The 45,537-nt window shown below is 69.4% G+C and carries 31 protein-coding genes and 1 tRNA gene; 13 read left to right on the top strand and 19 right to left on the bottom strand.

Going from position 1 to position 45,537, the window contains the following annotated elements; all coding sequences use genetic code 11:
* Nucleotides 1-1,193, top strand: a 1,193-nt coding sequence (locus HY049_08290) for a HAMP domain-containing histidine kinase (GenBank protein MBI3448896.1), incomplete at its 5' end; no start/stop codon positions are given.
* Between the two features lie 13 nt (nt 1,194-1,206).
* Here HY049_08290 and HY049_08285 read toward each other — a convergent pair.
* Together HY049_08285 and HY049_08280 are read right to left on the bottom strand one after the other, a co-directional pair.
* Complete coding sequence (locus HY049_08285; protein MBI3448895.1) at nt 1,207-3,009, bottom strand: ABC transporter ATP-binding protein; 1,803 nt, start codon at nt 3,007-3,009, stop codon at nt 1,207-1,209.
* Nucleotides 3,010-3,040: 31 nt separating this feature from the next.
* The gene (locus HY049_08280) at nt 3,041-5,497 is read right to left on the bottom strand and encodes an ABC transporter permease (GenBank protein MBI3448894.1); all 2,457 of its coding nucleotides are present in this window, start codon (nt 5,495-5,497) and stop codon (nt 3,041-3,043) included.
* 515 nt (nt 5,498-6,012) lie between these two features.
* On the opposite strand from HY049_08280, the gene traF reads away from it, so the two are divergent.
* Nucleotides 6,013-7,482 (top strand): conjugal transfer protein TraF, encoded by a 1,470-nt coding sequence (gene traF / locus HY049_08275; GenBank protein ID MBI3448893.1) that lies wholly within the window; start codon nt 6,013-6,015, stop codon nt 7,480-7,482.
* A gap of 13 nt (nt 7,483-7,495) precedes the next feature.
* Here the strand turns inward: traF and HY049_08270 are convergent, their stop codons facing one another.
* From HY049_08270 to HY049_08240, 7 genes are all read right to left on the bottom strand, one after another.
* Complete coding sequence (locus HY049_08270; protein MBI3448892.1) at nt 7,496-8,533, bottom strand: linear amide C-N hydrolase; 1,038 nt, start codon at nt 8,531-8,533, stop codon at nt 7,496-7,498.
* Nucleotides 8,533-10,929, bottom strand: coding sequence for an ABC transporter permease (locus HY049_08265; GenBank protein ID MBI3448891.1), 2,397 nt, complete (start codon nt 10,927-10,929; stop codon nt 8,533-8,535). Before HY049_08265 ends, HY049_08270 begins: the two co-directional genes overlap by 1 nt.
* A gap of 77 nt (nt 10,930-11,006) precedes the next feature.
* Complete coding sequence (locus tag HY049_08260; GenBank protein ID MBI3448890.1) at nt 11,007-14,048, bottom strand: hypothetical protein; 3,042 nt, start codon at nt 14,046-14,048, stop codon at nt 11,007-11,009.
* A gap of 176 nt (nt 14,049-14,224) precedes the next feature.
* A complete protein-coding gene (locus HY049_08255) occupies nt 14,225-15,322 on the bottom strand; it encodes an ATP-binding cassette domain-containing protein (protein MBI3448889.1) in 1,098 nt (365 codons plus the stop codon).
* Nucleotides 15,319-16,038, bottom strand: a complete 720-nt coding sequence (gene modB, locus HY049_08250; GenBank protein MBI3448888.1) for a molybdate ABC transporter permease subunit — start codon at nt 16,036-16,038, stop codon at nt 15,319-15,321. Before modB ends, HY049_08255 begins: the two co-directional genes overlap by 4 nt.
* Nucleotides 15,978-17,165: a VWA domain-containing protein gene (locus HY049_08245; GenBank protein MBI3448887.1), complete on the bottom strand. Its 1,188-nt coding sequence runs from the start codon at nt 17,163-17,165 to the stop codon at nt 15,978-15,980. The genes modB and HY049_08245 overlap by 61 nt, the downstream gene beginning before the upstream one ends.
* On the bottom strand, nt 17,162-18,706 hold the full coding sequence (locus tag HY049_08240; protein MBI3448886.1) for a tetratricopeptide repeat protein: 1,545 nt from the start codon (nt 18,704-18,706) through the stop codon (nt 17,162-17,164). Before HY049_08240 ends, HY049_08245 begins: the two co-directional genes overlap by 4 nt.
* A gap of 59 nt (nt 18,707-18,765) precedes the next feature.
* Between HY049_08240 and HY049_08235 the strand changes: the two genes are divergently transcribed.
* The 3 genes from HY049_08235 to HY049_08225 all read left to right on the top strand — a co-directional run bounded on the left by HY049_08235 (nt 18,766) and on the right by HY049_08225 (nt 22,268).
* The gene (locus tag HY049_08235) at nt 18,766-20,037 is read left to right on the top strand and encodes a M48 family metallopeptidase (protein MBI3448885.1); all 1,272 of its coding nucleotides are present in this window, start codon (nt 18,766-18,768) and stop codon (nt 20,035-20,037) included.
* Nucleotides 20,034-21,545 (top strand): glycosyltransferase family 39 protein, encoded by a 1,512-nt coding sequence (locus HY049_08230; GenBank protein MBI3448884.1) that lies wholly within the window; start codon nt 20,034-20,036, stop codon nt 21,543-21,545. Before HY049_08235 ends, HY049_08230 begins: the two co-directional genes overlap by 4 nt.
* 105 nt (nt 21,546-21,650) lie before the next feature.
* Nucleotides 21,651-22,268, top strand: coding sequence for a YceI family protein (locus tag HY049_08225; GenBank protein MBI3448883.1), 618 nt, complete (start codon nt 21,651-21,653; stop codon nt 22,266-22,268).
* Here the strand turns inward: HY049_08225 and HY049_08220 are convergent.
* The gene (locus HY049_08220) at nt 22,225-24,807 is read right to left on the bottom strand and encodes a hypothetical protein (GenBank protein MBI3448882.1); all 2,583 of its coding nucleotides are present in this window, start codon (nt 24,805-24,807) and stop codon (nt 22,225-22,227) included. The two genes, HY049_08225 and HY049_08220, sit on opposite strands and share 44 nt — an antisense overlap.
* Nucleotides 24,808-27,002: 2,195 nt before the next feature.
* Between HY049_08220 and HY049_08215 the strand changes: the two genes are divergently transcribed.
* Nucleotides 27,003-28,064: a hypothetical protein gene (locus HY049_08215; GenBank protein ID MBI3448881.1), complete on the top strand. Its 1,062-nt coding sequence runs from the start codon at nt 27,003-27,005 to the stop codon at nt 28,062-28,064.
* Between the two features lie 8 nt (nt 28,065-28,072).
* Here HY049_08215 and HY049_08210 read toward each other — a convergent pair whose 3' ends face one another.
* The 8 genes from HY049_08210 to HY049_08175 all read right to left on the bottom strand — a co-directional run bounded on the left by HY049_08210 (nt 28,073) and on the right by HY049_08175 (nt 36,279).
* A complete protein-coding gene (locus tag HY049_08210) occupies nt 28,073-28,789 on the bottom strand; it encodes a pyridoxine 5'-phosphate synthase (GenBank protein ID MBI3448880.1) in 717 nt (238 codons plus the stop codon).
* Nucleotides 28,790-28,793: 4 nt separating this feature from the next.
* Complete coding sequence (gene glmM / locus HY049_08205; protein ID MBI3448879.1) at nt 28,794-30,158, bottom strand: phosphoglucosamine mutase; 1,365 nt, start codon at nt 30,156-30,158, stop codon at nt 28,794-28,796.
* Nucleotides 30,155-31,096, bottom strand: a complete 942-nt coding sequence (locus HY049_08200; protein MBI3448878.1) for a hypothetical protein — start codon at nt 31,094-31,096, stop codon at nt 30,155-30,157. Before HY049_08200 ends, glmM begins: the two co-directional genes overlap by 4 nt.
* A complete protein-coding gene (locus HY049_08195) occupies nt 31,093-31,950 on the bottom strand; it encodes a TIGR00159 family protein (protein ID MBI3448877.1) in 858 nt (285 codons plus the stop codon). Before HY049_08195 ends, HY049_08200 begins: the two co-directional genes overlap by 4 nt.
* A 76-nt stretch (nt 31,951-32,026) precedes the next feature.
* Nucleotides 32,027-32,914 carry a dihydropteroate synthase gene (folP, locus tag HY049_08190; GenBank protein ID MBI3448876.1) on the bottom strand — a complete coding sequence of 296 codons (888 nt, stop codon included), beginning with the start codon at nt 32,912-32,914 and terminating at the stop codon, nt 32,027-32,029.
* Between the two features lie 413 nt (nt 32,915-33,327).
* The gene (locus HY049_08185) at nt 33,328-35,268 is read right to left on the bottom strand and encodes an ATP-dependent metallopeptidase FtsH/Yme1/Tma family protein (GenBank protein MBI3448875.1); all 1,941 of its coding nucleotides are present in this window, start codon (nt 35,266-35,268) and stop codon (nt 33,328-33,330) included.
* A 54-nt stretch (nt 35,269-35,322) separates the two neighbouring features.
* Nucleotides 35,323-36,138, bottom strand: a complete 816-nt coding sequence (locus HY049_08180) for a tRNA lysidine(34) synthetase TilS (GenBank protein MBI3448874.1) — start codon at nt 36,136-36,138, stop codon at nt 35,323-35,325.
* A gap of 64 nt (nt 36,139-36,202) precedes the next feature.
* Nucleotides 36,203-36,279 (bottom strand) — tRNA-Met (locus tag HY049_08175).
* Nucleotides 36,280-36,404: 125 nt separating this feature from the next.
* Between HY049_08175 and HY049_08170 the strand changes: the two genes are divergently transcribed.
* The 5 genes from HY049_08170 (at nt 36,405) to HY049_08150 (ending at nt 40,682) form a co-directional block, all read left to right on the top strand.
* Nucleotides 36,405-36,581, top strand: a complete 177-nt coding sequence (locus HY049_08170) for a hypothetical protein (protein ID MBI3448873.1) — start codon at nt 36,405-36,407, stop codon at nt 36,579-36,581.
* A 1-nt stretch (nt 36,582) separates the two neighbouring features.
* Entirely contained in the window at nt 36,583-37,569 is a 987-nt protein-coding gene (gene hemB, locus HY049_08165; GenBank protein ID MBI3448872.1) for a porphobilinogen synthase, read from the top strand.
* Nucleotides 37,570-37,573: 4 nt separating this feature from the next.
* The gene (gene hemL, locus HY049_08160; GenBank protein ID MBI3448871.1) at nt 37,574-38,887 is read left to right on the top strand and encodes a glutamate-1-semialdehyde 2,1-aminomutase; all 1,314 of its coding nucleotides are present in this window, start codon (nt 37,574-37,576) and stop codon (nt 38,885-38,887) included.
* A 1-nt stretch (nt 38,888) separates the two neighbouring features.
* Entirely contained in the window at nt 38,889-39,161 is a 273-nt protein-coding gene (locus HY049_08155) for a glutathione S-transferase N-terminal domain-containing protein (protein MBI3448870.1), read from the top strand.
* A 273-nt stretch (nt 39,162-39,434) separates the two neighbouring features.
* Nucleotides 39,435-40,682, top strand: coding sequence for a hypothetical protein (locus HY049_08150; protein MBI3448869.1), 1,248 nt, complete (start codon nt 39,435-39,437; stop codon nt 40,680-40,682).
* Nucleotides 40,683-40,848: 166 nt separating this feature from the next.
* Here the strand turns inward: HY049_08150 and HY049_08145 are convergent, their stop codons facing one another.
* Complete coding sequence (locus HY049_08145; GenBank protein MBI3448868.1) at nt 40,849-41,664, bottom strand: class I SAM-dependent methyltransferase; 816 nt, start codon at nt 41,662-41,664, stop codon at nt 40,849-40,851.
* Between the two features lie 47 nt (nt 41,665-41,711).
* Between HY049_08145 and HY049_08140 the strand changes: the two genes are divergently transcribed.
* Complete coding sequence (locus HY049_08140; GenBank protein MBI3448867.1) at nt 41,712-43,742, top strand: hypothetical protein; 2,031 nt, start codon at nt 41,712-41,714, stop codon at nt 43,740-43,742.
* 931 nt (nt 43,743-44,673) lie between these two features.
* The coding region (locus HY049_08135) for a DUF2142 domain-containing protein (protein MBI3448866.1) at nt 44,674-45,537 on the top strand (864 nt) is incomplete at its 3' end.

The following is a 45,537-nucleotide window of genomic DNA, read 5'->3' as shown; positions in this document are numbered from 1 at the left end:
CGGCCCTCGTGGCGCCGGTGGAGGCCGAGGCGAAGGAGGAAGGAACGCCGTTCGACCAGGCGGCTCAGGAAGCCCTGAAGGACAGCGCGATCGCCGGCTGCCAGATCGAGGTCTGGAGCCGCGGGAAGATGATCTACCAGCGCCCCGAGGGAGATCCTCTCGGTCCCGCGACGGCCGCTCCGGGAGTCTTCCGCCGCGGGCGCGCGCTCCTCGAGGCCCACGCCTTTCCCGACGGGACGGTCCTCCTCGCCGGGGCGACGGACGCCGCCGAGAGTCAGGTGGTCCGCGTCTTCGCCTGGTCGCTCCTTCTCTCCCTCCCCGTCTCCCTTCTTCTCGCCGCCGGCATCGGCGGGCTGGTCGGCCGTCGCGCCACGAGACCGCTGGTCGACTTCACCCGAAGGGTGAAGAGCCTCCGGGACCTCGAACCTCAGAGCTCCGAGAGGACCGAGGGTCGGGCGCGCGTCCGCGCGGAGGAGCCGGCGGAGGTTGCCGATCTCGACGAGGCCTTCCACCGACTGCTCGAGAGGTTGTCCCGGACCCTGGCACGGGAGATCGAGTTCGCGGCCAACGCCTCCCACGAGCTGAGGACGCCGCTCACGAACATGCGCCTCTACGCAGAGGAGGCGGCGCGGGAGGCCACCGGCAAGGGGCTCTCGGCTCTCGAACAGCAGATTCGGGAGATCGACCGCATGGTCCGCCTCGTCGACTCGCTCCTCGTGATGGCGCGGGAGAGCGAGTCCGGGCTCCCCCGCGGCGAGGCGGTGAACCTCGCCGACCTCGCCCGCGAGGTGACGGCGCGGGTCCTCGGCGACGGCGCCTCCGGCAGTTTCCCCGACGAAGCGCTCGTCCGCGGGGACGAGAGCCTTCTCGGCATCGCCATCGAGAACCTGGTCGACAACGCCCGCAAGTTCACGCCCGCCGGATCCACGGTGGGCGTCGCGCTGGGGATCTCGGCGTCGACGGCGCGCCTGTCGGTGACGAGCCCGGGGGTGCGAATCGGCGACGGCGAGAGGGAGCGCCTCTTCGAGCGATTCTTCCGGAGCGCGCCGGAGCGCGCCGCCCACGCCGGGCACGGCCTGGGTCTGGCCCTTGCGCGCCACATCGCCCGCCTGCACGGTGGAGACGTGACGTGCGCCTCGTCGGCCGGCGAGGACGCGCGGTTCGTCCTCGAGATCCCGGCGTGGCGCCCTTAGTCCCCCCGCACTCCTACGCCCCGATCCACTGCCCCGACTCGGCCCCCGCGAACTGCTGCTCGTAGAGCTTCGCGTAGAGGCCGCCGCGCGCGAGAAGGGAGGCGTGCGTGCCGCGCTCCACGATGCGGCCGCCGTCCATCACGAGGATGAGATCGGCCTTCAATATCGTGCTGAGGCGGTGCGCGATGACGAGGCTGGTGCGCCCCGTGAGGAGCGGCTCGAGGGCCTTCTGGATCAGGGCCTCGGAGTGCGAGTCGAGGGACGACGTCGCCTCGTCGAGGATGAGGAGCTTCGGGTTCCGGAGCACGACTCGGGCGAGGGCGAGGCGCTGCTTCTCCCCTCCCGAGAGCTTGTACCCGCGCTCGCCGACGACGGTCTTGAGCCCGTCGGGGAGCTTCTCGATCACGTCCTGGATCTGCGCGAGGCGGCAGGCCGCCTCGAGATCCTCCTTCGTCGCCGCGGGCTTCGCGTACCTGAGGTTCTCCTCGACGGTCGCGTGGAAGAGGGTCGTCTCCTGCGTCACCTTGGCCGTGAGGCCGGCGAGATCCTCGATCGCCATGTCCTTGAGATCGACGCCGTCGAAGGTGACGCGTCCCTTCGAGGGATCGTAGAGGCGCGTCGCGAGGTACGTGAGCGTCGTCTTCCCGGCGCCGCTCGGCCCGACCAGCGCCACCATCTGCCCGGGGAGCGCCTCGAAGGAGACGTCCTCGAGCGTGAGGCGCGTCCCGTCGTACCCCATCGAGACGCTCTCGAAGCGCATCTCCCCTCGCGGGCTCGAGAGGCGGATTGGATTCGCCGGCTCCGCGATCTCGACGGGGAGGTCGAGGTACTCGAAGATCCTCCGGAAGAGGGCGACCGCGCTCATCACGTCCACGTGCACGTTGACCAGGGCGGAGGCGGGGCCGTAGAGCCGCCCGAGGTACGACGTGAAGGCGACGATCGTCCCGATCGTGATGCGCCCCGCGATGACGCCGTGGCCGCCGAACAGGAAGATGAGCGCCGGCCCGATGCTCCCGAACATGATCAGCCACATCAGGAACCACCGGCCCGCCATCCCCTGCTGGATCTGGAGATCGCGCACCGACGCCGCCTTGTCGAGGAAGCGCTTCTTCTCGTAGCTCTGGGCGCCGAAGAGGCGTGAGAGGAGGTAGCCGCTCACCGAGAGCGTTTCTTGAAGATAGGCGGTCAGCTCCGCGAGGCGCTCGGCCGTCTGCTTCGCGAGGCGGCTCCGGATCTGGCCGACCCGCCGCGTCGGCAGGATGAAGAGCGGCAGCACCCCCACCGCGATCAGCGAGAGGCGCCAGTCGATCCGGAAGATGACGACGAGGGTCGTGACCACGGTGACGCCGTTCGACACGAGCGCCACCAGCGTCCCGCCGACCACCCCCTGCACGCCGCCGACGTCGTTCTGGATGCGCGAGAGGATCTCCCCCGACTTGTGGTTGGTGAAGAACCTCAGGCTCTGCCTCAGGAGCCTCCCGTACATGTCCCCCCGGAGCCCGAACATCACCTCCTGGCTCATCACCGTCACGAGGTAGTTCATCCACACGCCGAGGAGGCCGCTCGCGAGCGGCACGCCGATCATCGCGGCGATGAGCCAGTTGAGGAGGGCGCCGTCCTTCTGCGGGATGGCGCGATCGATGATGTCGCGGATCAGGAGCGGCGGGATCAGCCCGAGGAGAGACGACACGAGGATGATCCCGAGGATGAGGGCCGACGGTCGCCACGCGGGGAGGAGGTAGCGCGCGATCCGCGCGAAGTCGCCGCGGGTGGGCTTCAGCCCCTTCGGCGCGTCCTCGTAGTTGAAGTGGAACATCGGGACAGTCTATGGCACCGCGGTCCCGTCTTCACCCCTCGTGCAGGACGATGATGGGGTCGACCCGCGAGGCGCGGCGTGCGGGGATGAAGCTGGCCGCGATCGCCACCCCGAAGAGAACGAGGGGGACCACGAGAAAGACCGCGGGGTCGATCGGGCGCACGCCGTAGAGCTGGCTCGCGAGCGCCGGGGCGGCGATCGCCGAGAAGACGAGCCCCAGGGCGACGCCCGTCCCAGCGAGGAGCGCTCCGCTCCTCAGGATCAGCGTGAGAATGTCGACCGGGCGGGCGCCGAGCGCCATCCTCACGCCGATCTCGCGGGATCTCTGGCCGACCATGTACGCGAGGAGGCCGTAGATGCCGATGGAGGCGAGGAGGAGCGACAGCGCCGCGAAGGCGCCGATCATCTGGGCGGAGAGGCGCCGCGGCGCGAGGGAGCCGCTCATGACATCGTCCATCGTCTGGACCTTGAAGATGGGAAGCGTCGGATCGACGCTCTGGACTTCGCGGCGGATGAGCGGCTCGAGGGCCGCCGCGGGGAGCGCGGTACGAAGCACGAAGTTCACGGCGCGGACCCCCACCTGGTAGACGGGCCGGTACAGGTGCGGCACCCCCCCGGTCTCGAGGCCGTCGTGCTTCACGTCGCCGACGACGCCGACCACGGTGATCCACGGCGCGTTGGGGTTCTGGCCGAACCGCACCCTCTCGCCGACCGGATCCGCGGTGTCCCAGAACCGCCGCGCGGAGCTCTCGTCGATGAGGGCGACCGCCGGCTTGTTCGCGTCGTCGGCCTCGGTGAAGAAGCGCCCTCGCACGAGGGCCGTTCGCATGACGTTGAGATACTCGGGGCTCACGGCGATCAGCTCCGCCCTCAGGTCTGCCGACGACTCGACGGGGCGCTTCTCGACGGCCAGCGCGACGCTGAAGGTCTGGCCGGTGGCGGGAAGCGCCGAGGTGATCGCCGCCTGCTCGATGCCGGGGAGGGCGCTCACCCGCCTCAGGCTCTCGCGGACGAAATGGTTTCTGGCCTCGGGCGCGGCGTAGAGGTCCGCGTTCGGGTCGTTCGGGACCGGGAGCCACACGCCGGCGGTGACGACCCCCGCGGGATTGAACCCGGGGTACTCGCGCGCGAGCGACCAGAAGGTGCGGACGAGGAGACCCGCCCCCACCATCAGCACGACGGCGAGCGCCAGCTCGGTGACGATGAGCGCGGCGCGCAGCCGGTTCGTGCGGGCCCCGTGGCCGGATCCCCACGACCCCTCGCGGATCCCGCGGACGAGATCGCCGCGCGACGCCTGGAGCGCCGGGGCGAGGCCGAAGGCCGCGCCGGTGAGGAGCGAGATGCCGAGGGCGAAGGCGACGACCTGCACGTCGACGGAGGCGTCGGCGAGGCGGGCCACCTGAGGCGGCAGGAGCCTCACGACGAGAGCCATCCCCGCGCCGGCCGCCGAGAGCCCGACGGCGCCCGCGACGAGCGAGAGGAGCATGGCTTCGGTGACGAGCTGGGAGACGATTCGCCCCGGGGTCGCGCCGAGCGCCAGCCTCACGGCGATCTCGCGCTCCCTTCCCGACGCGCGCGCGAGAAGGAGGTTGGCGATGTTCACCGACGCCACGAGGATGATCAGGGTGACCGCTCCCATCAGCACGAGGAGCATGGGCCGGATGTCTCCCACGAGCGATTCCTGGAGGGGCTGGACTTCGACGGTGAACCTCCCCTGCGCCGGATAGTCGTTCGGGAAATCCTGGCGGAGCCGGGCCGAGAGCGCGGCGAGCCGGGCCTGCGCGGCGTCGAGGTCCGTCGACGGGCTGAGCCTTCCGATGAGGCCGGGAAGGAAGCGCGCGTTCCTCGCCGGCTTCGGGAAGGGGTTCGCGGTGAACCCCGCCGCCGCCCAGACGTCCACGTCGCCGGCGACGGTCTTTCCCGGATGCCGGAACCCTCGGGGGAGGACGCCGACGATCGTGTAGATGTCGTTGTCGAGCCTCACGCGCCGCCCGAGCACGAAAGGATCGGCGCCGTACGATCGGCGCCACAGGCCGTCGCTTATCACCACCGCCTCGGCGAACCCCTCGGCCACGTCCTGGGAGCCGAAGAGCCTCCCGATCTGCGGAGCGGCTCCCAGCATCGAGAAGTAGTTCGGGCTCACGCCGAGAAGCTCGAGCCGAGCCGGCTCTTTCGCCCCCGTCAGGTTGACGCTCACGGGCCAGACGACGCTGACGTCGTCGAAGACGCCGGTCAGTGCCCGGAGGTCCTGAAGCTCCACGGGGGACGTGGCGACATCCTTCAGCCCCACCCCCGGGCTGCCGGCGACGATCTTCACGAGACGCGACGCGTCGCGGTACGGGAGGGGGCGGAGCAGAACCGCCTCGACGACGCTGAAGATCGCGGTGTTCGCGCCGATGCCGAGGGCGAGCGTCAGGATGACGGCCGCCGCGAACCCCGGGCTCCGGTAAAGCTGCCTGAAACCGTAACGGACGTCCTGCGCGATCACGAGTGGGACCTCCAGGACCTTATCTTACGTGCCGGCCTTCGAAGTGTTTTCGGGGCCTTCCGGAGTGTCCCTTCGCCCCCGCGGCTTGAAACGTCGATCTGTCGTCGGTTTATTCCCGGCGGCACGCGCGGGGGCGGGTGCGCGCTTGACCGGGGGGAGGGATCGCGGTATCTGGAGTTCGCCTTCGAGGCGACGCCGGGAGGGCGCCTCCGCGTCGAGTTCTCGTCGACGGGCTGCCCCTTCGTCCCCGTCCTCAACAGCGGAAGGCGAACCACACCAGGAGATCAGTACAAGCCGAGCGCCAACGACTGGCGCGACATCCTCGACCTCGGGGCGGCCACGAACACGGTCTACTGGCGCGTGATCGCGCTCCACATGACCGCCGACGAGATCAACGCGGCGCCGATCGCTTCGTTCACGATCGCGAGGTAGGCGGAAGATCACGACCGGTGGCATCATGGCTGCCGCTCCGGACCGACGGACGGTTCAGGAAGCCTTCGTGAGGAGGCCCGGTCGTGAGAATCCCCCGGTGGCTCGGCTCTCTTCTCCTGCTGGCCGTGACGGTGATGCCGGCCGCGGCGCAGGAGCGCCTCGTCTACGGAACGCGCGCCGAGGCGATGGGAGGATCGGTCGTCGCCTCCTCCCGGGACGCCTCCGCCGCCTTCGGCAATCCCGCCGCCTTCGCCTTCGAGCCGAGGTGGGATCTGACGTTCCCCCTCCTCGATCTGAACGTCGCCATCGACGGGAACGTCCTCGCGACCGGGGATGCGATCCGGAACGATTTCGACAAGCTCAGCCTCTCGAACATCCAGACGGCGCTCAACAGCGGCACCGTCACTCCCGCCCAGCGCGCCGCCGCCCTCGACGCCTTTCTCTACCGCGTCCCGGCGCTCGGTGACCCGGGCCAGGGCCTCAGCGCGAGGGCGAGCCTCGGCCCGGCGCTCCGGTTCGGCGCGTGGGGAGTCTCCGCCTCGGCCTTCGCCTACGGCGGCATCTCCCCCACCATCGATCTCACGACGGGGCTGTCTCTCGGCACCGGCGGGTTCGCTGCGGCGATTCCCTCCACTCCCGACGACTGCGGCGGCAACGCCTTCTGCCAGGGATTCGCCGCGAGCCTCGTGACCGCCTCCGGCGGCTCGCTGACCGCCGCGCAGTCCGAGCAGCTCGTCGTCGACGCCGGCGCCGGGAAGCTCCAGGGGGACTCGCGAGCGCGCAGCCTCCTCACGCGCATCGTCACCGAGACGGCCGGCAACGGCCCGTCGCTCCTCACCAACGGATCGGGAGTCGACGTGCGCGCCCTCCTCGTCGAACAGATCGCCGGCACGTATTCCCGACAGATCCTCGGCGACCGGCTCGCGGCCGGGGTGAGCGTCAAGGACATGAGGGGAGAGACGTTTCGCAAGTCGTTCGTCGTGGACGACCTCCAGCAGGGGAAGAGCCTCGGCGACGACCTGCGCGATCGCGACAACCGGGAGGTGTCGAGCCGGATCGGCGTGGACCTCGGCGTGCTCTGGAAGGCGTCCGCGGGACTGCGCCTCGGGGCGACGGCGACGAACGTCAACGCGCCCGAGTTCGACTACGCGGGGGGCGGGGGCTCCTTCAAGCTGGAAAGGCAGATCCGCGGCGGCGCCGCCTGGTCGCCAAAAGGCTGGATCACCGTCGCGGGAGATCTCGACCTGAACGAGATCGACTCTCAGGTCGTCAACGGCCTCAAGTTCCGCTACGGCAGCGTCGGCGCCGAGTTCGTCGTGCTGCGCTTCCTCGAGCTCCGGGCGGGGGGATACAGGAATCTCGCCGCAAGCGGGAGCCCTCTCGTCTACACGGGAGGTGTCGGGTTCAGGATGGGGGCCTTCGAGCTCGCCTTCTCCGGCGCCCTCTCGACCCGCGACGTCCAGCGGACGGCGTCGAACGGAACCTCGCCGCCTGCGACCTTTCCCTCGGGCGCGGGGTTCGCCCTCTCCATCGGGTGGCAGCCCCGGCGGTGACGCGACCGCGGGGTCATCGGGAGAGAGAGCAGGTCGACGCCTCGTCGGGGAACGCCGCGAGCGCGTCTTCCCTCGAGACGGGAGTCTCCTTGAGGAACGGCGTCTTCGCGAACGAGGCCTCGATCAGAGCGCGGTTCGCGGCCCGCGTGTAATCGCGGAACTGCGCGCGGACGTCGCCGCTTCCGCGAGCCGTGACGTCGAGCATCTGCACGGGCGTCACGCACGAGAGGTCGAAGGCGCCGAGCGAGACGGTGCGGATCTCGGGGTTCAAATCCGACTTGAAGTGGACGACGCGCGCGCGCAGATCGTAGACGACGCTCCAGCGCGTGAAGCCGGGCTGGGCCACGTCGGAAAGGACCGCGAACCCGCGCGCGACCGCGTCCCCTTCACCTGCCGCTCGCCTCGCCCCCCGGACGAACCGATCGAGCGAGCCGTCTCGTCCCCGGTACCAGCTCTTCCCCTGCGCCTCGCGCCAGGCGTCGATCGACGCCTCGTACGTCGAGTTGGCGAGCGCCTTCACGGGAAGCGAATCCCCGCGATGGACGACGGCCCTCCCCTTCAGGAACTCGACGACGGCCGCATCCCCTGAGGCGTCGGCGAAGAAGTAGTGGATGGGCGTGTCCCCCACGGGGCGGATCGCCTCGAGGCCGAGGACGACCTCGGCGACGGACCCGCGCGTGTCGAGGTTGGCCTGGATCCACTCGAGGATCGCCGCCGCCGGTCGCGCGTCGGCGGCCGGGTACTTCGTCCCGTCGAGCCACATGAGGGAGACCATCAGCCCCGCCTCGTTCATCCCCGTGGTCGGGTTGTCGCGCCCGAACTGGTTGAAGGTGACGCTCGCGAACTTCGAGGTCCACGCGGCGCCCCCGACATCGACCCGGCTCCGTTTCGACGTCCCGCGCTTGTTGACGAGGACGAGCCCCTCGGAGGGGTGGAACTCGTAGTTGTAGGCGACGACGGCGCCGTCGACGGCGGGGATGACGACCGTGGTGCACGTGAAGCCGGGGGATGCCGCGAGGAGGGCGACGAGGACGGCGACCGTCTTTCGCATCACTCCTCCCGGAGCGCGACCAGCGGATCGACGCGCGAGGCCCTCTGCGCGGGGAGCGTGCAGGCCGCGAGCGCGACGACGGCGAGGAGGACCGACACCGCCGCAAAGGTGGCGGGATCGCGCACCGGCACGCCGAAGACGAGGCTCGTCAGGAGGCTGCTCAATCCGAGGGCGGCGACGAGGCCGACGCCGATCCCCGTGAGGCCGACGGACATCCCCTCGCGGACGATGAGGCGGACGACTCCCCGGGGCTGTGCGCCGAGGGCCATGCGCAGGCCTATCTCGCGCGTCCGCTGCGTCACGGAGTACGCGAGCACGCCGTAGATGCCGATCGCCGCGACCAGCACCGCCACGCCGGCGAAGAGGGCGAGGAGGACGGCGTTGAGGCGCGGCTGGGCGGCGCTCGCCGCGAGCAGCTCATCCATCGAGCTCACCGTCGCCACGGGGAGGTCGGTGTCGAGCTGGTGGACCCTGTCGCGGATGATCGCGAGAGCCGACTCGGGGGGCCCCCCGGTGCGCACCACGACGTCCATGACCCCCGCCACGCGCGAGCTCGCCGGGAAGTACATGGCCGGCGCCTCCTGGCTGAGCACCACGTTGCGCACATCGCCGACGACGCCCACGACGGTGAAGTCCTTCTTGTCGCCGACGCGCCGGACCGTCCTGCCGATCGGATCCTCGCTCCCCCAGAATTTCTCCGCCGTGGCCCGGCTCACGATCATCACAAACGGCCCGTCGGGGCCGTCGGCATCGGTGAAGGTGCGGCCGCGAAGGAGCGGGATCTGCATCGTCTTCCAGAAGCCGGAGCTGACGAGACGCCAGTCCACGGGGACGGCGGTCTCCCGTGGGAGCGCGGTCTTGCCGAGGGGCACGACGGGGGTCGTCGTGTAGTTGCCCGAGCCGAAGGGGACGCCGCTCGAGACGGCCGCCCCCTTCACGCCGGGGAGCGCTTCGAGCGAGGTCACGAGGTCGCGGTAGAAGGCCGTCGAGTTCGCCTGGGCCGGGTAGCGCGCGGTGGGGAGCGAGAGCTGAAACGTCAGGAGATGGTCGGGCTCGAAGCCGAGCGCGACGTGCCGGAGCTGGACGAGGGACTGCACCAGGAGCCCGGCGCCGATGAGAAGAACGGTCGCGAGCGCGAGCTCCGCACCCGCCAGGGCGTTCCGCACCCGCGCCCTGCCGCCCCCCGTCGCGGCGGCGGCCGACTGCTTGAGCAGCATGTGGATGTCGGAGGTGGCGAGGCTCCACGCCGGGACGATGCCGAAGAGCAGGCCCGTCAGAACGGTGGCGCCGAGGGCGAAGAGGAGGACGGTCGCGTCGACGCGCACCTCGGGAATCGGCAGCACGCTCGGCGCGACGGTCCCGTTGATGAGGGAGACGGCGCCGACGGCGAGAAGCAGACCGGCTCCCCCCCCGAGCCCGGAGAGGACGAGGCTCTCCACGAGAAACTGGCGCAGGAGCCGGCTTCGGCTCGCCCCCATCGCCGTCCGGACGGCGATCTCCTTCTGCCGGGAGGCCGCGCGCGCGAGGAGGAGGTTGGCGACGTTCGCGCACGCGATGAGGAGCACGCACGCGACGGCGCCGAGCAGCACGAGGAGTGTCGTCCGGAGCTGCGCGCTCACGAACCAGTCGAAGAAGGTGACGAGGCGGATCCCCCAGTCCGTGATCTCGGGGAACTGCGCGGCGACGCGCGCCGCCACGGTGTCCATCTCGGCCTGCGCCTGATCGACCGACACGCCGTCCTTGAGGCGGCCGACGACGCGGATGACGTGGTTGAGGCGCCTCTCGTTCGCCGGGTCTATCGTCAGAGGGATCCACATGTCGCCGCCCGTCATGACCGCCAGCGCCGCCGGGGCGATGCCGACGACCGTCCGGCTGACGCCGTTGAGCGTGAGAGTGCCGCCAACGAGCGCCGGATCGGCGCCGAAGCGCCGCTTGAGGAGACCTTCGCTGATCATGACGACGGGGGCGGCGCCGGGCTTGTCCTCCCCTTCGCGGAAGCCGCGGCCGGCCACGGGCTTCAGCCCGAGCACGGAGAGGAGCGAGGGGCTCATCGACGCTCCGGTGAACTGCTCCGGCTCCCCCTTCCCGCTGAGGTTGAGCGTGGCGAAGCCAATCGCCGCGAGGCCCTCGAAGCTCGTCGCCTGCTCTTTCCACGACAGGTAGTTGAGGACCGACGCGCCGAAGACCGGAAGGTGCAGCTTGTCGTTCCTCTCCGCGACCTGCATGAGCCGATCGGGGGCCGCGAACGGGAGCGGCTTCAGCATCACCGCGTTCACGACCGTGAAGATCGCCGTGTTCGCCCCGATGCCGAGGGCGATTGTCAGGACCACGGCGCCGGTGAACCCGGGGCTCCGGGCGAGCTGCCTGAAGGCGTAACGGATGTCCTGCCCGATCATGCGGCCACCTCCCGGTCCATTCTGTACGCAGCGGGATGGCCTGTGTTTTCCGGAAGATTCGGAAATCCCGGGGGGCGCTACGGGCAGTCCGGGTGGGCATCCTTCGCCGGCGACCCGTACGTGGCGGCGCCGCACGCGTTCACGGGGCGGACCATGTAATAGTACGCCGACTTCAGCGGCGGCACGGGGATGAGCGGGGCGGGAGAGGACGTGACGCTCGGCAGGCACGTCCCCGCCGGGAAGTTCACATGTCCGGTGGGCGTGATCTCTCCGGTCGCGAGCTGGTACCGGGTCCCCGATCCGATCGACTGGTTCGTCCAGACGAGCTGCGGCGGCGACCCCGGCTGCATCGTGATGGTGGCGATCTCGGTCGGAACGCCGAAGGCCGTGACGTCGAGGGGGGCGCAGTCCGACGCGTTGAGCACGCCATCGTTGTCCATGTCGGGATCGACGCAGTCCGCGATGGAGTCGGCGTCGGTGTCGGGGAATCCCTCGTCGACGGCTCCGTTGCAGTTGTTGTCGTGTCCGTCGCACGCCTCGGTGGCCGGGAGAACCGCTCCCCCGCAGGCGATCGACCCGCCGGTGCACGCGGTCGTCCCCAGCCGGCAGTCCCCGATGTTGGAGACGCCGCACACCACGCCCCCACCCGGGTTCCCCTCGTCGGCCGAGCCGTTGCAGTTGTTGTCGAGGCCGTCGCAGATCTCGGGCCTCTGGGGCGAGATCGCCGGGTTCGAGTCGTTGCAGTCGAGGTCCGACGGCGAGCCGTCGGCGTCCACGTCCTGGATGCCGTTTGCGCACACGCCGATCGAGCGAGGCGAGTTGCGGAGCGGCGTTCCGTAGGTGCTCGTGCCGCAGACGTTGACGTCGCGGATCATGTAGTACCAGCCGTTCCTGACCGGCGGGGTGGGGCGCGCGTCCTGCCACGATCCTCCGGCGGTCGCCGCGGCGACGCAGAAATCCTCCTCGAACCCGCGCGTCGCCGCGGTCCGGCTCAGGAGGCCGGAGACGATCTCGTAGTGCGTGCCGGGGCCGATGTTCTGGAGGTCGTAGCTGATCGTGGTGGGCGCGCCGCCTGCGGCGCGCACGTTGGCGACCTCGACGGGCGATCCCCATGCGCTCGGGTCGGCCGGCGCGCAGTCGAAGGCGTTCATGGCGCCGTCGTTGTCGATGTCGGGGTCGACGCAGTTCGCCAGGCCGTCGCCGTCGGTGTCCGGGAATCCCTCGTCGACGGCGCCGTTGCAGTTGTTGTCGAGGCCGTCGCAGACCTCGGCCGTCGCCTGGGAGCTCTGCACGCAGGCGAGGGCCCCCGCCTGGCAGAAGCTCGTTCCCGCGGAGCAGACGCCGGGAAGGCCCGTGGCGCACGCCCCGCCGCCGCCGGGATTCCCCTCGTCGGCCGCACCGTTGCAGTTGTTGTCGAGGCCGTCGCAGATCTCGGGCGAGGCCTGGATGTTCTGGGTGCAGACGATGCCGCCGCCCGAGCAGTTCGTCGTCCCCGCGGAGCAGACGCCCGGAACGCCCGTCGTGCACGCGAGCCCCCCGCCGGGATTCCCCTCGTCGATCTGGCCATTGCAGTCGTCGTCGAGGCCGTTGCAGATCTCGGTGGTCGGCACGCAGGCGGGACGCCACTCGTAGGCGCCGATGTCGTTGTCCCCCGGCTGCGGCGAGTTCGGGACGCCGTTGCCGTCATAGCCGCGAAGGGTGTTGTCCTTGTCGACCGCGGGGGCGCGCGACGCGAGGGCGCGATCGATGACGGGGGAGTTCGGGTTCACGTGGAAGTCGCGCGCCCCCTCGTTGACGTAGGAGGGACTGAGGCTGATGTTTCCGTTCGTCGTGAAGAAGGTGAGGTCGTCGAGATCCCCGCCCACCTGGGTCTTCTGATTGCCGAAGACGTCGTTCGCCTCGAGGCTGGTGCTCGGCGTGGTTCCGAAGTCCAGCTTGTAGATGCCTCCGCCCGTTCCGGCGAACATCAGCAGGTTCCCGGTGATGACGTCGTTCGATATCACGGTCGGGAGGGTCACGTCGCTGAGGCCTGAGAAGACGCCGCCCCCCTGCTGCGCCGTGTTGCCGACGATCGTGTTGTTCACGACCTTGTTGTCGTTGATGTAGGTGTAGACGCCGGCGCCGCGGTACGTGCTGTTGCCGACGATGACGTTGTTGCTGAGAATCGTCTGGCGCACCGACGCCGGGACACTGACGATGCTGACGCCCCCCCCGTTCGTGTCCGCGATGTTGTCGGCGATGAGATTGCGATCGATGACCGTCGCCTGCACCGGGGCGTTCGGGTCCCCCGCGGTGACCGCGATGCCTCCCCCGGCGCCGATCGAGAAGGCCAGGTTCGGGTCGCCGGCGTGGTTCCCCTGGATGGTGTTGCCGGTGATCGTCGGCGTCGACACGAAGCTGGAGTAGATCCCGCCGCCATATCCGTACGTCTCGCCGGTCGAGGTTCCCGCAGGAGGAACGGCGCGGTTCCCCGTGATGACGTTGTTCGTGATGATCGGGGCGCCCTTCGACACGTAGATGCCGGCGCCGCTGAATTCCGGCCGCGCCGGAGAGACCTGGAGGATGACGTTGTTCTGGATGACGTTGTTCCGCACCGTCGGCGAGCTGAAGATGTAGACGCCCCCTCCGCCGATGACATTGGAGGGAACGGTCACCGTCTGCCCCGCGCCGCCCGTGATGGTGAAGCCGTCGAGAACCGTCGTCGCGGTGTGGCCGCTCGCGAAGGTGACGACGGAGCACTGAGTGCCGGGGCGCTTCGCGCAGAAGGTTGTGTCGGTGCAGGGCTTCCCCGCGGCGTTGATCGTCGTCGTCGCCGCGCCCGCCTGGGAGACGACGCTCACTCCGGGCCTCATGCGGATCGCTTCGGTGTACGTCCCCGGCGCGACGCTCACGAAGTCCCCGGCGACCCCGACGCAGATGGCGTCCTGGATCCGGCAGTAGGGGCTGGCCGCCGAGCCGGAGCCGATCGCAGGGCAGGTGGCGGTGCTCACGTAGATGGTGGCGGCGGAGGCGACGGTCCATGCGAACAGAAACGAAAGAGCGGCCAGGGCGAGCCCCGCCCCCCGGGACGGTCGTGATGGGTACACTTCGGAGCGGAGAGGTCGCGCGTGATCTCTCATGGCCTCTGTTTTCAGGCGCCCCCGGGGCGCCGAGCGCTCCCGAAGCGCAGCCCGCGCGGCCTGCCCGCCGCGCTCGCCCCTCGCGAGCACCGTGGATCAAGCGAATCGAATAGGGTACTTATACGGCCATTTCGCTGTGAGTCAAGGACTTCCACTCTTGTTTGAAGAGTGACGCGTCACCGCACCGCGAGGAGGCGGCAGGACTGAGCCTTGGTCACGAGGTGGACGCTCATCCCGCCCCTCAGCCCCATCGCGGCGGAGGCCGACGCGGTCACCATCGCCACGAGAGGCGCCGGGATTCCGGGGATCGCGACGAAGACGAGCGTCCCCTCGCCGACGTCGCGGATCCGATCGATCGTCCCGGCCACGACATTGCGCGCCGACAGGCCCGAGGTCTCGCCGACGGCGAGGAGGAGATCCCCGGCCCGGATGCCGACGAGCGCCCGGGAGCCGGGAGCCGCGCCGCCGGCCGAGGCGAGCGCCAGGCGCACCCCTCCCGGCAGGCGCGCGACCACGCGCCCCGGCTCGACCGCCTCCACGGTGACGTCGAGGATGTTCTCGTAGTCGCTTCCCAGAACCCCCGCGCGATCCGATTCCTCACCGAAGACGCGCGACGGCTCGCCGCGCGCCGCGATTCTCCCCTCGCGAAGGACGACCACGTCGCCGCACAGGGCCGCGATCTCGGTCGCGTCGTGCGAGACGTAGATCGTCGGGATCCGGAACTCGTCGCGGACGGCCAGCAGGTAATGGAGGATGCGCCCGCGGAGCTGCGGATCGATCGACGCGAGGGGCTCGTCGAGGAGCAGGAGCGCCGGGGCGGAGCAGAGCGCCCGGGCCAGCGCGACGCGCTGCCTCTCCCCTCCGGAGAGAGTCGCGACCTCCCGCGGGCGGAGCGGCTCGAGATCGAGAACCGCCACGACGTGCTCGGGATCGATCCTGGATGCCGCGGCCCCGGAGGCACGGCGGGCGCCGGCCAGCACGTTTCCCATGACGTTCCAGTGGGGGAAGAGGAGCGCGTCCTGCGGCACGTACCCGATGCCGCGGACCTCCGGGGGGACGAGCCGGCGCCGGGACGAGTCGAGCCACGTCGCCGCGCCGAGGGCGATCCTGCCGCGGGCGCCGCGCCTCAGCCCCGCGATCGACTCGAGCAGCGCCGTCTTCCCCGCCCCGGATGGGCCGAAGAGGCCGAGGCAGCCCGTCTCGGCCTCGAAGGCGACGTCGAGGGGGAAGCGATCGAGCGGGAGCGCGAGGCGGACGTCGAGGCGGGCGGTCACGAGGGGCGGCGCCTCAGCAGCCGCTCGGTCACGTAGATCCCCGCGAAGGCGAGGAGCGTCGTCAGGGCGAGGAGCCCTCTCGCCCCCTCGCCCCGCCCCGACTGGATCTCGCTGAAGATGGCCAGGGCGAGGGTCTGTGTCCGACCGGGGATGTTCCCCGCGACGATCACCGTGGCCCCGAACTCGCCGAGCGCGCGGCTGAACCCGAGGACCGCGGAGGCGGCCAGCCCGCGCTTCGCGAGCGGGATCGAGACCCTGAAGAACGCCTCTGCCTGCGACATCCCCAGAGTGCGGGCGAGCGCTTCGAGTTTCACGTCCACGCCTTCGAAGGCGACGCGCGCGGTCCTCGCGACGAGCGGCAGGCTCATGATCGCCGAGGCGACCACCGCCCCCTTCCACGTGAAGAGGAGATCGGGATCGAACCCGAGCGCGCGGGCTCCCAGGGGCCCGTCGATCGAGAGGAGGCTCAGGAGGATGTAGCCGACCGCCGTCGGCGGCAGCACGAGCGGCAGCGAGACGATCGTCTCGGCGATCCCCTTCCCCGGGAACTCGCGCCGGGCGAGGAGCCACCCGAGGAGGACGCCGGGGACGAGCACCGCCGCGGTCGCGCAGGAAGCCACTTTCAGGCTGACGAGGAGCGCGGCGAGCCCGATCGTCAATGCTTGACCGCGTAGTAGCCGCGGCGCGTCTTCACGTGCACGTCGGGAGTGCGGCATTCGAGCTTGATGGCGCGCCACTTGCCGTCGAGGGCCTGATTCTTCGGGGAGTACGTGATGTAGTACTGGCTGCGCAGATCGGTGGCGATCGCGTCGTACACGCCCTTGAGGTCGCTCGCGTTCTTCGGGAAGAACGCGCGCCCCCCGGTGTCGTCCGCGAGCTGCTTGAGGGTCCCGCGGATCCCGATGTCCATCACCGACGCGCCCAGCCCGATCGGGTAGATGATGACGTCGTTCGTGCGCGTCAGCTCCGTGACCCTCTGGAACGAGAACTTGCTGCTCGTGTCGTCCCCGTCGGTGAGGAGGGCGATCGCCTTCCTCCCGTCGATCTTCTTCATCTTGTAGTAGGAGACGTAGAGGGCGTCGTAGATGGCGGTGCCGCCGTCCGCGTCGGTCCCCTCGATCGCGGTCTTGAGCAGGGCGTGGTCGCTCGTGAGATCCTGGAGGAGGAACACGTTCTCGTCGAGATCGACGATGAAGGCGCGATCCTCGGGGCGCACCGTGTTGACGAAGTCCTTCGCCGCCACTTGCACCGCGCCGATCCTCTCCTTCATGCTTCCCGACGTGTCGATGAGGACGCCGAGCGTGATCGGGCGCGTCTCGGCGCCGAACTCGAGGATGTCCTGCGCCACGCCGTCCTCGGTCAGGACGAAGTCGGCCTTCGTCAGGTTCGGGAGGAAGGCGTTGTTCGCGTCCATCACGGTGGCCGCGACGACGACGCGGTCGACCATCTCGCGATAGCTGATCTCGAGCTTGCGGGTGACGACGGTGTCGGTGACGGTCACGCCGTCGGGGGTGACCGCCTTCGCCTCGATCACCCACGATTTCGGCTGATCCCCGAACTCGTGGAAGCACTCGAACGGCGGCTCGCGGTCGATGAAGATCAGCTTCCCCCCGACGGAGAACTCGACCCTCAGCCCCGGGATCTCCTCCTTCGACTTCACGTCGGCGACGATCTTGACCTTGCCGAAGACGAAGTCCCCATGCGCGGGCTCCGTGATCCGCAGCGTGAACCGCGTCGGAGCGATTTCCGCGGCGCGGGCGGCGAGCCCGAGCGCTGCCGCCACGGCCACGGACAGCAGGGTGGCGACGGCCATCTCGACGATGCGGAGCCGGGCGCGCCTCATCGCGTCCCTGAGGCGGGCGCGCCGTGAGCCCGCAGCATCTTGAGAATCGTCTCGGCGCGCGGCCGCCCCTCGAACGTCGTGGACAGCCCGATCGCCTTCTCGAGGACGCCGGCGGCCGCGTCGTACCGGCCGTTGATGATGTAGGCGTTGCCCAGGGCGAGGAGCGCCGTCGTATCGTTCGGCGCCAGGCGCACCGCATCCTCGAGGACCCCTTCCGCCGCGGCGTTTTTCCCCTGCCCCTGCAGCGCCAGGGCCAGGTCGATCGTCACCGCCACGCTCGCGGGCTTGCGCTCGCGAAGGGTGCGAAAGGCCCCCTCCGCCTCCTCGTAGAGGCTGGCCCGGAGGAGGTCGTACCCGAGCGCGAACGCGTCCGCCGGGGAATCGGCCGCCCCGTCCGCCGATCCCGACGCCGCGCGCGCCGCCTTGAGGGCCGCCGCGGCTCCCGCGTAGTCCCCCATCTCGGCCCTCAGCCTCGCGAGCGATCGCAGGTCGTCCGGAACCGCGGTGCCGTCGTCCGCCTTCCGGGTCAGGCTCCTGAGAGCCTGCCCCTCGGCGGCCATCGACGCGCGCAGATCGGCGATGTCGCGCTTGAGCTTCTCGTCCTCGGACGGGCGGGTGAGCGCCTCGTCGAGGAGGCGCGTGGCCGCGTCGAAATCGCCGAGCCGGCGGAAGAGCCTCGCCTTCGCGGCGTACGCCTCGAGGTAGTTCCGATCGAGCGAGATGGCCGCGTCGAAGTCGCGCCCCGCCTCGCTCAGCGAGTCGAACTCCATCTCGATGACGCCGATCGTGTAGGGATGCCAGGGGCTTCCCTGCTCGAGCTGCGCCGCCTTCCGGAGCGCCGCGATCGCCTCGTTCACCAGCCTCTGGCGCGCGTACGCGACGCCCAGCCGGTTGTACGCGGCCGCGAAATCCGGCCGGACGCCGATCGCCTTGAGGAAGAGCGTCGTCGCCTCGTCGAGGCGGTTCTTCCTCAGGTAGAGATCCCCGAGGTTGAGCGACGCGTCGGGGAACCCCGGGTTCATGGCGATGGCCTTCTTGAAGTTCTCCTCCGCCTTCTCGTCGTCGCCGGTGTCCTGCGCGGCGCGCGCGAGGCCGTCCCACGCGGGGGCGAAGTTCGCCTGGATGGCGAGGGCCCGCTGGTACTCGGCCAGCGCCTCGTCGGAGTCGCCGCGGCGGAGGTAGCAGTCGCCGAGATCCACGTGGGCCTGCATGTTCGTCGGATCGAGCTCGAGGGCGAAGGTGATCGGGTCGATCGCCTTCGAGTACTGCCGGTCGAGCTTGAAGGCGAGCCCCAGGAAGTAGTGCGCCCGGAACGAGTTCATCGCGACGTCGGCGACGTGCGACAGCAGCTCGATCGCCTTCTTCGCCTCGCCCCTCTTGTAGGCGTTGATGCCGTCGCTCATCAGGCTGAAGGTGCGCGCCTTGAGCTCCTGCGAGTGCGAGATCTCGCGGGCGACGGCGGGCGAAGGGAGGCCGGTCGCCGCGGCGGCGACGGCGAGGAGCAGGGGAACGAGGCGGGCGCGTCGCGTCGCGAGTGTCATGAGGGCAACCGGCGCGACTATAGCACGCTCCCTTCCGAGGTGGCCTAGAATGACCCGCCATGTCGATACGCTCATGGTCCCTCGGCGCCGCGGCGGCGATTCTCCTCGTCGGTGCGGCGACGGACATCGCGCGGCCCGCAGAGGCCCCGTCCGTGGGGCACGCCCGGTCCGCGGCGGGCGCCGCCCCCGCGACGCTCGACGACCCGGCCTTCCGGGCGCGCGCGCACGCCTACGTGACGGGCTCCTACTGGATCCTGTTCGCCGGCAGCGCCATCACGTTCGCCGGCCTGGGGTGGATTTCCCTGTCCGGGGCCGCCACCCGCGCCTCGAAGGCGATCGAGGAGCGGATCGGCCCGGGCCCCAGGCAGACGGTCGTCTTTCTCGGCCTCCTCCTCGCGTTCCTGTCGCTCCTCTCGCTCCCTCTCGACTTCTACGCGGGGTTCGTGCGCGAGCACGCGTACGGGTTTTCGACCCAGACCGTGGGCGGGTGGTTGGCGGATCGCGTCCGGGATTTCGCCCTCGAGCTCACCCTCGCAACCCTCTTCGTGCTCCCGGTGCTCTCCGTCATCCGGCGCTTCCCGCGATCGTGGTGGATCCTCGGGACGATCTTCGCCTGCGCCCTCACGATCGTCGTCGTCGCGGTGGAGCCGGTCTTCATCGCGCCGCTCTACAACGAGTTCACGCCGCTCCAGGACGAGGAGATCAAGAGGCCGATCCTCGATCTCGCCCACGCGCACGGCGTCCCGGCCGGCGACGTCTACGAGATGAACGCCTCGGAGCGCTCGGCGCACGACAACGCCTACGCCTCGGGGCTCCTCGGCACGGAGAGGATCGTCCTGTACGACACGCTCCTCGACGGCTACACGAAGGACGAGATCGTCTTCGTGATGGGGCACGAGATAGGCCACCGGGTCCTGAACCACATCTGGAAGGGTCTCGCGCTCGCGTGCCTCCTGATCCTCGCGGGGTTCTACACCGTGCAGCGGGCGATGCGCACGATCCTCTCGCGCGAGCGGTCGGGGCGAGGCCGGATCGGAGTGACGAGCCCGTGGGAGCCGGCGGCCATCCCGCTGATGGCCTTCATCGTGTCGATCTTCATGTTCGTCACGCTCCCCATCCAGAGCGGGTGGTCGCGGCACCTCGAGGCCGAGGCGGACGCCTTCGCGCTGGCTTCCGTCCCCCACCCGGAGGTCGGCCCGGACGCCTTCCGGCGGATGGCGGTCCGGAACCTGTCGGATCCGGATCCCCCGGCGATCCTCGAGTGGCTCCTCTACTCGCACCCGTCGATCGGGAAGCGGATCGCCGCGGCCGAGGAGTTCCTGAAGAAATGAGCCGGCGCGTCGTCGGCGTCTTCGCGGTCGCCGCGCTCGCGTTCCACCTGATCTTCAACCGCGGCTACGGATATTTTCGCGACGAGCTCTACTACCTCGCCTGCGCGCAGCACCTCGACTGGGGGTACGTCGATCACCCTCCCCTGATCGCCGTCATCGCGCGCGTGGCGCGCGCCCTGCTCGGCGACTCGCTCGCGGCGATCCGCTTCTTCCCCGCGGTCGTCGCGGCGCTGAAGGTCGTCCTCACCGGGCTCATCGCGCGTGAGATGGCCGGCCGCGCGTGGGCTGTCGCCCTCGCGTGCGCGGCCTGCCTCGCCGCCCCCGTCTACCTCGCGGGCGACAACATCCTGTCGATGAACGGCGTCGAGACCCTCTTCTGGATGGGGTGCGCGTGGATCGTCGCGCGCGTGGCGAACGGAGGCTCACCGCGCCTCTTCCTCGCCTTCGGCGCCCTCGCCGGCCTCGGCCTCGAGAACAAGCACTCGATGGCCTTCTTCGCCTCGGCGCTGGGGGTGGGGCTGATCCTCACGCCGATGCGCCGCCACCTCGCCGGGAAATGGATCTGGCTCGGGGCCCTCATCGCCGTCGCCCTCGCGCTCCCCAACGTGGTCTGGGAGGCGCGCCACGGCTGGGCTACTTTCGAGCTCCTCAGCAACGTCGCGCACAGCACGAAGAACGTCGTCCTGAGCCCGCTCGAGTTCGTCCTCCAGCAGGGGCTCCTCATGAACCCCGCGGCGGCGCCGCTCTGGATCGGCGGGCTCGTCTGGCTCCTGGCGTCGCGCCCCGGACGCCCGTACCGCGCGCTCGCCATCGCCTGGATCGTGACGCTCGGCATCTTCATCGCGCTCAAGGGGAAGAATTACTACCTCGCGCCGGCCTACCCGATGCTCTTCGCGGCGGGGGGCGTCGGCGCGGAGGGGCTCTTCGCGGAGCGCGCCCGGTGGATGAAGCCCGCGCTGATCGCGCTCATGCTCGCCGTCGCTGCGATCGTGGCGCCGACCATCGTCCCGATCCTTCCGCCGGATCGGGCCATCGCCTACATGAAAGCCATTCACTTCGAGCCGCCGCGCACCGAGACGTCGCACACCGCCGATCTCCCGCAGATCCTCGCCGACCAGTTCGGCTGGGACGAGATGGCCGCGCAGGTGGCCGGCGTGTACCGGAGCCTCCCCCCGGAGGACCAGGCGAAGGCGGCGATCTACGGCCAGAACTACGGGCAGGCGGCGGCGATCGACTTCTTCGGCCCCCGCCTCGGCCTCCCCCCCGCCATCAGCGGCCACCAGAGCTACTTCCTGTGGGGGCCGCGCGGCGCCACGGGAGAGGTCATGATCGTTCTCGACGACGACGCCGACGACGAGCGCCGGCAGTTCGCGTCGGTCGAGGACCGCGGCCCGATACGAATCAGCCCGTACGCCATCCCGTGGGAGGGTCGCCTCCATATCCTCGTCTGCCGCGGGCTCAAGGGGTCGCTCGACGAGCTCTGGCCGAAGCTGAAACGCTGGCTGTGACGGGGCATCCAATCCCTGTATCGCAAACACCGGGCGATCGGCGATAATCAGCGCCTCGCATCCGAACAGTCACCCGTCTGAAATGACGTTGGAGGTTCAACGACCATGGCTCGATCTCTCTCGCTCTCACGCATTCCGGCCGCCCTCGCGCTGGCCGCGGCCGCGACGCTCGTTCCTGCTTCGGCCGCCGCCGAATCGCTCAAGATCGATTCCGACCACTCGACGGTCGCGTTCAAGGTCTCTCACCTCGTCTTCAGCAAGGTGCTGGGGCGCTTCGACCGGTTCGAGGGAACGCTCACCCTCGACCCCGCCGACCTGACGAAGTCCGCCGCCACGGTCACGATCGACGCGGCGAGCATCGACACGAACGAGCCGGACCGCGACAAGCACCTCAAGAGCGACGCCTTCTTCGACGTCGAGAAGTTCCCGAAGGTGACGTTCCAGTCCACCGCGGTCCGGAAGACGGCCGGCGACAAGTACGAGATGGATGGAAATCTGACGATGCGCGGCGTCACGAAGCCGGTCACGCTCAAGGTGGACGTCATCGGCGTCGGGGCCGACCGGGGCGGGCTGCGCGCCGGGTTCGAGGCCTCCACGCGCGTCAACCGCAAGGATTACGGCGTGTCGTGGAACAACGTCGTCGAGGGGGGCGGTGTCGTCGTGGGAGACGACGTGGACATCATGCTGACGATCGAGGCCTTCCGGCCGGGGGCGAAGAAGTAGCGCGGGCGCTCGGCGCAGGCGCGCCGGAATCCGTGCCGCCGAGCGCGGTCTGCTCGTCGATGAAGCGGGCTCCCTTCGGAGCAGTTGCGAGCGATTCGGCGTGAGAGAGAAGCTCGTTCAAATGCGCCTGAGCCCAGTCCTGGACCGCCTTCGTCTGAAATGGACTCAGCCGGGTCTCTTTCGATAGCCGGTCCATCGCCGCGAAGATCGAAGGAGCCCCTCCATCATCCTCGTAGACATAGCTGAGCGCGCTCCACGCGACGAGAAGTTCCTCGCGGACTGCGGCGCTCGGCGTTTCCTCCGCGCCTTTCGAGACTCTGGCGGCGCCGGGTAGAATCCTCTCCACAATCCTCTCCATCGCCGTCGCGACCCCGGAATCTCCGCGCTGCGACATTGCGTGGTAGCGGACCCTGTTGAGAAAACGCTTGAGAGCGCGGGGTGTGTTGCCCTTGAGGGAGACGAGCGGCTGCCAGACGAGAAGGGCTTCCGAGAACTTGAGCGAGTCCTTCACGATCATCTCGCCGGAAATCGACGACCTCCACACGCCAGCCACGAGCAGCGCGATCCCCGCCATCACTGCCCACACGGGCCAGACTTGTCGGCGCGGTGAAACTCCCGAGACGAAGGACGGCCGGGGGTCCCGCGGATGCTGGGCCTGATTCTCGGCGCTTCCCTGCCTCGGCAGGGACGCCTGTTTGTCGGCGTCGATCGGTGCCGGTGGCTTCGCGGGCGCCGGCGCCGCCTCCACCACCGGCGGTGGCGCCAGCCGAAGCGGCTTCAGGACCGTTCCACCGACGAAGTACGCGCCCGCGACGCAGAGTAGGGCGAGCGACCAGGCGACGACGCGGGGAAGGACGGCGGCGACGCGGACGACACGCTCTTCGTCGCGGCGGTGTCTCGCTTCGACTTCGTCCCGGCGCGGAGCGACCAACTGCTGCGACGCCATGTCAGTCGGCGGCGGAATGGGCACCTCAATGTTGATCAGCTTCTCGAGGTAGTGGCGCGCGAACTCCTTGCGCTTGCCCCGCGCGCTCTCAGCGCCGCTCCCGTCGGCACCCGCCACCTCCGCGGCGACTTTCTTGTACGCGAGACCGATACACGCTCGGACCCACTGGGTCTCCATGCCGAGCACGACGTAGCAGTCGCCGGAGGAGACGAGGAAATTCACCGCCTCGAGGACCTCGGCGACCTTGTCGGGGCCGCAGCGATCGAGATCGTCGATGTTCACGAGGAGCTTCCGCGGCCTGAGGGCGGTGGTCACGTCCCGGAACTCCTCGGCGAACCGGTTGTGCGCCCCCGCCGCCGTCTCCGGATCGCGCGCGCCGAGAAGCCGCGCGAGCATGTCCGTGATCCCCGACCCCTTGAGAGCGAAGGCCCGGAATCCCTTTGCGGTCGCGAGAAGCAGGGCCGCACCGCTCGTGAGGATGAGCCCGAGGACCGAGCCGGGGTTGACGTGCGCCTGCGTCTCGTTCCCGAGGTTCACGAGGAGGCCGAAGAGGGTCATGGCCAGCGTGAACGGCGCCTGGATGACGTCCCAAGCAGATTCGATCGGGGATGTGATCGCCTTCTTGAAGAACTCCCCCGCCACCTGGCTCGCGCCGTCCCATTGGTCGGGGTGGGCCCGGTAGTACCCCAAGGAGAGCGAGAAGGCGACGAGGATCGCCACGACGATCGGCATCCGCCGCTTCCACCGTCCATAGAGCAAACGCGCGCGGAAGCGCATTCCGCCCGGCTTCCAGATCGGAGGCACCGCCTGGAGTCGCACCGTGTCGACGAGAGCGCCCAGGAGATGCTCGTCCTTCTGGTGATGCCATGCGTTGAACCAGACCGTCGGGAATCCCGCGCGCACGAGATCCCCCGCCAACAGGTTCATGAGCGAGCTCTTCCCGGATCCCCACGGCCCCGTCACCGCGATCGTGAGCGGAGGCTCCGTCATCTCGTTTCTCAGGAAGCGCGAGAGGCCGGCAGCGATATCGCCAATCCGGAGGTGGTCGCGATCCCCGGGCTGGAGCGGACGGTCGGAGACGAGCATGTTCTCGACCGAGTCTTTCGGCGCCGCCGGCGGCGCGATCTTCCTGAATGCGGGGGCGGCGAGCGCGGCGGCGGCGACGAGGCTCAGGTAGTACCAGGGCGCGGGCGACTTTCCGGGACGCGGGGCCTCCCATGTGACGCCGCCATTGTCGGTCCGGTACACGGCGAGGTTTGCGGCGACGGCGATGCCACGCTTCGCGCTTTCAAATCTCAGTGAGACGAACGGAAGGCGCGTGTCGGTTACTTGAGGCGTCCACGTCACACCGCCGTCACGGGTCGCGAGGACCGTCCCGTGGCCGCCGGCGGCCCAACCGGTCTTCGCGTCGACAAACTGGACCGTGGCGAGCGGCTCCGTGGTTCCGCTCTGCTGTGAGTTCCAGTGGGTGCCGCCGTCGATGGTGCCGAGGATGACGCCGCTGTCGCCGACCGCCCAGCCGGATTTGCGATCGGTGAAGTGGAGCGCGTTCAAGCCGGATGGGGCCGTGCTCCGCTGGACCGACCAGGTCACGCCGCCATCCACTGTCGCGACGATGAATCCATGGCTACCCACGGCCCAACCCGCGGTCGAGTCCACGAACTGAATGGCTGTGAACCAGTCCAAACTCGCTCCGCGCCCGGCGATTCCACTGGAGCCGGTCGGCTGGAGTTTCCAAGTCGCACCGCCAGTCGTCGTCGACTGGATGCCCCAGAAACCGACGGCCCAACCGATTTTCGCATCGACGAATTCGACGGCGCCCAACCATCCGGAACCCTCGCCCGACTGACGCGTCCACGTCTTTCCCCCGTCGTTCGTCGTCGCGATCTCGCTCGCCCCACCGACGACCCAACCCGTGCTCGCATCGAGAAACTCGACCGCCTTCAGTCTCTCGACGGGAGGCGAGTCGACTGCTCGCCACGTCGCGCCACGATCGGTCGTAGCGCGGAGTGTGTGCTCGCCCGTGATGGCCCACCCCTGGTCGGCATTGAGGAAGCGGACCGACGGATTCCGCGCGACGGTCGCACTTGTTTGCCGGAACCGTCGAGCGTCGCCTCCGGGCGTCTCCAGGACGGCCACCTCCTCCCCGACCATCCAGCCGCTGGTCCCGTCCAAGTCCAGCCACACGGCGGACAGCGATGCACCGTCGGCCGACCGCGACGCGTTGTCATCGGGGTTCCATACACCGTCGACGCACCTGAGGACGAGACCGCCGTCGCCGACCGCCCAGCCTGTTCTGCCCGTGGGGTCGAGCGAGAGCGAGTGAAGCACCGCTGCTTCGGCCGCGAATCGATTGAATGGGAGACGACTCCAAGTCCCGCCCGAACGGCGCAGGAGCAGGCCGCCGTCGCCTCCGGCCCAACCCTCCGTACCCGCAGGGCTGAGCCAGAGTGAACGGATCGCGCCGGTCCGCAAGCGAGAATCAGTTGCGTCGGGATTCCAGGATCCTCCACTGAGATGCAGCACGACTCCGCCCCCACCCGCGGCCCACCCCTCGGTTGCGGTGGCGTTCAGCCAAATCGCAAGGAGATCCTCGGCTCCACTAAGCGACGACGCGAATTCGTCCTTGGTCCACTTCCCGTCACCGTAGGCGAGAATCAATCCAATGTGGCCGACCGCCCACCCTTGGCTGCCGTCGGCCGAGAATCGAATCGCGTTGAGCCGTACACCATGGCTCAGCGCAGACGCCGCTTCGTCGCGTGCCCACACCGTGCCGTTGTACCTGAGAACGACACCGTCCTCGCCCACAGCCCAGCCGTGAGTCCTGTCCGTGACGACGAGCGACGTCAGATTCGGTTCGCGCGGTAACGTCTCGCCCGACGGACTGGTGTCCTCGGTACTCACCGGAAGCGGATTCGGAGGTCTTTCCACAGAAGGGCGAACTGGCACAGGCTGCGCCTTTTTCGTAGCGATGGCGGGCACTCGCTGTTGCTCGACCAACGGTCTCTCCGCCGCGAGCGACCAGGCGGCCGAATCGTCGCGCGGGCTCCACGCCGCGTTCCTGACATCGGACGGGCGCGCGAACTTTTCCGATGCCCCGACGCCCGGCGCGAGCGACGCGCCTTTCCGGGAATTCGACGACGCCGGCGGCGCCTGCTGTTGCGGCGGAGTTGCCGGGGTCGGCTGCGCAATAGACGCCGCCCCACGGACCGCCTCCCTCTCCCAGGTCTCGCCGCCGTCCGCCGAGTGAAGGACGACACCCCCATCCCCCGCGATCCAGACGTCCTTCCCCCCCGGAAGCGCCGTGACGGCGTTCAGGTTCACGCCGATGAAAGGAAGCGCCGTGTGGGCGTTCGTCTCCACCGGTGTCTTCCACCACGCGGGGGAAGGAAACTGCGGAATGTCGTACGGATCCGGCCGGGACGTCTGCCGGAAAGCGACGACGGTGCTGACGGCGACGACAATCAGCGAGGCGGCGAGCCACGCGCGGCGCGGAATTCTCTCGAGCAGCGAAACGCCGGGAGTGGACGGGACTTGCGCGTTCGAGGGTTCGACAGGCGCTGACATCGTGCCCCCCAGCCGTCGAAAGCGACCGTCCATCCAACAGTGGATTGCCGCTGCCCAGGCGCGCGCCATCCTAACACGCGCCACTTCATCATTATCCGGCCCAAATCGCCCGGGTGACGGGCCTCATTGCCTCCGGCGTCGGCGTTTCTATATTGCATGAATCCGAAATGACAATGAACCCCGCGGGAACTCCCGCCTCGCGGGAAGCGCCGGGAGGACGCATGGCCAACAAGCTCCTGACCCAGCTCGCCCAGGAACTCAAGCTCACCTGCCTCGGGCCGACCGGCGGGACTTTCGGCGGAGTCGCGACCGTCGGGATCCTCGACGGGCACCCCGTCGCCATCTCCTGGATCAAGATCGGCAACCAGGCCTCGCTCCAGACCATCGTCCGCTTCCAGACGGGAAGCCTCGGCGTCACGCCGCAAGCGCTGGCGGAAGAGGTGGCCTCCTCGAGCGAGCTCCTCGCCGCGATGGGCCGCAGGAAGCTCTCCGGCGCGGAGCGCAAGAAGCTGATCTCGGACGACGGGGCGCTGCTCTTCGTCCAGATCGTGAACTTTCGGGGACTGAAGCCGGAACCAGCCGCCGCGACGATCCGGTGCCTCGTGAGCCTCATCGCCCGGCGGGCGAAGCCCGTCGGCCCGGGCTGCGAGACGTGCAGCGCGAGCGGTGGAGATCTGTACCTCGTCGACACGTTCCCGAAGCGGATCTGCGCCGGCTGCCGGGAGAGGATGGGCGAGGAGGATCGCCGTCGCATCGACGACTACGCCGCGCTCCCCTCGAACCCCGGGATGGGGACGATCGCGGGCGTCGCCACCGCGGCGTGTATGGCCCTCGCGTGGGGCGGCGTCGCGTACGGGCTCGAGCGCATCTTCCTCTTCGCCGCCATCCTGATGGGCCTCGCGGTCGCGTGGGCCGTGAACCGCGGGATGGGGAAGATCAACCTCTACGGCCGCATCCTGACGGTGGCGCTCACGCCGCTGTCGGTGCTCGCCGGCGACTACGTCTTCTTCCTGCTCGGAATCAGCCGCGAGACGCAGCAGCCGATCACCGGCGCGCTCGCCTCGCTCGTGGCGGACCACTTCGTCGATCTCGAGTTCCGTCAGTCTTCCGGGGCCGCGAGCCTGATCTTCGGTCTGATCGGGGCGGGGTACGTGCTCTTCATCAACCGGCCGCCGATCGCGCGGCGCACGATGGTGGCCTTCCCGATGCCGGCGGAGGCCGCGAGCGCGCCGGGGTACGCGGTGAAGCGCGAGGAGGCCCGCGAGCTGTCGCTGATCCGCTGAGAGGCGGCCTAGGAAGCGACGATCTCCTTCATCTCGCGCACGGCGCGGTCCAGGCCGACGAGGCAGGCGCGCGCGACGATGGCGTGACCGACGCGGATCTCGGCGACCTCGGGGATGCGCGCGACGGCCTCGGCGGCGGCGTACGTGAGGCCGAGTCCGACGGAGACGCGGAGCTTCAGGCGGCTCGCGCCCCGCACCGCCTCCTGAAGGCGGAGCAGCTCGCGCTCAGCCGCAGCCGACGCCTCCGCCTCCGCGAAGTGGCGCGTGTTGATCATGACGCCGTCGGCCGAGATCTTCGCGGCGGCGCGGATCTGATCGAGGTCGGGCTCCACGAGAAGCGCCACGGCGAACTCGGACTCGCGGATGGTGGTGACCAGGCGATCGATCAGCCCGGCGTTGAGGAGGATGTCGAGCCCACCCTCTGTCGTCACCTCCTCGCGCCGCTCGGGGATGAGCGTGACGCTGTCGGGCTTGACGGTCGCGGTCGCGCGCGTCGCCTCGGAGGTCGCGGCGGTCACGAGGTGCATGGGCGCCGTGACCGTGCGCCGCAGGATCTCGACGTCCCGCTCCTGGATGTGGCGGCGATCGGAGCGAAGGTGGACGAGGATCGCGTCGGCCCCCGCCATCTCGGCGACGAACGCCGCGGCGACCGGATCGGGGGTCGCGCCGCGGCGCGACTCCCGGAGCGCCGCGATCTGATCGAGGCTTACCGCGAGCTTCGGCATCGTGTCATCTCTCCCCTATCTCGCGCTCGATCGCGTCGGCCATCTCCCGCGCGAGGGAGCGGACCTGATCGGGGTCTTCGGCCTCGATCATGACGCGCGCGAGCGGCTCCGTCCCCGAGTACCTCAGGAGCAGCCTGCCGGAATCCCCGAGCTTCGTCCGCACCTCGCGAGCGCGCGCTCCGATCACGGGATGCTTCTCGAGATCGGGGCGCGTCGACACCCGCACGTTGACGAGTATCTGGGGGCACGGCCGGATCTCGTCGAACCAGGCCGAGAGCCTCACTCCGGCCGACCGCACGATCGCGGCGAGCGTGAGCGCGGTCAGTATCCCATCTCCGGTCGTCGCGTGATCGAGGAAGATCACGTGGCCGGACTGCTCGCCGCCGAGCCTCGCCCCGGTGCGCAGCATCTCCTCGAGAACGTACTTGTCGCCGACCGGGGCGCGGAGCATCCGGATCCCGGCCGCTTTCAGCGCCCTCTCGAGCCAGAGATTGCTCATGACGGTCGCGACGACGAGATTCCCCGCCAGCTTTCCCTCGGCCTGGAGCGCGAGCGCGGCGCGGGAGAGGATGAAGTCGCCGTCGCAGATCCGCCCCTTCTCGTCCACGAGGACGCACCGATCGGCGTCGCCGTCGAAGGCGCACCCGAGATCCGCGCCTCCCTTGAGGACGGCGTCGCGGAGGCGCGCCGGGTGGAGAGACCCGCAGTCGCTGTTGATGTTGCGCCCGTCGGGGGCGGCCCCGATCAGCGTGACCGCGGCGCCGAGCGCGGTGAAGACGTTCGGCGCCGTCTCGTGCGACGCGCCGTTCGCGCAGTCGAGCGCGATCCTCATCCCGTCGAGGCGACGTCCCCCCGCGGCCGAGACGAGATGGCGCTCGTATTCATCCCGCAGGCCGGGCGCCTTCGCCCGCGGCCCCTTCGCCGGGGCGGGGGAGGCGACGTCGATCGGTTCGTCGAGGACGAGCCCCTCGATCCGGGCCTCGTCGGCGTCGGGAAGCTTGTAACCGTCGCGCGAGAAGATCTTGATGCCGTTGTCGGCCCAGGGATTGTGGCTCGCCGAGATCACGATGCCGGCGTCGAACCCCGACGATCTCGTCAGGCAGGCCACCCCGGCCGTCGTCACCACGCCGGCCGCGGCCGCCACCCCTGAGGCCCCCTCGATCGCGCGCGCGAGCGTCTCCTCGATCCACTCCCCCGACTCGCGCGTGTCGCGCCCGATCAGGATCCGGATCGCTCCGCCGGCCGGATCGGCGCCCGCGAGGGTCCGCACGAGGGCCGCCCCGACCCGGGCGATCGTCGCCGGATCCAGCGGGAAGGTCCCCGAGGGGGCCCGGATGCCGTCGGTCCCGAAGAGGCGCTTCGTCTTCAACGCGCCGCGCCCGAGCCGAGGACTCGCACCGCGATCTCCTCGGCGCTCGTCCGCTTCACGGTGACGCGCGAGGCGAGGGAGACGTCGCGGAAGACGACGCGCGGCTTGAGGTGGTACGCGCCGGGCTTGAGGGCGAGCCGGGTCAGATCCACGAAGACCGAGAGATCTCCCCTTTCGACGCCCGCGAAGGCGCCGGGCGTCCCCTCGAGCGTGACGTCGACGGTCGCCGGGTCGAGGCGCACCACCGCCGTCGTCCCCTCCGCACGCACGGGGACCCCCTCGAACACCTTCAGAACCTGCTGCTCGTGAATGTCGGCCGTGAGGGTGGCAAGCTCCCCTTCCACGACGCGGACACCCGTGCGATCGGGGAAGAGGTTGACCATCATCTCGACCGGCGTCGCGCGCCCGTCGACGCGCACGACGTCGGTGAGAACCTCCTTCGCGAGCCGCATCGCGCTCTCGGGCCCCGAGACCCGCACGTGATCGGGCTTCACGATCGCCGAGCCGATCACGTAACCCTCCGCCGGCTCTCCGATGAGGCGCGGCGTGACGGGAAGCTCGCGCGTGAGCCGGCGCTCGAGGCGCACGGCCACGTACTCGGGGCTGATCTTGACGACGTCGGCTCCCGGCGGCACCCGCACCTCCTCGGGGCGCAGGCGCACCATGTGATCTCCGCTCTGAAGCGACGCGAGGTCGAGGCGCGCGGTGATCCGATCGGGCTTCATCGTGTTGAGCACGACCTCGGGGGCCTTGACGCGGACGTTGACGCTGTCGATGACGTCGCCGGCGATGGCGAGATCGTCGGGAAGGTTTCGGATCTCCAGCGGAACGGAGACGATCTGCACCGGGCGATCCTCGCCCCGGACGACGAACCAGACGCCGATGGCCAGGGCGAGCGACGCCACCTTGAGCGCGAGGTTCTCGCGGAAGAATCTCACGGCCCGGCCCGCCGCGCGGCGTGCGTCATCGCCGGCCCCGACTCGTGCGGCGGCGCGCCCACGCCGAGGTGCTCGAAGAGGAAATCGCGGAGCGCTCCGGGCGTCATCGACTCGATGATCCGTCCCTCGAAGGCCGCGGAGACGCACCCGCGCTCCTCGGAGGCGGCGAGGCAGATCGCGTCGGTCTCCTCGGTGAGGCCGATGGCCGCGCGGTGGCGGGACCCGAACGCCTTGCTGAGCTGCGGGTTCACCGTGAGCGGCAGGAAACACGACGCCGCGCGGATGCGCCCCTCCTGGATGACGATGGCCCCGTCGTGCGTCGGCGAGCCGGGATTGAAGAGCGCGACGATCAGGTCCTTCGACACCACGGCGTCGATCTCGATCCCCGTCTCGGTGAAGTTCCGGAGCCCCTGCTCGCGCTCGATGACGATGAGGCCGCCGATGCGCTTTTCGGCGAGCGCCGTCACGGCAAGGACGATCTCGCTGATGGGGGCCTCGAGGCGGCCGGCGCGCGCGCGCTGCGAGAACGGATTGTGGCCGAAAAGCGTCAGCACCCGGCGGATGGTGTTCTGGAAGATCACGATGAGCGCGAACGGGATCCAGTAGAGGAGGTAGCCGAGGAACCGGTGCACCGTGACGAACTGAAGAACCCCCGAGAGCCAGTACGATCCCAGGACGAAGACGGCGCCGATCATCATCTGGACCGCGCGCGTCCCCTTGATGAGGAGCGCGAGCTGGTAGAAGAAGTAGGCGAGGATGAGGATGTCGAGGAGCTCGATCGCCCAGCCGAACGGGCTGGCCCGGAAGCCCTCGAAGGCTCCCTTGATCGTCTCCATCACGTCGCGGAGGGTCACGGGGTCGACTCCTTCACTCGCGGGGCGCGCTCATCGAAGTTCAATGTAGCACCCGTTGTCCAGACGCTTCAATGACTTACGGGAGGGTGTCACCCGGAAGATGGCCGAAGGCGGCGCGCGCGACATGCAGCGCGTCGATCGTCTCGCGCGGCTGATGCGTCCTGAGGATCTCCGCCCCTGCGGAAGCGGCGATCACCTCGGCGGCGAGCGTGGCGGCGGCGCGATCGGCGACGGCGCGCCCCGTCGCGGCGCCGAGGAAGGACTTGCGCGAGACGCCGGCGAGGATCGGGGCGCCGAGGGCGCGGAAGACACCGAGGTGGCGCAGGAGGGTGTAGTTGTCCGCCGGGCGCTTCCCGAATCCGAAGCCGGGGTCAACGACGATCTTCGATGCGGCGATGCCGGCCTCCTTCGCGGCGCGGCACCGCGCCGCCAGCTCCAGGAGCACCTGCAGCACGACGTGCTGGTAGTCGGCGAGGGCCTGCATCGTCTCGGGAACGCCGCGCAGGTGGTTCAGGATCACGGGGAGCCCGAGGTCCGCGACGGCCCCGGCCATCTCGGGGTCCATCGCGAGGCCGGAGACGTCGTTCACGATCGTCGCCCCGGCCGAGGCGGCCCGGCGCGCGACGAGAGCCTTCGTCGTGTCGATCGAGATCGGCGCCTTCACGCGCACGGCGAGCGCCTCGACCACCGGAACGGCGCGGGCGATCTCGGTCGCGGCGTCGACGCGGGCCGAGCCCGGCCGCGTCGACTCCCCGCCCACGTCGAGGATGTCGGCTCCCTGCTCCACCAGCTCGACGCCGCGCGCGACGGCGGCCTCGGTTGTGGCGTAGCGCCCGCCGTCGGAGAACGAGTCGGGGGTGACGTTCAGGATCCCCATGACGAGGGGGCGTCCCCCTGCGGCGAGCGATGCGGCCCGGAGCGTCACCTTCCCGCAGACGATCTCCCGCGGCGCCGAGAACTCCATCATCGCGGCGTCGCCGCGGCGCGCGAGGTCGCCCTCCTCGGGGACCCCCGACGCGGCGAGGACCTCGAACATCTTCTCGAATCCCGCGCGCGGCCCCGCCGCGAGCGTCCCCATCGTGAGCCGATCCGACGAGGCGCCCTGGAGCGGAGTGATGGCCCCCGGCGTGGTCTTGAGCCCGCACCGCGCGCCGAGCTGCGCGACGCGCGCGAGGAGGACGTCGTCGTCCGCGAGGATCGTGAGCATGAAGCGCGCGGCCTCGCGGCTCGACTCGCTGAGCGCCAGGGGCCGGAGGCCGAGATGCGACTTCAGATCGGAGGCGCCCGGGGCCGGGGAGAGCGACCCGCCGTGGCCCGGAGGGGGAACCGAGAAGACGAGTGTGAGGGGGGCCCGCGTTTTTTTCACGAGGCGGTGTGTCAGGTCTTGAGCGGCTCTGGAAGAGGCGGGCCCGCCGACTCCTTGGCGGGGCGGCGCGACTTGTCCTCGGCGGCCTTCGCGGCCGGCTTCTCGGCGACCGGCATCACGTTGGCGCGCTTCATCGGCGGCAGCTCGTCGCCGCGCGTGAGGGCCGCGATCTCCTCGGCCTCGAGGACTTCGCGCTCGAGCAGCGCGATCGCGATGCGCTCGAGCACCTCGCGCTGCTCGAGAATGATCTTGCGCGCCGTCTCGTACGCTTCGGTGATGATCCGCTTCACCTCGCGGTCGATCAGGATGGCGGTCGACTCGGAGTAGTCCTTGTGCTGCGTGAGCTCTCTGCCCAGGAAGATCGCCTCGTCCTTCTTGCCGAAGGTCAGGGGGCCCAGGTTCTCGCTCATCCCCCACTCGCAGACCATCTTCCGCGCCAGCTCGGTGGCGTGCTCGATGTCGTTGCCGGCGCCGGTCGTGCGCGTGCTGAGGAAGATCTCCTCGGCGAGCCGGCCGCCCATGGCGACCGCGATGCGCCCTTCGAGGAACTCGCGCGAGAGGGTGTGCCGATCGTCCGCGGGAAGCTGCGTCGTCAGGCCGAGCGCCATCCCCCGGGGGATGATCGTCACCTTGTGGAGCGGGTCGGCATGGGGGTGGAAGACCGCGACGAGCGCGTGCCCCGCCTCGTGGTAGGCGGTGTTGCGCTTCTCGGCGTCGGAGATGATGAGGCTCTTCCGCTCCGCGCCCATGAGGACCTTGTCCTTCGCCGCCTCGAAGTCCTCCATCGCGACGGCCTTCTTGTTGACGCGCGCCGCCGCGAGGGCCGCCTCGTTGACGAGGTTCGCCAGATCGGCCCCGCTGAAGCCGGGGGTGCCGCGCGCGAGGATGGGCACCTCGACGTCGTCGGACATCGGGATCTTGCGCGTGTGGACCCTGAGGATCTCCTCGCGCCCGCGGACGTCGGGGCGATCGACGACGATGCGTCGATCGAAGCGCCCGGGCCTCAGGAGCGCCGGGTCGAGGACGTCGGGGCGGTTCGTCGCCGCGATGAGGATGACGCCTTCGTTGGACTCGAAGCCGTCCATCTCGACGAGGAGCTGGTTCAGCGTCTGCTCGCGCTCGTCGTGGCCGCCGCCGAGGCCGGCGCCGCGATGGCGACCGACCGCGTCGATCTCGTCGATGAAGACGATGCACGGCGCGTTCTTCTTCCCCTGCTCGAAGAGATCGCGCACGCGGCTCGCGCCGACGCCGACGAACATCTCGACGAAGTCGGAGCCGGAGATGCTGAAGAAGGGGACGTTGGCCTCGCCGGCGATCGCCTTCGCGAGGAGGGTCTTCCCGGTCCCCGGAGGCCCGAGAAGGAGAACGCCCTTGGGGATGCGCCCGCCGAGCTTCTGGAACTTCTGGGGCTCCTTCAGGAACTCGATGACCTCCTGCAGCTCGTCCTTCGCCTCGTCGACGCCGGCGACGTCCTTGAACGTCACCTTCTTACCCTGGCTCGACTGGAGCTTCGCCTTCGATTTGCCGAACGAGAGCGCCTTGTTCCCGCCCGACTGCATCTGGCGCATGAAGAAGATCCAGATGCCGATGATGAGGAGCATCGGCGCCCACGAGATGAGCGTGAGGAGGTAGGGGCTGTCCTTGGGCTTCCTCACCGTGACCTGGACGCCGTTGGACTGGAGGGTCGAGAGGAGCTTGTCGTCGGGGAGGGCGAAGGAGCGGAGGTACTTCTTGTCCTCGCTCGCGTTCTTGTACTCCCCCTCGATCTCGTAGCCGCTCTCGCCGCCCGAGATGGTGACGGAGGCGATCTGACCTTCCTGGGCCTTCTTCATGAAGTCCGAGTAGGTCAGCTCGATCTGCTGGTGGCTCTGGGTCTTGAAGAACTGGTAGAGAAAGAAGACGGCAAGTATCGCCAGGACCCAGAATGTGATCGCCCTGAGGCTCGCGTTCAAGTTCGTCCTTTCGGCCTGAGTGTCGGCGTCCTTATTATAGGCAGGGTCGTCCGGTTATCCACTCCGTTCCCCCGGCTCCCGGATCACCACGCCCGCGGGGCCCTTCTCGGCCCGGGCGCCCCCGGGGAGATCGATCCCCTGGCCGGCCGCCGCCCGGCGGAGCAGGTCGAGGATCGCGTCGACGTGGTCCCGCTCGAGGCGCCGCGAGGCGTTGCCGGAGGCCTCGGCCGCGAGCCGAACGGCCCGGCGCGCCAGGGCGATCGGCGCCTCGCCCACACGCGGCGGGATGGTGGATGCCGCGCCGGCGAGAAGCGTCGCCGCCGCCTCGTCGAGGAACGCCTCTTCGGGGGCGAGCAGCTCCGCCTCCGCCGCCAGCCTCTCGATCGCGCCTTCGAACTCCGCCTCCAGGATCGGCGCCAGCCGGAGCCGGATCCGGTTCCTCGTCCTCGTGACGTCCTCGTTCGTCGCGTCGTCGCGATACGCCTCGCCGCACGCCGAGAGGTACGCCCGCACCGCGGCGCGGCGCACTCCGATGAGCGGCCGGATGAACCCGTCCGCCGTCGCCGGCGACATCCCCGCGAGGCCGCGGCGACCGGGGGCTCGCGTCAGGTCCGCCCGCGCGCTCGTGAAGGCGAGCCCGTGGCGCGCCGCGAGATCGCGCACGAAGGCCTCGTCGGCGTCGCTCTCGGCGCCGCGGAGGGCGTGGTTCAGGTGCGCGACGCGGAGCTCGAAGGGGCAGGCGGCGCGGTGCTGCACCAGCAGCCGCAGCATCAGGACGGAGTCGCCGCCTCCCGACACCGCGGCGAGGACGGAGGCTCCCGGGGAGATCATCCGGTGCCTGTCGATCGCGCGGCGAAAGGCCTCCGCCACGGGGTCGTGGGGGCGCCGGGGGCCTTGAGCATGCGGCATGGTGAGTGCGCCGGGTGGAGATCGATGGTAGCGGCGGGAGGACTCGAACCTCCGACCCCGCGGATATGAGCCGCGTGCTCTAACCAGCTGAGCTACGCCGCCATCGTGTTTTGACCGGAGGCGGCAGGATAGGGAGGGGGTGGATCGGAGTCAAGAAGTGGCGTGGCCGGCTCCGACGGACACTCCGGGGTCGGGTGTTATACTCCGCGCGAAAAGGGGGCCCCGCCGTGAACTGCTCCAAGTGCTCGAAGTCCGACGAGAAGGTCCGCCTCACCAAGTGCCCCATCTGCAACAAGGAAGTCTGCGACGACTGCCGACATCACGTGAGCGGCCGGTACTTCTGCTCCTCCCAGTGCGCGCGCTTCTTCTTCTTCCAGGGGGACGAGGGCGAGCACGAGGAATAAAATGTCCTTCCCGACGGAAAGACCGCGACGGCTCCGCCGCACCGCCCTGCTGCGATCGATGGTGCGGGAGACCGAGCTCGCCCCGACCGACTTCATCTACCCGCTCTTCGTCTGCGAGGGGAAGGGGATAAGGCGCGAGATCGCCGCAATGCCCGGGGTGCACCAGCACTCCATCGACACGCTCGTGGACGAGGTGAAGGCGGCGCGCGAGGAAGGGGTGGTCAGCGTCATCCTCTTCGGCATCCCGGCGTCGAAGGACGCGCGCGGCACCGGGGCCTATGACTCCCGCGGCATCGTCCAGCGCGCTCTGGCCGAGCTGAAGGAGAAGGCCCCCGGCGTGCTCCTCATCGCCGACGTCTGCCTCTGCGAGTACACCGACCACGGCCATTGCGGCGTCATCGAGTCGAACGAGGTCGCGAACGACCCGACGCTCGATCTCCTCGCGCGCTCGGCCGTCTCCTTCGCGCGCGCGGGGGCCGACGTCGTCGCCCCCTCCGACATGATGGACGGCCGCGTCGCGGCGATCCGCGGCGCGCTCGACGAGGCGGGGCACCAGGAGATCGCGATCCTCTCGTACGCCGCGAAGTACGCCTCCGCCTTCTACGGCCCCTTCCGCGAGGCGGCCGAGTCGGCGCCGAAGTTCGGCGACCGGCGCGGCTACCAGATGGACCCGGCCAACGCCCGCGAGGCCCTCCGCGAGGTGGACCTCGATCTCGCCGAGGGGGCCGACATGGTCATGGTGAAGCCGGCCCTCCCCTACCTCGACATCATCCGCCGGGTGCGCGAGCGCGTGGATGTCCCCGTCGCCGCCTACAACGTCAGCGGCGAGTACTCGATGCTCCTCGCGGCCGCCGAGCGCGGCTGGATCGAGCGCGAGCGCGCGATCCTCGAGACCCTCACGTCGATCAAGCGCGCCGGCGCCGATCTGATTCTGACGTACTTCGCGCGCGAGGCGGCCCGGCTCCTCGCGCGCCCCGCGCGAGGCTGACGCCGTGTCCGGATCCGCCCCCCCCCGATCGGTCGAGACCTCGCGCCGCCTCTTCGAGCGCGCCCGCCGCGTCATCCCGGGGGGCGTGAACTCCCCCGTCCGCGCCTTCCGGGGCGTCGGCGGCGACCCGCTGTTCATCATCCGCGCCCGGGGCTCGCACGTCTTCGACGCCGACGGGAACGACTACATCGACTACGTCGGCTCGTGGGGGCCGCTCATCCTCGGCCACGCGCACGGCCGCGTCGTAAAGGCGCTGGCCCAGACGGCCGCCTCCGGCGTCTCCTTCGGCGCGCCGACCCCCGCAGAGATCGAGCTCGCGACCCTGGTCTGTGGCGCCTTCCCGTCGGTCGAGCGCGTGCGCATGGTCAACTCGGGGACCGAGGCGACGATGAGCGCGCTGCGCCTCGCCCGCGCGGTGACGCGACGCGACGCGATCCTGAAGATGGAAGGGTGCTACCACGGCCACGTCGACTCGCTGCTCGTGAAGGCCGGATCGGGGGTGCTGACGCTCGGCATCCCCGGGAGCCCCGGGGTTTCCGCCGCCGTGGCCGCCGAGACGCGGACCGCCCCGTACAACGACCTTCACGCGCTCTCCGCCGCGCTGGCGGCCCACGGAAATTCGATCGCCGCGGTGATCCTCGAGCCCGTCGCGGGGAACATGGGGTGCGTGCCGCCGGCCCCCGGCTATCTGGCGGGGGTCCGCGAGCTGACCGCGAAGCACGGCGTCCTTCTCATCTTCGACGAGGTGATGACCGGCTTCCGGCTCGCCTACGGCGGAGCGCAGGAGCGCTTCGGCGTCGCGTCGGACCTCACGACGCTCGGGAAGATCATCGGCGGCGGCCTCCCGGTCGGCGCCTACGGCGGCCGGGCCGATCTCATGGCGCGGATCGCCCCCGAGGGGGACGTCTACCAGGCGGGGACGCTGTCGGGGAACCCGCTCGCGATGAGGGCGGGGATCGAGACGCTCGAGGCGCTCCGCGAGCCCGGGACGTACGCCCGGCTCGAGACGATCTCGGCCGCGCTCGAGGGAGGGCTGGCCGAAGCGGCCCGCAACGCCGGAGTCCCCGTCACGATCAACAGGGTCGGATCGATGATGACGGTCTTCTTCACCGACGGCCCCGTCACCGACCACGCGACGGCGGTGCGGTCCGACACCCGCCGCTACGCGGCCTTCTTCCACGCGATGCTCGATCGCGGCGTCTACTTCCCTCCCGCCCAGTTCGAGGCCTTTTTCGTTTCGCTCGCGCACACCGACACCGACGTCGAGGCCACGATCGCCGCAGCAGGCGAGGCCTTCGCGAAGCTGAGGAGCGCCTGAGATGATCGAGCTCTACCAGTTCGAATCGTGCCCCCACTGCGCGAGGGTGCGGCGCAAGCTCGACGATCTCGGCCTCGACTGGATCTCGCGGACCGTTTCGTCGGACCGGAGCGAGCGCGAGAGGGTCGAGGCGATCTCCGGCCAGAAGCTCGTCCCGGTCCTCGCCGACCCGGAGCACAACATGGTCGTGACGGAGTCCGAGGACATCTGTGCCTACCTCGACGAGATCTACGGCCCGGGCGCCGCCTCCACCTCCGAATCCGAGGCCCCCTGATCTCTCCGCCCGTCGGGGATCTCCGGACGGAATGCCGGAGGAATTCCGGGGGAGATGGACGGTAGGACTCGCACGGCAGGTCGCCTCCCGCGGGCTCTCCGAGTCGCCCGAGGGGCGATCCCCCTCGCCGCGCCCGCCTCCACAGGCGGATACCCCATGGCGCCACCCGGCCGCGCCCGCGGTCCACCCATGGGCACAGTTCGTGCTTGGCCCCCCTCCGAAAGCCCACGAGATCGGGCGCCCACACGCCCACCCCAGGAGGTTGGCCCACAGATGAACGCTCCAGGAACCAGGAAGGGAAGTTTCGGAACCGGCGCCGTCGTCTTCGGCGTCTTCGCGGCCGCGACGGTGCTCGCCGGCCTCGTCGTCTTCGGCAGCGTCGCGTGCAGCGGTGATGCGCTCCAGAAGGGTCTGTCCGGCCCCGCTCCCTCGAGCCCCGACGAGCTCCTCGCGCAGCTTCGGACCGACAAGGGGCGCATCGACGAGACGACCGACGTGATGATGAAGCGGATCGACTCGTTCAACGCGACGCGCAAGCCCGGCGAGCGCCAGATCCAGTTCGGCGAGATCTTCAACGACAACCTGAACTCCGAGCAGAAGGACGTCCTCAACCAGCTCGTGAGCGAGGAGAAGGACGTCTCGTACAAGGCGCTCCTCGAGGGGATCATCAAGGACCGCGAGACGATCCGCAGCCTCCAGGAGAAGGTCCTTCACCTCGAGCAGACGCTCCCCGACAAGTTCGTGATCGCGAAGAAGGGGGACAGCCACCACGATCTCGCGATGGACTACCTCGTCGGCGAGGCGAAGCTCGACAAGGCGAAGGCGAAGACGATTCTCGCCTCGATCGATCAGACCGACGAGCTCCTCCCCGGCAACAAAGTGTGGTTCTTCTACGACCAGGAGCACGACACCTTCCGGACGTACGTGACGCAGGGTGAGGCCGGGCAGACGCCGCTCGTCGTGCGCCGCGCCGTCAAGCGCCAGATCCTCTCCGAGCGCGACGCCGCCCTCGCCCAGAAGGCCGCCCTCGAGGAGACCAAGTCCAGGCTCGAGTCCGACATCTCGGGGCTGAGCACCGACATCGCGACGCTCACCGACCGCCGCGGCCAGCTCGAGGCCGAGGTGACCGGGCTGAAGCAGGACAACACCAACCTCGAGACGAAAGTCGCCGGGCTCGACGCCGACCTCGCCTTCCGGCAGAACTCGCTCTTCTACCACTCCGACAGCGAGCAGAAGCTCAAGGACAGCGGCAACCTGACGACGGTCTTCAAGCACGTGAAGGACATGAAGGGGATCCGGTTCTCAGAGGCGCTCGACCTCCGGAAGTCGACGACGATCAACCTGACGCCGCAGCCTTACGGCCTCGAGTCGATCAAGGGGGTGCGCGTCCTCCCCGCGATCTACCAGGAAGGTCGCGACTTCAAGATCGAGACGTCCGAGGACGGCTCGAGCGCGAAGGTCGAGATCCTCGATCCCGAGATGTTCCGCGGCAAGGAAGTGATCGTCTCCGTCCGCGGCTGACGAGCTCGACGAAGTCTCCGGGGCGCCCGCCACCCTGCCGGCGGGCGCCCCCGGAAGCCCCGCGCGGTGGGCCGCCCTGTGCTGGGACGGCCGCACCCCCAACCTCCACGGGGCGGCCCTCCGCGACGGCGTCGAAAGATGACGCCCCCTGCGGCCGCCCGCGCCCCTACTTCCCCAGCTCGATCACGGTCATGCGGCACCAGCGCCTCGACGGCGGAAAGATCCCGAGGAGCGCGCGGTCGAGTGCGTTCAGGACCGCGAACGGCCGGCGGTAGCGATCGGCCTCCTCGATCAGCCTCTTCCAGTACCGGACCTTGTTCGGGTCGAGCCCCTCTCCCCAGCGGAACCACAGGTACAGCGCCATCGTGAGGAGGTGGAACTCCGTGTGGCGAAACGACGCGAAGCCCGCCCGCAGCACGTCGAAGTCGGCGAAGAGGAGCGGCTTTTCGTCGGGGGTGCGCGTCTCGGGGCTCGCGTCGCGGTAGTGGTTGAGCACCGGGTTGTGGCCGAGGGGCTCCGCGAAGACGGCGCGGCCGCCGGGGGCGAGGACGCGCCGGATCTCGGAGGACGCGCGGGGGAGGTCCATGTGGTGGAGGACGTCGTGCCCGAAGACGACGTCGAACGCGGCGTCGGAGTATGGAAGGGTTTCCCCCGGGCCTTCATCGAAGGTGATGCTCGTTTCGACCCCGAGCCGGCGGGCGACGCGGCGGGCGATCTCGACCATGCGCGGCGAGATGTCGCGCGTCGTCACCTTCGCGCCGTGGAGCGCGAGCCAGCTCGTCAGCTCGCCGTGGCCGCAGCCGATCTCGAGGAGGCGCTTCCCCCGCAGATCGCCGAGGAGGGCGAGGGCGTGGAGCGTCTCGGGGGTGGTGGGGCAGGTCGCGACCGCCTCGGGGTCGAGGAGGTCGGGATTGACTTCTTCGGCCCATGAATCGTGGAACGACCTCTCGCGCGCGTGCCTTTCCTCGAGATCGCCGTCCATCGAGCGATCTTACCCTATCGAGCCGCGGGCGACGGTATCATCGGCGCGTGACGTCGGCGCGCCTCCAGAAGCTCTTCGCCGTGGCCAGCCTCGCGGCGTACCTCCTCGTCCTCTCCATCTTCAAGCTCTCGAACAACGACATCTTCATCCACCTGAAGCTCGGCGAGTGGATCCTGGCGCACGGCGCCGTGCCGTCCGCCGACCCCTTCTCGTTCACGGCGGGCGGGCGGCCGTACGTCGCCCACGAGTGGCTCGCGGCGGTCGTCTTCCATCTTGTCCACGCGGCGGCGGGGGTGAACGGCCTCATCCTGTTCAAGGCGCTGCTCGTCGTGCTCACGGCCGGGCTGCTCGTCCGCGTGGCCTTTCGCCTCGGGGCGACGCTCCCTTCAATCCTTTGGAGCTCGATCCTCGCGCTGCACGTCGCCAGCGCCCGATTCCTCGAGCGCCCGCATCTCTTCTCGTACCTCTTCGTCGCGGCGTACCTCGCGCTCTTCTTCGAGTATCGCGAGGGGGGGCGCCGGCGCGCATGGTTGTACGCCATCCCGCTCCTGCACATCCTGTGGGTGAACCTCCACGGCGGCCACGTCGTCGGGCTGCTGCTCGTCGCGGTCTTTGCTGTCGGCGAGGCGGCGGAGAGGTGGCGCGGGCGCGCGACGCGAGCCGACGCGGTGGCGGTGGCGGCGCTCATCCCGGCGACGATCGCGGCGAGCCTCGTAAACCCGTACGGCTGGAAGCTCCTCACCTTCCCTTTCGAGCTGACGGGGATGCGCCTCTACATGAACCAGATCCTCGAGTGGCGCCCGCCGTACGATCCCTCGTACAACACCTTCACGATGTTCGTCTTCTTCGTGGCGCACGTCGTGCTGGTGATCGGGGCGATGGTCCTTGCGGGCTCCGATCGGATCCGCCGCGCCTTGCTTGTGTGGCTGGGCCTCGAGGTTGCGCTGCTGATCCTCTGCTGGTTCCAGCCGGGGCATCCCCTGTGGACTCCCGACGTTCTCGCCGTCGCCCTCTATGCCCTCGCCGGAGTGCTTCTCGTTCTCGCGGCGGCCCGGGCGCGGACCTTCGACGTCACCTTCGTGGGGATCGTCGCGCTCTTCCTCCTTCTGGCGCTGCGCCACAATCGCGGGACCGCCGACGCGGCGCTCGCGACGTGGCCGATCCTGGCTGCGGCGTCTCCCCGATGGAGGCGACCGTCGGCCACGGTCCTCGCCTCGCTCGCCGTCGTCTCCGTCACGGTCACCGTCGCGGCGTTCGGCTATCACTACAACTTCGGGAAGTTCGTCCGCGAAGGAGGGCTTGGCGTCACGCGCGACGTGCCGTCCTGCGCTCTCGACTTCGTAGAGCGCGAGCACCTTTCGGGGAATGCGTTCGTCTCGTACGCCCTCGCGGGGCCGCTCATCGAGCGCGTGAGCCCGGGCGTCAAGGTCAACATGGACTCTCGGAACGAGGTCTACGGGGAGGATCTCTACCGCGAGTACCTCGGCGCGCTCGAGACCCCGGCCGCGATGCGCGCGTATCTCGCGGCGCATCCGGTCGATCTCTTCTTCATGGGGTTCGACGACCGCGAGGCGGCGGTCTTCGACGACCTGACGAGAGCAGGGGGGTTCGTCCCCGTCTACTACGACGATCGCGTCTTCGTCCTGGTGCGGCGGAACCCCGGAACCGAAGAGCTGATCCGCCGCGAGGGGTTCGCCGTTCTCCGCCCCGGCGCGGAGGACGCACCCACGCGCGTGAGCCGGGACAACGCCGAGGCGGCACTCGGGGAGGCGGAGCGGGCGATCCGCGACTGTCCAGAGTCGCGCTTCGGGTGGTTCTACAAGGGGCGAGTCCTCCTCTTCATGGGACGAAACGATGAGGCCGTCGCGGCGCTCCGGGAGCTGATCGCACGAGATCCGGGGAATGCGCACGCGTTCGCTGATCTTGGGGATGCCCACGCGGCGCTGGGACAAGTGGGCGACGCGGGGGCGGATTACGAAAGGGCGCTCGAATTGCGGCCGGGGCTCGTGGAGGTCCAGCAGAAGTTGCAACGACTCCAGGGAAAGCAACGCCCGCGCGACGACGTGCCTTCAAGATAGGGCGGCGTCACGCGGGCTTTATCGATGACTCAGTCGTACGCGCTCAACTCCCTCCGGAAGGCGGGAGTATCAATCGCATGCGCTGAAGCACGATGGGAGTGTATCCGCCGCTGTGCAAGAGCTGTCGTTGTGCTTCGTATAGCCGCAGCTCCCCACCCCCGCGCTGCACGTCCCGGAGCTGTTGACGCATCGCACGCCCACATCCCAGCAGAATGAGTTCTTGCAGAATCCGGGCGTCCTCTGCAAGGGCTCGGTACCCGAGGCCGTCGCAGTCGCTTGAGTGAGTTCGGCCGGGCACGCCCCCTCACCTTGAATCGGCTTGCGAGTCGTCACCTCCGTGCGTGCGATGGAAACGGAGACGGCGATAGCGACCACAGCCAGAACGCCGATCGCCAGAACAACTTTCCTCGTCTTCATCTCGAACCTCCTTCAGAGCCGAGCGTCCTCCGCGCCATGGGACCGCCCCCGCACCTCGCGTCGACGCCCGCGGTCACTCTCGGCGGACGCATTCCGCCGATCGTGGCGCGGCCGAAGAATCACGCGAAGGGACGCTGCACCGGAACACGAGCCAGAGAGTCGGGGAATCGAATCGACTCGGGCAGATCGAACTGCATTTGGAGTCATAGCGAACTCATTATTTCGCATTCTGCCAGTGTGTCAAGACCAACATTCAAGAATATTACGAGTCTGCACGCGCCTCCGTGACATTGACTATGACGCCCATGGGACATCGTGCGACAAAGTGGGACATCTGATAGCGCCCTGAAACCGCAGAACCGACAACCGCAGGCGGTTCGATGTCACGCCTCGACTTTCGTAGCGCTCGCCGGTGTTCTGCTAGATTCATCGCGAGAAGTGCCGGAGAATCGAAGGACGAGGGAGGTCGGCCATCAGGCGGACAGCGCCGAGCGGGATCGAGAGGGCTGAATGCGTGTTTCTCGTCGTCGCCGTCTCGTTCGGTCTCCTCCTCGTCGCGCTGAACCCGCCGTTCGGCGGCGGCGACGAGTACTTCCACTACCAGCGAACCGCGGAGGTCGCCTACCTCCACGTTCTCGACAAGGAGTCGGATGTCCCCGGCGGCGTCGCGGCGTTCATCGACCGCGGGTACGCCGCGATCTCGAGCGGGCCTTACTCACGGGCTCGGTACGCGGAGCTGGCCGCGATCCCCCTCGACACGGAGCACCGGGCGACGCTCACGGCCAGCATCTTCACCCTCCACCATCCGATCGCGTTCCTGCCGCAGGCCGTGGTCTTTCGTCTCGGAGCGGCGGCGGGTGCATCGCCCCTCGCGCTGCTGTACGCGTCCAGGCTCGCGGGCCTGATCGGCTGGCTGCTGCTCGCGTGGCTTGCGATCCGGCGGCTCCCCTCGCAACGATTCGCTCTCGCCGCCATCGCAATCCTTCCGACGAGTCTCTTCTTCAGCAGCTTTGTCAACGCCGACGCCATCACCATGGGCGTCACGTTCCTGCTCATCTCGGAGATGTTGGACGCGATCGATCGCGATGCCCCTGTCACCACGATCGACGTCGTCAAGCTCGCGACCCTGGCGGTGGCGGCCGCCTCGACAAAGGGAGCCTACGCCCCGCTCGCGCTCCTCGCGCTGGCGATCCCCACGTCCCGCTTCGGATCACGGAAGCACCGCTGGATCTCGGTCTCGGCGATCGTCCTCCCCTCGGTGGTGGCCGGGCTGGGATGGATGTGGCTGGTGAAGACGTCGTTCTTCGCCGGGGCCCGATATCGGACGTGGGGAGGAGACGCTTTCCCCGACGGGCAGACGACGTTCGTCCTCCAGCAT

The organism is Acidobacteriota bacterium (genome assembly GCA_016195325.1).
GTDB lineage: Bacteria > Acidobacteriota > Polarisedimenticolia > JACPZX01 > JACPZX01 > JACPZX01.
This window is presented reverse-complemented; position numbering and strand designations above follow the sequence as displayed.

Excerpts from the sequence above, each read along its gene's own strand:
- HY049_08285 (MBI3448895.1), bottom strand. The coding sequence starts at position 3,009 with ATGTTCCACTTCAACTACGAGGACGCGCCGAAGGGGCTGAAGCCCACC.
- HY049_08270 (MBI3448892.1), bottom strand. The coding sequence starts at position 8,533 with ATGCGAAAGACGGTCGCCGTCCTCGTCGCCCTCCTCGCGGCATCCCCC.
- HY049_08265 (MBI3448891.1), bottom strand. The coding sequence starts at position 10,929 with ATGATCGGGCAGGACATCCGTTACGCCTTCAGGCAGCTCGCCCGGAGC.
- HY049_08260 (MBI3448890.1), bottom strand. The coding sequence starts at position 14,048 with ATGAGAGATCACGCGCGACCTCTCCGCTCCGAAGTGTACCCATCACGA.
- modB (MBI3448888.1), bottom strand. The coding sequence starts at position 16,038 with ATGCCGCACTCCCGACGTGCACGTGAAGACGCGCCGCGGCTACTACGC.
- HY049_08245 (MBI3448887.1), bottom strand. The coding sequence starts at position 17,165 with ATGAGGCGCGCCCGGCTCCGCATCGTCGAGATGGCCGTCGCCACCCTG.
- HY049_08240 (MBI3448886.1), bottom strand. The coding sequence starts at position 18,706 with ATGACACTCGCGACGCGACGCGCCCGCCTCGTTCCCCTGCTCCTCGCC.
- HY049_08235 (MBI3448885.1), top strand. The coding sequence starts at position 18,766 with ATGTCGATACGCTCATGGTCCCTCGGCGCCGCGGCGGCGATTCTCCTC.
- HY049_08230 (MBI3448884.1), top strand. The coding sequence starts at position 20,034 with ATGAGCCGGCGCGTCGTCGGCGTCTTCGCGGTCGCCGCGCTCGCGTTC.
- HY049_08225 (MBI3448883.1), top strand. The coding sequence starts at position 21,651 with ATGGCTCGATCTCTCTCGCTCTCACGCATTCCGGCCGCCCTCGCGCTG.
- HY049_08215 (MBI3448881.1), top strand. The coding sequence starts at position 27,003 with ATGGCCAACAAGCTCCTGACCCAGCTCGCCCAGGAACTCAAGCTCACC.
- HY049_08210 (MBI3448880.1), bottom strand. The coding sequence starts at position 28,789 with ATGCCGAAGCTCGCGGTAAGCCTCGATCAGATCGCGGCGCTCCGGGAG.
- folP (MBI3448876.1), bottom strand. The coding sequence starts at position 32,914 with ATGGAGTTCTCGGCGCCGCGGGAGATCGTCTGCGGGAAGGTGACGCTC.
- hemB (MBI3448872.1), top strand. The coding sequence starts at position 36,583 with ATGTCCTTCCCGACGGAAAGACCGCGACGGCTCCGCCGCACCGCCCTG.
- HY049_08155 (MBI3448870.1), top strand. The coding sequence starts at position 38,889 with ATGATCGAGCTCTACCAGTTCGAATCGTGCCCCCACTGCGCGAGGGTG.
- HY049_08150 (MBI3448869.1), top strand. The coding sequence starts at position 39,435 with ATGAACGCTCCAGGAACCAGGAAGGGAAGTTTCGGAACCGGCGCCGTC.
- HY049_08145 (MBI3448868.1), bottom strand. The coding sequence starts at position 41,664 with ATGGACGGCGATCTCGAGGAAAGGCACGCGCGCGAGAGGTCGTTCCAC.